Genomic DNA, 49,547 nt, shown 5'->3' with positions numbered 1-49,547 from the left:
TTCTGTCATTCTTTTACAGTAGTCAAGGCGTTATTTGAGCTATCGATTCATTGTCAAGTTTTTGACTTCTCTAAACTTCATGAGTATGGTGTTTTTTCATAAATCATTTAGGATTGCTATAGCGCAACGCCAGTTTGAGACAGATGCTGCTGTTAAACCTGTAACTCCACCAGTAGTTAAAGAAAAAACAGGAAGCTACAAAAAAAACTGAAAAAGAAAAAACTATTGACACTGTAGTAACAGAAAATGGCTCCTTTAATGATAGCCAAGTAACTGTCATAGTTCCACCAAAACGTTTCTATGGTTCAGTCAAATTGGACGCATTGCGATTACGACGTGATATAAGACAGATAGCAGACGAGGTTATTCAACACCTTAGTAGTTTGGTAGATGCTGAAGTAGAAATTACCTTGGAACGTTCAGGTCACTGTCCCAGAAGGAGTCCCAGAGAACGTGATTCGCATAGTCAGCGAGAATTGTCGGGTTCTCAAATTTAGTAATCAGGAATTTGAACAAGAATAAAGTTGAGGTAGATAAACTTGTTAGATAGTAATGAGGTAAAGCATTAAGTCACACCCAAAGAAGTAAGGGAAAGTCTTGTGGGTTAACGGATTTGAGTGCGATCGCAGTCATCGTCTCAGTTACTACTTCTTAATTACCTGTAGTAACTATATAACTTCCCATAGTTAGTCTCCTTAACAAAACTAAACCCATCAGGTATCTGACGGGTTTTTTGGGTTCTTAGGGGCAGAACTGATAATTTGATCTATCCATAGCCTGAGAGAATCGTTCTCTTCTCTCAGGCTGCTAATTTTCCCAAGTATTCATTTTGGAGTGCAGCAACTTGTTGTTTTAGATTCTCCAAGTCCGCTTGCATTTTGGCTAAGTCTGGAGTTCCTTGGAGTTCTTCAGTCATGTAAGAACGAATCCATCCCATGATCAACTCTGAGGCTGTCTTGCCCTCAGCCTTAGCTTTATTCATAAAAGCTTCCTTTGTCTCATCGTCCATTCTGACAATAATCTGATTGCTCAATTTTGTTGTCTGCCGCTTTGCCATACTACTTTTTGGTGAAAACTTTCAATCTGTAATAACTCTATTTACCTTAATTGTGGCGAATTTTGAAAATTTTGTAGTAACGCTCTTGTTTAGGTAATAACCAGTAATTACAATAGAGTAACAAGACAAAGGCGATCGCCCTCCGTCCAAAGATTGCGATCGCCTTTTGTTAAACCCCATCAATGAGGTTACTCAGATGATTGTACAAGATGAATTTGACAACCAAGCCTCTGCTCAAGCAGAGTTTGAGGAATATGTTGACCACTTAGCTGACGCAGCAGCACCAGAAATTGAAATTGACTCAGTGCCAGATGATTGGGGAGAACTGTATCGAGTTTGGAACGGTTCCCAACTTCTGGGAACTTTTTACCACAATCTTGAAAGCAAATGGGTAGCACAACCCTGTAATAGCGATAAAAGACACTGCTGTGATACTTCTGATTCAGCACTGCTTTTGATTGTTGCTGTCAACGGCTTACTGGTTGCAGATGTAGCTTAGAACTCAATATTCTTCCCATCACCTAGAGACGTGTTAAATTCACGTCTCTTTCTTCTTTGGAACTTTTGCTCAACATAACTATGATCGAGAAAGTGTTATTAACTTAATCGGGTTGTTTATAAAGTTCACTTTCTAGAGCTGCTTTTACTCTCTGTGAGCAATTTTCTCGTAGCGCAGCAAGTCTAATCACCTTCCAATGCTGAATTTCTTCTCCGCAATCATCAAGCCGCTGAATTGCCCACTTAATGCGCCTAATCTGAAAATCCTCTACAGTTTCTGTCACTGATTCTAAATAAACCTTAGTCACTGGCATTTCTGACAAATGTTTTTCGAGTAGTGCCAGTAAGCCAATATCTTTGCCTATTTTGCCAATAGTTATTCTCGCGGATTTTTCTGCACTCAGAAGCGATCGCACAGCATTTTTTACCTTTTCGAGAACTTGCTTGTCTCTTTCTACCCAGTCAACTTTACCGATGCAAGGGAGAGGCATTTTTAAAGAAGGCGAATTTTTGTTGAGCCACTCTTTATCGTTTCTGTATAGCCAAATATATGTTGCCTTAGCTAATGCCCTGAGAGTAGTTTTCGATGCCTCTGGGTACTGCTGTAGTAAAGCTTTCCAACCTTCCCTGTATTTTATTTTGCGATCGCTGGCTAAATTTAGATTTGAGTCTAAAACTTCCTCTAAGTCTACTAGCTGATTTTCCTGTGAAGATTTCCAAAAAGTTTTTAGCTTAAGTATGGCAGTATAGCGGTTTACCGTTCTGGGATCGACATTGAGCCGTCTTGCTGTCTCTCGTAGACCTAATTTTTGGATTTCTACCAGTTCTTTTAGCTTCTGCTCCCAAAATTGACCGTAAGTCAAGACTTTGCCAATTCGTAGCTTGTCTTCATCAGTTTTATCAGGGCCAGTTCTACAATAAACCATGCCACAGGAACAAAAAAAAGTACCTAACGGTTTTTTATTATCCAAACAGTGAGTGACAACAAGATTAGTTATTACTGGCTTGAGGTAATGATCTACCGCAGCATTTAGACACAGCCAAGGCCCTCCACCAAAAGGTTTATACTCGTAATCCGTGTTGAAAAATTCCTCGATAGAATTCGTCAGAAATCTAATTAGGAGTAGGTGTCTGATGGGATGGAATGACTTTCTATGCTTCCTGACAATGCTGAATAGCCAGTTTTGCTCATTTTCGTAATTCACTATCGAGTTAACAGCCTCAAGCACTTCAGCACCATAAAAGAACAAAAAACTATCTACTAATCTCTTCTGGTTTACTCGCCTGCTTGCAGTCGCAAAATCCTTTTCAATCAATAAAGCTATATATTTTCTTTGAAACCACTCTAGTTCTCTAGAAAAAAGATTATTATTTATCAACCATGAAATATCTTGAGCCAGCAGTCGCAATTTCTTTAAAGTTTCTTGACTGTAAGTCTGTTGTATTGGTACAACAGGACAGTTTTCTTGGCTTGCAGCATAGTATTCATGCCTATTAAAACCTTGCATGGGAATTATGCTATTTTGCAAAGTCATACTATGATCTGGGCAAACCAGAACCCCTGGTGTTTGGTGTAGCTTATGCCAGTAGGACTCTCCATAGTTTTGCAAATCTTGTTCCAAACATTTTGGGCAAAATCGCAGATACCTCTGTATTTTCAACGAACTCGCCATAATCCCGGTTCTGGTATGAATATCTCCTCCGAAATCTGCCTTCATGGACTCCATCACCTGACTGGCTCTTTTCGGTGGCAGAAAAACACTGTAGAAAGGATAGAGGGTATATTTATATATCAAATCTTCTACTTGATAATTCGAGATAAATTGGAGATTTTCAATCAACGAATTCAGGTTAGAAGGTAAGTCAACAGTAGCTATTACACCTTGAGAATTAAATAGCTCCCTTAGAGTTATTTTTGGACTGGTGTTACCACTCCTAATGTGGTAACGAGCCAAGATGCTGTATAAAATTTCATCTGGATAAGGGGCTGGAAAAAAACCAAGCATAGATTCTTTCTCATGTTGAAACCGGAAAAGAATATTTTTGTAAATTCCAGAGTGTTTCAAGTTTGTGGCGATCGCTATCCGCACCAATTTTCCACAGCAAACAAAATTATGAGGATTTTTATCCTCAATTATCAAGGTTTTAGGTATTATACAACGCCTATTTTATCACTAATTTAGGTATTACACAATAACTAAATCTCTTTGAGTAATTTATAGAATCTACCTGTAGTCCTTGCTGTTGACTATGATTTAGGAGGTGTGTAATAGCTTGGTACTAATGGGAAAGAAAGGGCAGAAAGGACAAAAAGACGTACCAGAGATGTACGACGAGGTTAAGAAAAGGGTCAACCTAGCCCTTACTCCCACTGGTATTGAAGGATTAGATGCGATCGCCTCCAATTTTGATCTAAGCAGGTCGGAGCTTATGGAGAGAATTGGCAGACGACTGATTTGCTTAGAGACAAATTCCTTCACTGAGGAGGAGATGGAAGCTGTAAAAAAGCATTGACCGAATTGATTGCTATTTACCGCGATCAGTTGAATAGTCAGGGTTTGTTTACTGGTCTTGGTGCAGTTGAGAGCGATCGCAAATTGCAATTACAGAAGCAGATTGAGCAATGGGAACAAATCCGTGCAAAAATTTCCAGTTAAGAGGGGATTTGAAGTATAAGCTATGACAAAGAGTAGCATAATCCTGCTCAAGGTCTTAGGACATCTAATGTTAAAGAACGCCTAATTAAACGATATTCGTAGCCTGGAATATATGCTGCTCAACGTCTTACGACATCTAATGTTAAAGAACTGGGACTCAATTACAAAAACGATGGCACTTACTCCTGCTCAACGTCTTACGACATCTAATGTTAAAGAACGGCGATGGCTAAACACGTTAATCCATCACGTCTTGTAGATGATCTTACAAGCACCTGTCATTAGGAGGCACTAAATTTGCAAAATTTAATAGGCTAGGCTAACTTAACAACGCTCAGAAGGCTTATTATTGGAACTTTCTGAGGAATTGCAAGCATCCTAAATCATGGTGAAAGCGCTAGATTGCTGATTCAGTAAAGAATACCGACTTTTTATCTCTTTGTGTCGGCGCAACAAGGAGATATCCTTGCCAAAATCTAAATATCCTCATTTTTCAACTAGTTTGAATTGTAGTCCACGATAAATCCGGTGGTTGCCATACCTGGGACTGTTGAAGCTCATAACACTGCCAGCGCGTTCTCTTAGACCCAACATGGTCAACCCAGTAGGGTAGAGTAGGGTAGAGTTAGCGAACCATCTTCATCTATAACTAACCACCACAGCGACTCACCATCATAGTTCTCAGGTAAAAGGGTAACAGTATTGACTAGATCGCGACTTTCACCTAAACACAGTCCACCAAATCGATTAATAGAAGCTGGGTTCGCAAATGCCTGCTGCAAAAGTTCTGGTAAAGTAGGCTTTGCTTTGTCTGTCTTCACCCAAACTACAAACTCAACGTTCGTTAGTAACTCTTGATAATCAGGTTTAGCATTCTTAGGATGGTGGATATCTTTCGTTTTAAACCTGCGAAAAGTCCGAATTACAATAGATTTCTCTGGTTTAGACAAGAGTGCGATCGCTAATTGAGTTCCACAATGTTTATAACGATCTGTCTCACCAATCAGAGAAAGCAACATCCCGTACACTGTAGAAGGTGGAGGGACTGGATACGTTTCAGCATATTCTCTAGCACGGGAGTGACGAAAACAAGCAATAGGTACTTCAACTTTCAAAGCAATTGTCGTCACTTAGTCCCTCCCTGATGACAACTGTAAATCTTCAGCAATGACCTGTTTTAGCGCATTGACTGCGGATTTCACTCCAGGAAACACATTTGCTCCTAAGTCTTCTAAACCCTGAGAAATTAAACCTCCAATCCATAATTCTTTGGGATCAATATCTCCTACTTCTACCTGTCGCACTAAGTTTAATACTGACATATTTCCCAGTTCGTCTTGCTCAAAGCAATATAGAAAACGAGGAGAAAAATCATGTGTCCACCGCAGTACAATACTTTCAGGGGAGAAATCATACAAAAAGCGGGCATGATTTCCCGCCACTTCACCTTCAGCCTCATCTGACGCTTCCACTTTTGCTGCTTCTGCCTGCATAAATCCCAAAATATCATCATCAATGAAGCGAATATCATCAAAGTTGGGGTCTTGCCAAACATGATTCGCTACTGGTTGAGCATTCTCATCCCAACGTCGATTCACCGGATAGCCAACATTTTGCCAGTAGTACCGTAATGCCCAACGAATTGCTTCAGATGAAATAGTAGTATGAACTTCACCTTTCCAAATTAATTTTTGTAAGGTAGTTATGTTTCCTTCATTTTCCCCACGATTATTAGCTGCAGTTCCGTAGTTTGTCAAAATATTGCCGAATAAATGAAACATTTTAAAGTTAGCTAAAGGATTAATGTAATCAATTCAAAAAATACATATTTATTCATTGTCTAACTCAGCTTTTTCTGATATTTTTGTATTTATATTCTTGCTTCTTGGATAGCTAGCAATAGCGATAAAAGTTAAATCTCTGGCAACCTTCCAATCCATTATTCCCGATGTCAAGGGCAGTAATTCTTCCCAATGTTCTTCTAAAATTGAAAGCTGTCCCGCTCTTCCCCAGAACTCTGCAATAAATTTGCGGAAGTTCTCAACATTTATGCATCGTCCTAATTGCGATAAAATACGTATATTTTCTCGTTCAATTTGAGCATATTGACCTTCTTTGGTTCGGTCATAAATCTTAGCATATATCTTTTTAAAGGCTTCATGACAAGCTTGAATAAATAGCTTTTGAGCTTCTATATCCCATTTAGAGTGTTGAATCATTTTGTATATTCCTCTATCTTCATAAAAACTAAATTTAAATAAATTTAAATTTAGGATTTTTATATATAAATCATTCCACCAGAGAAAACCTTTTACTAAATTATCAGCAATTATTCCTTTAATCGCATTGCTAATAATAAAGTTTTTATTTTGATAATTAATAACTCTGTACTCTGGAAAAGAGATGCAACTAACTTTATAGACAATATTAATTATTTCAGTCGCTTCCACCACTGCTATTTGTGTGCGAGTTTTTTGCTGCTTTGACCAAACTACCGTTCCAAATAATATTACTTGGCATCGTTTTACCTGATTGGGTATAGCAGTTGTTTTATCAGTCAGGAATCTTAATGCAGCATCTCCTAAGCTAGATATATGGAAATATTTGTAATCCAAGTTTCCCAAACTCCAATATTGCTGGGCATAAATTTCTAAGTTAGCCACTTCAGGTATAACTAGGGCATACTGCGGGTGTTGCGGTTGAGCATGCGATCGCAATACAAAGTAGTGGCAAGCAACAGGAGCATATAAAAGAGCAAAAGCCAGTTGTGGTTTCTCTTCAAACTTAGTTTCTTTTGTAAAAGCGACATGACGAACTATAGATCCCGGATACAGCCAACCTACTACGCCAATTGACTGCTGTAAGAATTTACCTTGTTCATCGCAGAGTTGTTTAGCAAAATGCTGATGAGCATAGGAAACTGCTTTTTTATATTCAATATCTATTTCTATGCCATCAACACCGTCAACTTTTAATGACTTAGATTTTTTCCCTTTAAATTTAACAACCTGATTATGTTGAAGGAATGTTGCCGTGATTCCCAGGTGAATATTAATTTGGGTTTCAATATTGATGGAATGCGTATTTAAGCCTATCAACGAAATTAGACCCTCTTCATTAATCTGAAAAGATTGCTTTAGCAGCCAGTCTAAAACTATGAAATCCTCCCCTTGCCATTCAAGGCTGATACTGCGAGGACTCAGGAACCAAGTTAAATTACCAGGTCGTTCCGTAGGTATTGGGTATAGTTTTTCTAGTTGCTTGAGCGTCATCCAAAGTCCTGCTATGCCAACACGATGTATCCAAGTTATGCTTGGATCGCCCAAATTTAACTGAATTTTGGGGTTGACGACACTAGCCACTACAGACATCTTATTTTATTTCTGGGAAAGATTCAAAAACTTATTTAGATGCATTGAAGGTAAACGCTCTCATACTTACATTGAGTAGTAGCCAAAACCAGCTTTAACTTGCGTTTCTCTTTCTCTTTACTGGTAGAAAAACGCCACAACCCATCTTGCGCTTTCCCCCAATGCCATGTCTGAGCAATGTTAGCGAATCTTCATTGCTGAGATTAATGATTTCTAACCCAAAACCCACAACCGTAAAGCGCTTGATTTTGATACTTCTACGTTTTGGGCTACCATCAGCATTTTTAGTAATAAAAGCTTTTGCCTGGATACCCAGTTGTTCTAACTGACGCTGTGCTGCTGTTAAAAATGACTCTGGTTCTTGATAACCCTGGATAATCACTATACGCGATCGCAGTTTCTCAGCAGGTTCAAGCAAATAAATTTCAGGAATCCCCAAACGAATTGTATGCTTGCCAATTCTCAGGGGCTTACCTGCTAACGGATAAACCAAACGCACTTGATCCATCGGTAGGCGAATCCGAAGCCTAGAATTTTTAGTTAACTGAATTACGCCTGACTTGGGAATACCTGCAATGGTATGAATTCCAACTGTATCTAATTTATGAAGTTCGGGTTCAAAATGAGCGATCATAATAACCCTTCTTTCTTTAGAAGCCACAATATCTTCAAAAGCAGATTCCAATGTAGCTGACTCTACAGTGACTTTTTAAACTACTTCATCCATATCCCAAACCTGTTTTGCTAAATAAGTGAGCATTTTCTGACGCTCTTCAATAGCCTGAGAATTCCAAATTGTAAATTCCTTAATATCTTCAACTGCTCGATTAATAGCTGTATTAGTTCCAATTACAGGCTTCTCTGTTATTGACCTAGTTAACAAGAAAACAGACTGCGGATAAGCACCCTTTTTTTCGGAAAAAGTACCCCTACCAATGGAGGCATTTATGGTCTTTTCTAATAAAGTCAGATTACCTAACCTAGATATATATTTTGTTATTTCATTTGGCTTATCAAAATCATTAACAATAGCTTGCTCAGGTTTTTGAGGTAAAATGTGTTCTATTTCTATTTTATTCTGAATAAATGTATTTAAATTTATCCAATTCTCTTCACTACCAAATGCTTTTTCATTAATATCCTGACTAAATTTTGCCAATATATATTTTAATCGATATTTTGGCAAATCTTTTTCTTGTAGATTAAGGAATGTTTCTTCAAACTTTTGTCTAATATCTTGCTTAATGGGTAAAATGTACTGATTTACAAACTGATTTAAGGTATCAGCATCTTTTACTTTGCGGATTTCACTAGACCATTCAATAAAAGTGCGTTCTAGTTCATTCAGTTTTTTCCCAGTAATAATAAGAGCAAAAAGCGTATTTTCCAGTTGGCGGCATAATTCTATAAATAATTCTTTTGGTAACTCAAGACCTGTTAATAATAGGCTCATATGTTGTCTAGAGTTAGGAGTTAAATGTTTAATATTAGCTAAATAACGGTTATTTGTACCATCTGTATTTTTTCCTTTAATAAAAGAAGCATATGCGTTAGCCGATTTACGTAGCTTTTCTACAAATTCAATTGGTTTTTCCGTATATTGACATACTGAGTTATTATTCAAAAACCATTCATAAACTTTTTCTTCTTGTACATCATCACGTTTAACATCAAAGTTGGAAAAAATAAAGTAACGTAGGAAACTAAAAGGTTTTTCATTAGCTGATTGTATTGCATCATTTAGTTCTTTCCATTGAGTATTAATATTTTCAAAATTTTCTATATTGGCTTGTTTAAACATAAGGTTCTTTAATAAATCCATAGGATTTAAACCAACGCCCCTATCATTAAGAGTCTCAAAAACTCGTAATGCGTGATTAACATCTGCTGTTTCAACACGTACAAGTTTGACTTTCTTCGTAAAATGTAAGTAAAATCTCCTTAATTCACTTTCCTCTTGCCCAAATTCATTGGAAATAAAATTGTAAATTATTGCATAAGCATTGGCCAGATTCTGAGCAGATTTAGTATTATCAACTATCTGCTCTAAATCAAAATTGTCATCTGCAAACTTGTCTAAAACTTTGCTACTATCTTCATACTGAAGTGCTACTTTGTACAGAGGTACATCAAAACCGTTAGAATCTGTATCTATTCCGTATATCCGAGTTCTTATGCTATCAACTGAAGCATGATTTTCTAACTTTATAAGATAGTTTTTAACAACACAAGAGAAAATGTGAGCAGTAGTAATTCGTTGTTGTCCATCAATTACTTCATAAAGATTGTTATTACCATCAGAACTAGGGCAAACGACAATACTACCAATAAAATAATCATCTGATTTATGGCGAAATTCAATGGGAGGAAATTCTTTATATACATCATACAAAAGTTGTTCTACTTGCTTTTCTTCCCAAACATACTCTCTTTGATACGGTGGTATACTGTAGAAATCATCAAATAATTTGTCAATAGTTAAATCTAAAGATTTAATTGTTTGTTGATTCATAAATTAACTACTATTGTAAATTTTTATAAACTCTGCTGCGGGATGATATTGACGCAGCTTATCCGCAGATGCTCAAAGGGATTGCTCAAAATCTAAAGTCGCTCCCTTGTCGTTTTTTTTGTTCTGTTTTTTCTGACCACTTAGCACTAAGTATTACTCCTTTAATAATAACCATAAATTTGTTTTTAACATTGGTTTAGTAGAAATAAAACTCGATTTTTTCAAGGTTTAAGCCCAACTAAAAACCCAACGTCAATCATTTTGTTATTGTGTAGACATATAGTCCCTTGTGTGAAACATCACATCAAAAAAATTGCTGGATGTGCTAAAATACAATTATCCAGCAATAATATCACGTAATATACAGCATAATTCCTGATTAGGAAGTATAAATTATTCTACAGTGACACTTTTAGCAAGGTTACGAGGCTGATCGACATCCAAACCGCGACGGGCGGCAATGTGATAAGCCAATAATTGCAAAGGAACTACTGTCAAAATCGGAGAAAGTAATTCTTCTACATGAGAAATGGGAAGAAGATCGTTAAAGATTTCCGCAGCTTCGCCATCGTTGACGGGAGTCACGCCAATTAACCGAGAATCTCTAGCTTTGGCTTCCTGGGCATTGGAAATAACTTTTTCGTATACACTACCAGGGATTGCGATCGCAACTACTGGTACTTTCGCATCTAAAAGTGCGATCGGGCCGTGTTTCATCTCTCCAGCCGGATACCCTTCGGCGTGAATATAGCTGATTTCTTTTAATTTCAATGCCCCTTCTAAAGCAATAGGAAAGTTAATTCCCCTTCCCACAAAAATGAAATCTTGGGTTTCAGCAAATTCATGGGCTAGCTGTTCGGTTAAACTTTCTTGATTTGCCAATGTTGCCTCAATTTCTTTGGGAATCTGCCGCAACCCATTAATAATTTGATCTAATGTGTCTTTTGAAACTGTCTGACGACGAGCTGCTAAATCCAATGCCAAAGCATAAAACGCCATCAGTTGGGCAGTAAAAGTTTTTGTCGCTGCTACCCCAATTTCAATTCCCGCTAAGGTACTGATGACATGGGGCACTAGATGACCAAGGCTGCTTTCAGGACGATTGGTAATGCCTAGTAGTCGCGCTTGATATTTGGGTTCTTTCCCTTGGCGACGTTCTTTTTCCATCGTCAAAGCTGCTAGGGTATCAGCTGTTTCACCTGATTGGGTAACACCAACGATCAAGGTGTTAGCCGTCACGGGTGATGGTGCATAGCGATACTCAGAAGCGTAATGCACCTGAGTTGAAATTCCTGCTAATTGTTCGAGTAAATATTTTCCGATTAATGCTGCGTGCCAACTGGTACCACAGGCAACGATCTGAATTTGTTCTAAATCGGTATATAAATCTTCAGGTAAACCAAGATTGATTGGCGATTCGGTAGAGTCAGCTGGATTAAAGTAAGCGTCTAAACTCGCTCTTACTACCCCTGGTTGCTCATGAATTTCTTTGAGCATGAAATGTTTGAATCCCTGCTTTTCTACCATTGCAGGATTGTAGTTGAGCAGTCGGGGTTGTTTTTTCAGCCTGTCGCCAGCAAAATTGTAAATCTCAGCGCCCAAAGGTGTGAGGCGGGCAATTTCGCCATTTTCCAGAGGTAGTACGGCACGGGTGTAGGCAACGATCGCTGGCGTGTCAGAGGCACAAAATAACTCCCCTTGCCCAAAACCAATTACTAAAGGTGCTTGTTGGCGAACAACAATCAATTCATCGGGGTAGTCCGCAGAAATAACTGCGATCGCAAATGCTCCTTTTAGGTGGTTAACGGCTTGGCGAATTGCTTCTAGGAAGGGAGATGAGGAAGATGAGGGAGGAAGATTCTTTAAAAATTCGGCTATTAAATGGGGAATTACTTCTGTATCGGTTTCAGAGAGAAACTGGTGTCCTTTTGCTTTGAGTTCTTCGCGTAACTCGCGGTAGTTTTCAATAATGCCATTTTGCACCACAGCTACTCGTTTTGCTGTATCCAAATGGGGATGGGCATTATACTCTTCTGGTTTACCATGAGTTGCCCAGCGTGTATGACCAATACCAATTTGGGCAGGGGTTTCTATTTGTTCCAGTTTAGAACGCAGGTTATGCAGTTTTCCCTTTGCCCGCACACAATTTACCTCACCTTCCCAAACAGTGGCGATTCCAGCCGAATCGTAGCCCCTGTACTCTAGTTTCTCCAGTCCAGCTAGTAAAATGTCTGTCGCCGCTTGAGTGCCTATATATCCAACAATTCCGCACATTCTTCACGCCACTTTTTTTTCAGGATGATTAAATCCAGTATAGTAGGTAGCATAAAGTGGACGTTTTGCAAAGAAAAAAGGGAGTATTTTACTCCCTCTACCACTAGGTATTGTTATAGATTTTAGGTTTTTTTACAGCGGATTCCCCGTCAGCTTTTGACTGTGCCAATTTTAGATTTTAGATTGCCGATAGCGGAGCGTTAGCGAGTCCGCGTACTCTGTAAGAGTTGCAAGCTACGCTCAGCGTCTCGTAGAGAGCGTCTTTTAGATTTTTTTGGTTCATGCCTCACCCGCAAGTGGCGTGAAACAAATCCAAAATCCAAAATCCAATCCAAAATCCAAAATCCAAAATCGGTTGACTTGACGGTACAAAAACAGCTTCTAGGATTTAGATACCCAGAGATTATATCCCCAATCTAAAATTGCGATTTCATGAAAAGTGCTGAGTTCCGAGTTCCGAGTTCCGAGTTCCAAGTGAAGAATCAAAAAATTGTATTTGTGATTTACTTCTTTTTATCTCAGCACTCAGCACTCAGCACTCAGCACTCAGCTTTTTAGTAAGCTAGACCCATACTGCGAGTTGTTTCAGCGCCCAGGTAAACCCGGATGCTCAAAAAGTCGGTGGGACAAGCGGTTTCGCAACGCTTACAGCCCACGCAGTCTTCTGTACGGGGTGAGGAGGCAATTTGAGCAGCTTTACAGCCGTCCCAAGGAACCATCTCAAGTACATCAGTAGGGCAAGCGCGGACGCATTGGGTGCAGCCAATGCAGGTATCGTAGATTTTTACGGAATGAGACATTGAATAAACGGCTCCTTTCGAGTGTTCTTCTCTGCGAAAGAATCATAATCAACGCATAGTCTACCGCAGTGGTTGATAGGCCGTAATCAAAAGGCTACATAACTTCAAACAATGTAATAAGTACCCTTAAAATTTGTTTTTGCGAGATTGTCCCTATTGACTGATAATTAGCAACATCATCAGAGCGTATTTACCACAGTGATATACCATAATAGGGTTGAATCGTAAAGATAGATGAAACAAAATTAAAAGGGAATTTGCGATCGCCACTTCTCTGTGTAAACAAAAACAGTTTGGCAATCTAGATTACGCAAAAACTTGTTTTTATTACTGAGTAAAACTGCTTTTGCAATGTAAATGATTAATTTAGAGACTGCGGTAGCTCACTAATAACTTGTATATTTAATTTCTTAGGGCTGGCAATTTCATAATGTTTATTTATACATATCAGAGGATTTCAGAAATTGCAAATTCATCATTTATAGTAGAGATTTGTGTTTGAATATTTGGCAGAGTAGCGGTTATTTGCAGCTGCTCATCTAAATTTTTAGTATCAGTAAATTTATCTTTTACATACTCCCTTTCTCGGATTTGCCGAACAATACTTTCTAACAGCCAAAGTTGTTCTTCTACAGACAAGGCAAGGATAGAGCGTTCAATTTCTAGTAAATTTGGTGAGATCATTTTACTTTTGATTCCTAGTAAGGTGTATTTTTCAAAGATATTATATTTAGTCTATCTGGTTAACCTAGAGCATCGCCAATTCCTCATCATTTTCCCCACGCCTATCATTTCACAAATCATCAGAGATTGCTATAAATAACTAGAAGCCCGTTTTATGACTTTTTAATTAAGTATTACTGCTGAAGCAAAATGTACGGTAAACTGACTACATGAATTACGAAACAGCTAGGAAACTCCTCATCGATCAGACAATCACAACCGAGGAAAACCCAGATGCGCTGTTAACGCGTATGAAACAGGGCAAACCGCCGATACCTGGTCAGATCACTTCGATTTTGTTGGCATTGAAAGTAGTGTTTGAAGCCCTCAAAGATGCAAAGAGCCTAGACCGAGAACTGGCTTTGGCCCTTTATCAGTTAAGTATTAAGGCACAACAGCTATTTGGCGCAGGGCGTAAAGCCGGGGTTGATTGGCCACCACTACTCAAAGAAGATTTACTACGAATTTCCTTAGCAGCTGAAAGTATCTTTTCGGGTATATGGCAAACCTTAGCTCCGATGGAGTTGCGGAAGAGATGAGGGAGCAGGGGAGCAGGGGAGCAGGGGAGTAGGGGACAAGGAAAATAATTCCTCACTCAGAACTCAGAACTCAGCACTCAGCACTCAGCACTCAGCACTCAGATAGATGCCTATTAACGAATTTGCAGTTCATTTTCTAACTTGTCTAGGTCAGTTTTGAGCAAAACTGTCATTTGACCGGTAAAAGCTTTACCAGTCTTGGGTTGGGCAACTTCCACCCAATATACATAGCGATCGCCTACTCGTAATTCTCCCTTTAAGGCTTCCCGAATCGGAGTTTTGGCCAGACGCGCGGAATTAACTACCTTTTGGTTGGGATATTGATACACGACTTGGGCGCGATCGTAGTCTTGATAAATCTCCAAGCCATAAATCACCCGCAAGGATTCTTGGAGACGCGTAAATGTCATGCCGTTAATAGCATCATACATAGTAATGCGCTCAGTCCGAATTGTGCCACGGTCTTTGGAAAACTCTACCCTACCAGGAGGCAATACCGACGCTTGAAAAGTGAATCGTTGGGCAGCAGTATCAGTCTTTTGCACAAATAATTGCTCCCCTCTCCTGGGGCGGAGTGTCGGATGTGCTTTAATCCAAGTGCCTACCTCTTCTGTACTTTGTCCTGGTAAAGCATTGGCTTGGGAATCAAAAAGCGTTCCCACACAGAGCCAGGGCACTAGAGAAAAAGGTAAAATTAAACAGTTAAGTAGAGATTTTTTGAGCATTTTGCTGTTCAGGATTTTCATAGAAATTTCCCCATTTGGGATTAACCATAGTCTTCCCGTTTTTCAGCAAAATTACTTCAGTGGATTGTAGCGATCGCGCATTAAAGCCTTTATTGATCGCGCAACTATAGGACTCATATCAATACTGTTCGGTTAAGGCAAGAGACGCGATGAATCGCCGTCTCTACAATAATCAGTCGTTTTGTCTTGACGGCAATTTATCTAAGCACTTCTCAAAGCCACAATGGGGTCGAGTTTAGCAGCGCGACGTGCAGGAACAACCCCAAAGAATAAACCAATAGCCCCAGAGACACCAACTGCCATAGTAATCGCTACAGGAGAAAGACTCGCTTCTAAAGGAGTCAAGGCTCCCACCAATAGGATGCCACTGATACCAACCGCAGTCCCGACTAAGCCACCCGCTGCGGAAACAATCACTGCCTCAATGATGAACTGGAGCAAAATATCTTGCTCAGTTGCACCGATCGCTTTTCGTAATCCGATTTCTTGGGTGCGTTCGGTGACGGAGACGAGCATAATATTCATAATGCCAATGCCGCCGACAAACAGGGATATACCTGCGATCGCAGCTAGCATAATTGTCAATGCACCTGTAATTTGACCGACTGTTTGCAAAGCATCTTTTTGGGTGCGAAGGGTAAAGTCATCTTCACCATTAATTTTGTGTCGTAGACGCAGCAAATTAGTAATTTGAAATTCTGCTGCATCCACGCTATCGGAATCACGAGCGGCAGCAACGAGATAATCTAAGGCAATACCATAAGGAGAATTCTTGCCCACAAGTCGGTTTGCTGATGTAGTAATTGGTATTAAGGCAGCATCATCATAATCTGCTCCCACGCTAGAACCTTTGGCTGTTAACGTTCCAATCACTTGAAAGCTGGTATTTCCAACTCGCAATTGCTGTCCTACAGGGTTACTATTACCGAATAGTTTTTCTGCTAAGTCTCCACCCAGCACTACGACTTGGTTACTTCGCTTGATGTCTACCTCAGAGAAAAACCTGCCTTTAGCAGTTTCAAAATCGCGCACAGATAGAAAACTCGGAGTTGTACCAATGATATTGACATCGGTGTTTCTGTTGCGGTATGTAATTACCTGTCTTCTGTTCAACTCTGGTGCAACTCCTACTACAGTTGGGACTTGAGAAGCGATCGCATCCGCATCTTGCAACACCAGAGTTTTTGGCACTTCAAAGGAGATCCGCTGAGTTTCTCGATTACCTGGCAGTACAAATAGCACATTTGGTCCTAATGACTGCAACTGTTTATTCACATATTTCTGCCCACCTTCGCCAATGCCAATCATGGCAATCACCGAAGCGTTGCCAATAACTATACCCAACATCGTGAGGGCGCTACGCAGTTTATTTGACAGCAGGGTTTTCCCCGCCATATTCATGCTTTCGAGAAAATTCATATCTTATATAATTACGTTAGCGAAGCGGTAGCGAGTCATCGAGCGTCATTACGAATTAGGAATTACGAATTATTTTGTTCTTTAGCCTTTTCGATTTTGTAGTCTTTGGGTGGGTTAACAAAAATGCGATCGCCTTCTTTAACTCCCTCTAAAATCTGAGTTTTGTCTTGAATTTGTGCCCCAACTGTAACTTCGCGGAACTGGGGTTTATTTTTTGCATCGGGTACGAGTACGCCAGTTTTACCCTTTTCGGTGACGATTGACACCGTTGGTAACACCAAGGCATTCTTAACGCGATCGCCTAAAAAAGTCAGATCCACATTTAAGCCAGAACGCAGTTTATCTATACCAGTATCAAGAGCAACCCGCACCTGGAAGGATGTCACACCTTGTTCCACCACTGCTTCGGGAGCAATCAGACGCACATGACCTTTAAAAACTTGGTCGGGATAGGCATCGGCAACAATTTCCACCTGCTGTCCCTGTTTTATTCTGCCAAGATCGGCTTCGGGAACTTGAGCTAATATTTCTAAACCCCTTGCTACGGCGACAATTGAACTAGAAGTTGCCGATGCACTAGTAGATGCAGAAGTTGTGGGTGTGACAAATGCACCTGGTTCGGCGTACTTTTGGGTAACAATTCCCGACAGAGGAGCGCGAATAATAGTATCTTCTAACTGCACTTGTACACCCTTTAACTGAGCCTCAGCGGATGCAACAGCGGCTTGACGCTGGGCAATTTCTTCAGAACGGGTTCCATCTTCTAACAATACCAATGCTGCCCGTGCTTCGTTAACAGCAGCTTGGCGTTGGTCGATTTCCTCACTCCGAGTCCCACTTTGGACTAAAGAAAATCGTTTTTTCGCTTCTTCTAAATTGGCTCTAGCACTTTTGTCATCGCTGATGGCTTGATCGAGTAATTGTTTTTTCTCTGCTCCTTCTTTATATAGATATTGGTAACGCTTTACCTGTTCGTTGGTGTAATTCACTCTTGCTTGAGCCGCATCTACTTGAGATTGAGATTGAGCAATTTCTTGGGGACGATTACCAGCCTTAGCTGCGGCTAATTGAGCTTGAGATTGTGCTAATCGCGCCCTAGCTTGAGCGATTTCTTGAGGACGACTACCAGCAATGGCTTGGGCTAGCTGTGCTTGACTTTGGGCTAAGTTGGCACGATACTGGCTCCTTTGAGCCTCAATACCGGCGCTATCCATGCGGGCGAGAATTTGCCCTTGTTGAATGCGATCGCCTTGTTCCACATATAATCGCGACAGCACTCCAGGGTTCTTCGGACTAATATTTACGCTCTGAACTGGCACGACTTTGCCACTAGCTGTAATCCGCAACGTGACGGTTTGTGCTGCAACTGGCACAGTTAGTTGAGCAATATCTTCTTTATTTGTCCCTTGATTTACCAAAGTGTAAGTTGTTATAGTACCCACAACCAAAGCACTCCCCGCCATTAGCCCTATCAGCCAGCGCAATGGATACTTAACTTTGCCAATAACTGGAATTTCTATGTGCGTAGCCATATTATAGAAGCCTGTAAATCTTGCTGTATAAGAATATTTTTTAGTTAGAGGACAAGTGGAGAATACGGAGTTTTAAAGCTTTGGAATTAAATTTTTATGAGTTAAGTAACAACTAGACGCATAATAAGCTTCATAGTTGCTTAATCTTCCTTCATACTAGGCATTTGTATTTCTGTATGTCTTCACCTGAAAGGGTGACTTTAGCCACAGCATATTAGTGCAATCTTGAACCATTTGTGAGAAACAAGATCCCCAACTTTTTTGAGAAGGTGGGAATCTACGGCTGGCAATTCTCACAAATCAGATAGGATTGCTATAGTGCGATCGCGCTTTAGTTGCTCTGTATCCTTTGCTTTTTCCCTACTCCCCCATTCCCTACCGCAAAGCAGTTTGTAATTATTGCTGAAATTGGGTTAACAACCAAGCACCAACTTGACTTTGATTTATTTGACGAGTTTGCCGTAATGCATCGTTTAATAAAGAAATAGCTAATCCTGGTAATACCTGAGATTCTGTAATCCGCCTACTACCTTGGTTTTCAATAGCAAAAGCCATAAGTTGGACATTCTGGACATTTAAAATCCAGTATTCTTTCACTCTTAAATCTTCGTATAAAAGTCGTTTTTCACCTTGATCGTCAGCAAGTGAGGTATTAGCCACTTCAATAACTAAATCTGGTGGTGGATAGATATCTAGGTTGATGATAGAAGTGCCGTAGGGAATGACATCAGCATTTTCACCAATATAGTAAGACACATCAGGTTGAGCTTCCTTAAAACCTGTTTTCCGATATGTACAATTAGTCAAGCCTTTGGCAGGGATGTCTTTGATTGTGCAAAAAAGGTTAACAGCAAAGGCAATAATTGTGTTGTCGCAGGCGTGGTCATGACCTAGTGGTGGCATTTCAATCCTCATCTGTCCATTGTGGTAGTAGCCCTTGGCTTTTTCGTAGGCAGGGTTTTCAATTATTTGGATATATTCATCCCAAGTTGCTGTTATCCAGGTATCGGTTGCTAGTTGGGTCTGTAATTCGCTCATAATATTGCGAAAGAGGAACTTTAACAACGATCATACAAGTTTCATTTTCCAGCACGAAGCTGACAGCAAAGCTTTAACTGCATCCTTTCTAACAATTTTCGTAGGGTGTGTTACGCCGAGGCTAATGCACCGATAGCCTACTTTAACAAAACTAGTCTTAGAGGATGTTTGAAAAGTCCTCTTGTCAGTATTAAAAGTTTTAGATCCCCCTAAATCCCCCTTAAAAAGGGGGACTTTAACTCCGGTTCCCCCCTTTTGAAGGGGGGTTAGGGGGGATCTAAAGTGCCTAAAGTCACAGCGAAACACTTTTCAAACAACCTCTTAGAGCTAGTAAATAAATTCTTCAATTTCTCTTCTTTTCTTCTTCCTTTGCGACGGACACTTTCCTCAAGTCGGGAAACCCGCCCACGGAAGTGTCCTCCTCTTTGCGTCCTTTGCTGTTCGTTCCTTTACCCTTCAAACTTCGCTTGACAGACTACTAGTTTATAACTAGTAATTCGGTGCAAAAATTTTCCACCACTTTTTCCTGTACTTGATTCACAATCATAGAAACAAATTCGTCAAGATCGAATGGCTTAAGTAAATATTCTTCAAACTCTACATCTGGAATTTGGTCACAAGTACCTGTGGTAGATGTTGAAGTCACAATGATTGGGATGTGCTTACCATTATCTGTCTCTATAGCATCCAATGTATTTATCAATGTATAAATACTTTCATCTAAAAACCTAATTTCACTGACAACAATGTTGGGCGTGAACCAACTCAGGATTTCTAAAGCTTCTTTTATAGAACCAGTGGTAATCACATTTGCGCTCAGGTCTTCCAGTAAAAAAGCATACAAATCTCTACTATCGCGATCGTTGTCTACAACGAGTACTTGTACACCTTTGAGTATCCCAACTGCCAAGCAAAAGTCATTGATTAAATTCATAATAAGACCTGCGATTAAGACTTTAAGGGCAAAGCGATCTGAAAAATCCTTAGTCTTAAGGAGACGAGACAAACGGATAGGTAAAATAAAGAGTAGTAGAGAACCACTAAATGGTTATAATTACTAGGTTCTGTTCTTATACTATGAGCGAGTGTTGTTTGATTTCGTAAATGAATTGATTAACTACGACACAAAACGTAGAAAAACTTTTCAAAAAAGGGCACGGTATTGTTCCCTCCAAAAATTTGTGGTTCAATTAACTGAAAATAGCTGTAAAGAATTAATCAACAAAACTATTCCCATTCCCTGTCCTCAAGTTCCTTCTGAGGCAATAATAAGTTAGCTTCAATTTCTTGCCTGATAGCAAGGGTTGCTTCACAATTACTATCCAGGCAATCTAGTAGTAACTGATTAGCATCATAGTAACGTTGTAACACTTGCTGTTGTTCAATGCTAAACTCCCACTGGTGGTTAATGTTTCGATAATTAATCACTGTTGTCTTTAACTGTTCAGCCCAAGTTGAATAGTTCGTCTGCCACCATAGCCCAAACCGTTCTTGACTTTGACGAGAATCGGGAAATTCGTCCGAGAGTTGTTGCAGAGATTTATAAAGTCCGACATCCAGAACAACGCCGAGAATGCTTGAGAGAGCATCTCCACAGGCGTAGATATGGGCAAAGTCCTCATCGGTATGACGCTCAACCGGACGACCACTAAAAAACCGCCAAATCGGTTGTCTAGTCTTGAGATTGACTTCTGCGGCTAGATTGTCTTGTGTCCACCCCTTGAGAGCAAATGCGCTTTTAGCCTCTTGAATTGCGGTGAGTGATGCTTGGAGCGATCGCTTGACCATAGGACAAAAACCCTGCTGCTCAAATCATAGACTTTAACTTTTATTAATATCTGCAATCTTATAGCTTTCTCTGTGATAATAACATTTTACTCATTTAAAGTTATACAAAATTCAATAAATACTCTCAAATTTTAAATTTTTGTCACAAATTCAAACGTTATATATTTATCTTATACATTTTAAACTTTACAAATATCTAAATTCAAACAATGTTTGATTTTCAAAGCATAAATAGAGACGCGATGAATCTGAGACGCGATGAATCGCCGTCTCTACAATAATCAGTCTTTCGTCTTGACGGCGATTTATCGCATCTTTAGCGATCTAGAATTTTCATCAAAAAACCTTAACCAAACCGTATTACCCCAACTCCCTCTTCGCCGCAAGCGAGGAGCTTGCTCTGATATACTTTATCGAACAGAATTCAGGAGTCAGAATTCATTCTGAATTCTGTGCGAGTGGCGGATAGCGCCGGCGGCAAGCGAGTCTGCGAGCGTCTGAATAACCGGGTTTAAGACCCCCACCAAATCGTAGATTTGGTGGTGCAACAATTCAGTCGCGGGTCTGAATCCCCGACTGATAGCGTTCGCATGATTGCGTCTCGTAGAGAAGCGTTAGCGAGTCCGCGAGCGTCTTGATTCTGACTCCTGAATTCTGACTTCTGAATTCTTCTTCAAATGACTAGGAAAAGCTAGCTATATTAGCTCTGCAATTGATTACAAGGCTAATATAGTAGAAGTTTTATTTATCTCACTTTTTCAAAACTACATTGAAAGAATTTAAATACCCATTAATAGTTTTAGCTAATGTCTTCTGCTGTTTTTTTGTAGTTATTGCCATTACTTGATATAGTCTTCCTTCGGCAACATACATTCTACTTTTAGTAATTTTCCCTCCAGAATTGATGTACTCAATTTCTTTGCCGGGATGATTATTGTAACTACGAATGTTTCGTTGACTAATTAAATTACTTTTCGTAGTCTTTAAAGCCATATCCCGTGCATTATTAAGTACAGCTTGAGGATCAGCCATTTGACCGTAACTATAAGGAAAATCATTATAAGCAACTATGTATGCTACTTGCTGTTTTGGTGGTTGAGCGGCAAATATTTCTAAGGTAATTTCCCCCATGTAAGTTTTTTGGGATTCGGTATTTCTGCTGGGGTTTCCCGGCATCAAAATTGTAAAACGTCCATCTGGAGCGGTGAATAACTTCCATTTTGGCTGCACGGGTTGAGAAACCTTTGGTTTGACAACAGCTACCGGAGGTTTCGGTTGACGCGCTTCCACAAGAACAGAGCCACCACAGACTATCGTGGCGGCTATTAGTGGCAACAGACTTTTAACTGTCATATTTTTTGCCCTTTGAGATGCTGATCTCACTGATGATGCCAGCTGTTATAACCTAGCAGCACATAAAGCAGCACCAATTAGGCCGACTTGCGAGTTGAGGATAACATAGACGGGGATTTCTTCCAGGAGGCGGCGCATTCTACCTTTTTGGGTGAAATTTAATAAGAAACCGCTATTTTGGATTAAAGAGAGAATTTTGGGCGCAATTCCACCAGCGATGTATAAGCCACCGTAAGGTAGGAGTTTCAGGGCAAGATTGCCGGCTTCTGCACCGTAAGCCTCTATAAATAATTGCAAAGTTTGTTCGCAGAGGCGATCGCGTTTTTCTAGTGCAGCCGTACCAATGACAGCACCGGGATCGACGCTTTTCTCTTCTTGTCCGGCTTCCTGTTCCCAAGTTCTAACGATTTGAGCAATATCTGGTGATTCGGCGGCAAATTTGCGATCGCGCAGAAATTGGTAAATTGCTACAATTCCCATTCCAGAAACCACGCGTTCCACAGAAACGCGCTGGATATCATGTTTACCCAGCAGGTATTTCAACAGTTGAAACTCGATCTCGTTCCGAGGGGCAAAGTCAGCGTGTCCACCTTCTGAGGGAAAGACTTGATAGTGGTTTCCCTGCTTAATTAAAAATCCTTGCCCTAAGCCAGTACCAGCACCAATAATTCCAATGGGGGTTTCAGGTTGAGGTTTGCCAACTTGCAACGTCAGCAAGTCTTCTTTTTGTAAACCTGAAATGCCATAGCCAACGGCGGCGAAGTCGTTAATTAAAGAAATATGCGGGATACCCAATTCTTCTTCTAAACGTTCGGTATCTAGGAACCAGGCTAAATTGGTGAGTTTGGCAGTATTTTTGACAATGGGACCTGCGATCGCAAAACAAGCCTTTTCTGGTACTGGTGTATTCGCTTTGGCCAAAAACTTCTGCACTATCGGTACTAAATCAGGAAAGTCGGCACTGTGGTAACTTTCCTGAAAAATAGTATGTAAAGCTGCTGAATCTGATGTTTCAACCAATTGCAAAATAGTTTTCGTACCGCCGATATCTCCAGCTAGTAACAAAGTCATAGAATTTATTCGTGAATTAATTACTTTTTTGTAAGATATACCCAACCTAGCAGAAGTCACGAACGCAAATCTCTATCAGAGGTTTAAGCAAATCGAATAACTTCTTCTATGTGGGTTAAATGGGAAGTATCTCCCTTTAGTTCTAATAACCATTCTGGATCTTCGCGTACCACTTTTACCAGAGAACATAAAGAAGCCTTGACTTCTGTTTTGGCAATTTCCCCCACTAGTCCCATTGCTCCGCCCAACACAGATGCACCATGCGCCACTAGCAGGATATGTTCTGGTAAGAACTCAGTAGCTAAACATCTAGCAGTTTGCCCAGAACGTTCTCGCACTTTTTCGCGAGTTTCAGGATATTTAGCGGCGATGCGCGAAGTGTAGCTGGTGTCAATTCTAGGGAATAACTTTGTTAATGCTGGAGTTGAGAGTCTTTCGGGTTCTTCTGTCATCCAAGCTGGATTTAGCCATTCACTCAAGCCTGTTTCGAGTTTGATCGGCAAGTTGAGCATTTCTGCAACTGCGTTTGCCGTTTGTACGGTTCGCAGAAAAGGAGAAGCGAAAATATGTCCAATCTTTTCTTTTTTCAATCGTTTAGCTAACTGCTGTGCCTGCACCATACCATCATCAGACAAGGGTGGATCGTAGCGTCGTTCGGCGGTGAGAAACCAATCAGGGTTTACGAAATCGAGGCGGTTAGCGTGTCTTGCTATCCAGACTATTTGACTCATAAGTTTAATTATTCCGGTGAATAGAATTCGCCGCTAAACAAATATATAGATATCTGCAAGGAGGGCTGCAAATATTAATATAGGACAAAAATCGTAATAATATTTAATAATACTAATGATCAGGAAAAGTTATAAGTGCTGTCAATGTCGTTTTTCTTATAGCCTTTTTCGCCATTTTTCTAAAGCTACATCAACTAATCCATTTAGAGAATCATAGTGATCAAATTTATATGTATTAAGTCTTCCACCCCCGATAACATGAACAAATTCATTTACATCAATTTCTAGCAATTGTCTTTCCTCGTATGTTAAAGGTTCCGAGTTATTAAGTTTCCTAGCTATTCTATTTCTATCTTTATGATGTTGGTTCATGCTTTTATATCCTTTATGATCCTTAGAACCTTTATTTGCTACTATTTGATCCATTATTTTTACTCTATTTGAAAGTGTCTTTTTGGATAAATTCATCTTTACACCAATTCCACTTGGTACATATCCCTCTAACAAAGCATTGTCTTGCCAATCTGTCCAAATCCTTGCTCTACTTATGCGATCGCTACTATTATTTTTTAAACCTAACCATAAAAATATAATTGGTATTCCTTTACTATCAAAGTAAAACTCAGCACAGAATTTACTTGTTTTACTGTTACCATTTCCATATCTAAAACTAACAGCAGAAGATATTTCTTCCATCCGTTTATCAAAGCTAAGAACCTTTTGACGAATTTTTAATATTTCTTCTTGTTGTTCAGACGAGCATTTAGCTAGACGGTTGATCAGTCCTCTGGAAGGTGAAGGTATATCTTCATTTCTCTCTCTGTTATAATGAGGAATTTCTATTTTTAAAACTTTTTCATTATCTAAATCTAAGTTTTTTATCTGGAAGTAATAGTTAAATTCATCTACTAAAATTGTAAATTCAAAAAAATCAATAGATAAATGATGATATTTTTTGTCTATATAATTATCTCTATGAAAATTAGGCTTAATTGCTATTAAACCAATAGGTTGCTGATAATCTATTTCGTCTTCTAAAGGTTTTACTTCCTGTAAAGCGTCATAATATCGAGTTAGCTGCTGAACAATATATCTATCTTCAGCATTTTTCAATTCCACCACCACTAACTGTTTGTCTTCCCTCAATCCTAAAATGTCGCAAATTTGACCATTAACATAATATTGTCGTTTTAGCGGAATTAACCCGAAAAGTTCCTTTAAATTAGCCCACACAAAATCTTCTAAATCAGCTTCAGTCGCAAATTTCAAACTATTTCCCGTTTTTATTAAATTCACGAAATCCATTATCTGGCTCTAACTTGAGTAAATTACTAACTTTAGTATTCCCAAAATTAGATGTGAATAGATACAATTGCTTATAACTTCAACCATTCAAATAATTGCCCTACAGTTAATTGAAAATCGCTAACTAAATCGGGAACTGGTAATATTTCTTGTTCTTCTTGTAAAAGTTCTGGTTGCTGCTTTGGTGGATAAACTAAAACAGAATGCTCATCTGGATCAATCAGCCAACCGAAGCGACTACCATGTTTTAAACAATGTAGAATATTTCCGGTTACTTTAGTCTGGCTTTGATCAGGCGAAAGAATCTTAATTGTCCAGTCTGGATATGTCTTAAAGACATTTGCCACTTCTCCACGCTCGTCTAATAAAATCCGTTCCCAAGCAAAGACAGCTATATCAGGGACAATTGAACGTCCGCCAAAAGTACATCGCAATTCTGGAAATGCAAGGGCAATTCTTTCAGGTTTGGTTACAGAATTGATATTACTGACTAGTTCACCCTGAAGAATACTATGTTTTCCCTGTGGCATTGGCTTTTGAATAATTTGACCGTTGATGTATTCTGAGTTAGGCTTCGTTTCTGGTAGTTTTAAAAAATTCTCTAAAGTTAGGGGTTTAGTTGGTGATTTTACCATCTGCTTGTACTTCCTAATTTTTTACATATAACAATCATATATCGTTTAAAATTTTAACTGGGTAAGCACAAATTGCATCATCGACAGTCACAATAGTAAGGTCATGCTGCAAAGCTTGACAAATTAGCATTCGGTCAAACGGATCGCGATGGATATTAGGAAGCTTGCTAAGTTGTACAACACTATTCTCTGTTAAAGGAAGACTAGTAATAAAATGCCGCTCACGCTGTATCGGCAGATAAATCTCAGGTGATTGAGGTAAAGGTAATTTGCCTAATTGATACTTAATGGTTGCTTCCCAAATAGAAATTATACTTAGATATACATCATTATCAGTATTACGAATAATCTCTATAAACGTATTTGACAAACGGCGTTGGCTATGCCCGCCGAAGGCATCGCTACTAATAAACCAGAGAAAAATATGGGTATCTAGTAGGAGTTTCATTTACCCTCAAACTCACTTAGAATATTCTCTGGCAGTGGTTCATCAAAATCATCGGGTACAATAAACTCTCCTGCACAGAGTCCGAATGGTCTAGAGAGATCGGGTGCTTTTACCGTCGGTTTAATTTCAGCAATTGGCTTTCCACCACGTATAATTACAAGAGTTTCCCCAGCTTCAACGCGCTGAAGGTAGCCTAATAAGTCACGTTTTATTTCATCGACACTAATCCAGTTCATAAGAAATTTATTGGATTATTACTCTACTATAATCATCACCCTAAATAAGCTTTTTTAACTCGCTCATCACTAATCAATTCTGATGCTGCACCTGTTAAAGTTATAGAACCAGCCTCTAGAACATAACCTCGATCGGCAATTTGCAGCGCCAGATTTGCATTTTGTTCAACTAATAGAATAGTCACGCCTGTAGCACGGAGATTTTCAATAATAGAGAAGATTTCTCGGACGATCGCAGGTGCTAAACCTAAGCTAGGCTCGTCTAAAAGTAAGAGTTGTGGTTTACTCATTACAGCACGTGCGATCGCTAACATTTGTTGTTCACCACCGCTGAGGGTTCCTGCTAGTTGATTGCGTCTTTGTGACAAGCGGGGAAATAGCTCAAATTGGCGCTGAATGTCTGCCTTTATCTCCGCTTGATTGGAGCGAATATAAGCACCCAAAAGCAAATTATCAAATACTGTTTGCCGCGCTAACACTCTGCGTCCTTCAGGACAATGGGCGATACCAAGTTGTACAACTTCGTGAGTTTGGCGACGGGTAATATTATGTCCATTATAGATAATTACGCCACTCTTAGGATTAACTACTTTAGATATGGCGCGGAGTGTAGTCGTTTTTCCAGCACCATTAGCACCAATTAGAGTAACTACCTCGCCTTTTTGAATAATTAAATTAATCTTTTTTAAAGCTTGGATACCGCCATAATTAACATCAAGTTCTTGAACTTCTAAAATTGTATAGTTTGGCTTACTCTCGGCTTTCATGGGCGGTTTAGATCCAGAAATGTTGATTCAAAACCTAACATACATCAATCATACATTTCTTAAAACAGTGCGTAGGCGTACCCCATCGTAAGACATTGCTGAAACTTCAAACCAACGCCATAATACCGCAATCTTTATGATGTACCATTAATTACTGATAAAGATATCAAGAGTCCAGTGGGAAAAGCAGTAGATATTGGTAGCAAGCGACTAATTAATTTAGCTCCCGATGCATGGGTAAAATGGGTGACACAGCGTCCTGAAGTTGTGGCGAAAGAAATTCTCGGCTCTGAGTTTCACTGGATTAGCCGCGAAACAGATGTGTTGGTGAAAGCATACAGTGCCACTCACGGGGATTTTTTGGTACTAAATGAACTACAGTTGCGTTACACGGCACAGATGCCTCTACGGATGAGAGCCTATGCTGCCTTGGCACAAGAACGCTACCGATTGCCAACTTACCCAGTACTGATCAACATTTTACCGCCCCCATCCACCTTAACGATTGTCAATAGTTACGAGCAGGAATTTTTGGGATTACGTGCCATCCAAGATTATCGCGTAATTAATTTGTGGGAAATCGATGCTAAGATAGTGTTTGAGCAACCACTACCATCGTTGTTACCCTTTGTGCCAATCCTGCGAGGTGGGGGAGAGGTATCAGTTGTGCAACGCGCACTACAGGCGCTAAGAGCAGATGCACAGTTGAACCAATTAGAATCATTGCTGGCATTTTTTGCTAGCTTTGTGTTAGATACGCCTTTAGTGCAACAAATCATGAGGTGGGATATGGCAGTATTGCGAGAATCGCCTTGGTATCAAGAAATTGAGCAAAGAGGTATTCAGCTAGGTCTTCAGCAGGGTGTACAACGGCAGTTAGTACGAGTATTGCGACGACGCTTTGGTGAAATTCCTCATGAAGTAGAAGCAAGGCTTGAGGGCGAAAGTGTGGAAAAATTAGAAAGCTTAATGGATAGCGCGATCGCTGTCAGTTCTTTAGACGAATTTGTAGTAATTATGTCTACATAAATTCATTCATTTCCCAAATAAGCTTCAATTACAGCCGGATCGCTTCTAACAACTGCTGGTTCACCCAAAGCAATTAATTGACCAAAATCTAACACCGCAATGCGATCGCACAAACCCATAACCAAGGGTACATGGTGTTCTATAAGGACGATCGTCAAATTGAAGTCATTGCGCAGGCTACGGATAAATTCACTCAATTGCTGCTTTTCGTTGGGGTTCATTCCCGCCGCCGGTTCGTCGAGAAGTAAGATTTGCGGTTGTAATGCTAAAGCGCGGGCAATTTCTAGCCGTCGCTGATCGCCGTAGGCAAAGTTTTTGGCTTTTTCGTGGGCGCGATCGCTCAATCCCACCAAATCTAATAAATCTAAAGCTTTTTGCTTAGTCTTCAATTCTTCACGAGGCGCTGGTGGTAATCCTAAAACACCTGTAATCATATTACTTTTAGTGTGTAAATGTCGGGCGATTATCACATTTTCTAACGCCGATAATTCTCCAAATAAGCGGATATTTTGGAAGGTACGGGCGATACCTAAAGCAGCAATTTGATGGGGACGCAATTGAGAAACTTCTGCACCTTGATAAATTAATTTACCGCTAGAGGGTGGAATGAAGGCAGTAATCAAATTAAACAGTGTTGTTTTGCCCGCACCATTAGGGCCAATTAATCCAAAAATCTCATGTTGATTTACACTAAAAGATACATTATTTACCGCCACTAAACCACCAAAGCGGCGAGTTAATGCTCTTGCTTCTAAGACAATACTGCTGTTAGTTTCTGGAGTCCCGGATGATATCATGTCCGCCAAATTACCCATAATAAAAGAACCCCTCCCCGCTCTTCGGGAGGGGAGCTAAAGCGCAGCTTTGGCGGGGTGGGGTTCCGGGTATTATGTTTAATTGCTCGGACATCATGTAAAATTTCTGCATATTATTAGATAGTTCACTTTTGGTTTTTATGTCTTTGAAAAATATCTGGAGTAATTAGCCCTTGGGGGAAAAAGATTGTACCTATTACTATCAAAAAGCCAAAAATAATTAATCTACCATCTCGCAAAAACTGCGCTAACCAACTAGGTAAACCACCAGTATCAGCTAGGCTTCGCAGAATCTCTGGTAAGGCTGTAAATACCATACCTCCGACTACTGGCCCTAAAAAACTTCTCGAACCACCAATCAAAACAAAAGTTAAATATATAATACTGCTATCAAAAGTACCTTGACGAGCATTCCAGGTATTGAGGAAGTGAGCACTAATTGCACCTACAACCCCTGCAAGCATAGCCCCTAGTGTAAACGCCAAAACTTTGTAATAAGTGGGATCGATTCCCATTGCACCCGCAGCTAATTCATCTTCGCGGATCGCGATAAAAGCCCTTCCTGCGCGGATGCGTTCTAAACGATAAAGTAGCACCATACTAATTAATAGTAAAGGCAGAACAATCCATAAATATTCAAGTTGTGTTTGGAAAGGTTGAGGAATGCCAAAAATACCAACAGCACCGCCTGTAATGTCTAAATTGAGGGAGATGACGCGCAGAACTTCCACAAAAGCGATAGTTGCGATCGCTAAATAAATTCCTCGCAATCTCAATGCTGGAATTCCCACCATTACACCCAATAATCCAGAAATTATACCAGCAATTAACATCTCCAATAACAACAAGGGAATTGGAAATAAACTACTGCTAGATGTAAAAAATTTTGTGGATAAAATTGCTGCAATATATCCACCTAAAGCATAAAATCCTGGACTAGCTAAAGACAATTGTCCTGTCATTAGCGGTAAGTAAAGCGATAACCCTAGTAACGCCCCCAATACCATAGAGACAATTAAAGAAGCGTAAGTAGCGAAGAAATCAGCCATTTTATTTAATATATTTTGATTAAACTTAATCAAACTATCGCTTTTATCAACTCTTAAGCTGTTAATATTTGCTCTGCTGTCAGCGCCAGTTCAGGAAAAGTTCGCGATCCAATTCGTTCTGAACCTCTAAAGTGTGTACATTGGTATTTCCCCTCATCATCTAATAGAAAAACAAATACAGCCGGAACTTTTGGATTTCCCAAATACTCTCTTAGCCCAATTGCCAAATAATCTACAATCCAATATTCTGTAATACCTAAACGTTGATATTCATCTAATTTATCAATGTAGTCATCTTCCCAATTAGTTGATGTAACTTCTACAGCTAATTGGATAGGTTCTTCAAGTGCAGCATAAGCAGAACGATTTGATCGCCATTTATCTTTATCTATGACACTTACATCAGGCTTGCGTCCTTGCTCTATGCCATTAGCAGTTATAGTTTTAAAGACTGCTGTATTTTTTACTACGTAATTCAGATTTAGACGTTTAATTTCATCTTTGAAAGAGTCAGCCGTAAAGTCAGCTACATCATCATGATTTCTAGTTGCACGCACTTCTACAATTTCTCCATCGACAAGTTCATATAAACCTTCCTCTGGACACTCTTCTAAAAATTGGTCAAAAGTTAACTTTTGTTTGATGTATGTTTTCATCGCGCTACGTCTCTTTAAACTTTCTGAATAAATCGTCGTCCTAGCAAACCTTGGGGTCTAACTAATAGCATAATAAACAAAATACCAAAGGCTACTGCGTCTTTATACCCAGAGAATTCAGCAGGAACAAATGCCTCGACTAATCCAATTACCAAGCCTCCCACCACTGCACCAGGAATACTACCTAAACCACCTAAGACAATTACTGCTAAACCCCGCAAACCAAAAGCAATGCCGAAATATGGCCCTGCAATACTAACACTAGAGGCAACTAAAGTTCCTGCTAATCCTGCCAAAAAACTGCTGATGAAGAATGTTAGGATGATAAAGCGATCGCTATTAATTCCTAACAAACTAGCTGTAGTTGGATCTTCTGCGATCGCTTGCATTGCCTTACCATATTTAGTTCGATTGATAAAATAGGTAAGAATTGCCACGATCCCTACTGACACAGTAAAAATTACCACCTGAACACTGCGAATCGGGATTGGGTTTTCTGGACTCCCAAAGTTAATCGCAGGTGGCAAATTACCATAAGTATTTGCGGGGTATGTATAACTTTCCGCACCTATTAAATACTGGATTAAATTCACAATTACCACTGCTACTCCCAAGCTGGAAACAACAGTTAGCAAAGGATCGGAGCCTTGACGGCGCAAAGGTTGAAAAGCAACACGTTCCATCACTACCCCTACCAATCCCGCCAAGGTGCTTCCTAAAATTAAGGCTATAGCAAATGGTAATTTTATCGGCAAGGCTGCATTAGCCAGCAAGCCATTAAATCCAAAGTTCCCACCCATAAGTGCATAAGTGAAATATGCACCCAAGGTAAAAATCGCGCCATGAGCTAAATTAATAATGCCCAAAATAGAATAAACTAAGGTATATCCCAAGGCAAAAATTGCATAGACGCTGCCAATGGATAACCCATTTAATAATTGCTGCAAAAAGAGATTGATATTCATTTAGCAACTATTTTAAAAATGTGAATTTGCCTTGACTACCGTCTTTTTCCATTTTGATTTGGGCAACATAGAAATCTTTTTGCACAACTTCGCCTGTGGGAGTAAAACCAATTTCACCCAATGGTGTATTGTATGATCCTTCAAGTATTTGTTTGTTTAACTGTGTCCGTAATTCTGGTAGCTGTAGTTTGTTGATTTTGCTCTTTTTATCTAAAGATTGGAGTGCTTCGACATAAACCTGCACTGCTGTAAAAGCTTGGGCGCTAAATTGGGGTGGTTCTTTTTTATATTCTTCAATATAGGCTTTACGAAATGCCGCGTTAATTTCACCTGGATGTTCTGGACTGTAGGCTTGAGCAATCAATACCCCATCACATAGTGCTTTACAAACTGGCAATAAATTCGATGTATTTAGACCATTTCCACCGACAATTAAGCCTTTATAACCCAGTTCCCGCAATTGCCTAACTAAATTACCACCATCAGCAGCCAAGCCAGAAATAATTACCAAATCTGGTTTGAGATTAATCGCATTGGTAGCTTGACTTTGAAAATCTGTATCACTGGTTTGGAATTTTTGGACTGTTACCAATTCTAGTCCTTGATCCTTAACTGTTTGCTGAAAAATTTCCGTTTCTGACTTGCTAAATGCATCATTTTGGGCGTAGAAAACTGCGACTTTTTTCAGTTGGGGATTTTGTTTAAGTGCAGCTTTCACCGAATTAGGCGCAACGATGGAAACTGGTGCAGAAACACGAGCAACGTAATCACCAATTTCAGGAATATTTTTAGCAGTATTTGATGGGCCAATAATTGGTACTTTTGCCCGTTCGCCAATGGGATCGGCACTAAAGGCTTGCTGTGACAAAGTTGGTCCGACAATTCCAATAACTTTATCTTTATTAATTAGAGTTTGAAAAGCGTTAATTGCTCCTGCTTCATCACCGCTAGTATCTTGAAAAACTAATTTAATTGGTGTGCCATTAACACCACCTTTACTATTGAAATACTTCTGGGCAAGTTTGGCTCCAGCGACTTGCTCTTGACCCAGTAATGCCACATTGCTAGTTTGGGCAACACCAATACCGATGGGAATAGCACCTGATAATGTACCCGTTGTCGCTGGGGTAGTGGTTGCAGTGTTATTTGGGGTACTATTTGGAGTATTAGTTGGAGAATTTGTCACTGTGGTAGTGCCACCACCACAACCTGTTAGTAGCAAAGCGCAAGTTGATAATAATGCTGTTGTCCGAGCGATCGCGTTGTTCATCGTTGGATAGTCATCTAGTTATGAGATATTCGGCAAGAGTTAATAGCAAAGTTCACCATCTGCAAACAAAATGATGCAGATTTACACTTTTGCACGAATTCTATTAAATCATTCTTATTTCACCATGCAAAGAGAAATATTCAAAGTGCTTGTAAATACAAATTATTATAATTAGTAATGATTTTATCATTCCCTGGTTCTAGTGCTATGAAGTCGCTGGAAAACTATCCGCGTAATTTTAGGTCGGTTGATATTAAGTAAGAAATCTTAAGTGCTTTTTTCATTACCAGTTAATTCTCTAGGTTCGTAGTGACGGCAACCGTTACATGGGCCTTCGGGATTGATAGCACAGCGGATGTAGCCAGACCTAGCATTAAACTTGCAGCTGATATCGCCAATTAAATAACCCACGCCTTCTAAATAATAGCGATCGCCTTCCACAGGTCTGACGTTGTGCCGTCCCTGTACCACTGAAAAATTCATGGCTGCTTGCCTCATCCGCAAGCGCGATCGCTGGGTTCTACGGATCATCCACAGGGAAAACAGGGACGGTAAAAAACCAACGGCAATCACTAAAAGTGTCTTTAACACCTTCTTTTTACCTCTTCTGTGCGCTGATTGATTGTCCCTGATGTTACACTCTGGTTTTACGGAAGTGCAAATATTAGGGCGGCTTTGTTTCTTTGTCACCAACTATGGTTGCAAAGAAATAATGGCAGTGTGCTATCTAACAATTTTGAGAAATAAGTTCCTTCTGCCACTTCAATCAGCATAACTGTTACAACCTTAAGGGTGAGATGCCGTTGAATGTTGATAATTTTAAGATTTGTTGACTAACACCTTTTTGAACAAGCATTTTGTGTCACCCTCAGCTCCATTCTTGTTTTTTGTCTGTGGCTGCGATGCTAATCTTTTTTTGGTTTGCTGACGAAGTTGCTGTGCTAACTGTGTGGCTTCCCTTTCGGCTCGGAATAAATCAACTCTTCGCGTCGTCAGAATAAATGAGTTGTCAGACTTTCGTTTCACCCAAGGAACGCTAACTGTAAAATACTGGCAAATATTTTTACATGGTTCCTGATTTAGAACTGGGTAACTTTTTTGAGTATTTAGGGTGTTAGCGATCGCTTTCAACTTGAATATCGCTGCTTCTAACTCTCCTGCCATCTGATTGATACGTTCAACTTGTGCAATCAAACGCTCTCCTTCGCTGATGATTTTTTCCTCTTGGGGTCGCAGTGGCACTATAGCAGTAGTTACAGATTTCGGCTGCAACAACGAAACTTTTCGCAAAATAGGCTTTTTGTCCGTGTCTTGGATTTTTTTCATACCACCTCAAACAAGGCTAGCTGACTTGTAAGGCATTTTAGCAGTAAATAGTACTTTTGTACTAAAAAATAATTTATCTTGAACGTCAGCGAATTTCAAAGTCCCTCTCCCAAGCTTGGGAGAGGGATTTAGGGTGAGGGCTTTTGATTCATGCCAGAAGTCTATTCTGATGAAGCGAGAATAGCGCCGTCAAATATGCTCCACTGTGGAAACATTCAGACTCATCAACACTGATAATATTCTTAATTAGAGTTAGCGATCGTTAATTACTTTATGAGAATAAGAATATACGAAATGCCTGATACCCAACAAATTATGAAATTGTTCTACGACACTATTCATGAGGTGAATATTCATGATTATACAGAAGAACAAGTAGCTGCTTGGGCACCAGCAAATATGGATATTGAAGTTTGGGTTAAAAGTTTAGGAAGTAAGTTTACTTATGTAGCAGAAGAACAGAGTAAAATTATTGGTTTTGGAGAATTAGAAGCTAATGGTCATATTGACCGTTTCTATTGTCATAAAGATTTTCAAAGGAAAGGTGTTGGCAAGAAAATCTTAGAACAGATCGAATTAAAAGCACACTCTTTAGGAGTGGAAAAGTTATTTACAGAAGCCAGTATTACAGCTAAACCTTTTTTTGAGAGTCAGGGATTTATTGTTATCAAAAAGCAAGAAGTGGAGCGTAGAGGGCAAAAGCTGATAAATTTTGTCATGGAAAAACACTTCAAAAATTACTAAATTCATCGAATTTAATTAATTTAAAAAAATTGTTCTAGCTTATAACAGTTCTCGGTTAAATGAGGTACAAGAACCTCTCCTCGCTTGTGGGGAGGGGTTCTTGTACCTCATGTGATTAGTGCGCTCAAATTACTTGAATGCCTCGTGAGTAATGGTGGAATCATCTGTCATTTATTCACATCCAGCAACCGCGAAGTTTGTAACCGACTCATCCACTTCTCTAAATAAACTCGATTACCTTTTTGCTCATTGGGATCTTTAGTATCCAAAGGATGAGGCATCAGTCCCAAAATCGTTGCTGTCGTCACGCAAAACATCGATTTTTGGAAACTTATGCAAATTTGGACTCGCAAATCATCTTCACCCCGAAGACTGCGACGATAAATTTCGTGCAAATACTCTGGAAGATAATGACGCATATCTTGCATCAACAAGGTAGGAGGAATACCCGCGCCACCGATGGGTAAAGGATCGGCATACAATGCACCATATTGAAATCGGGTTTGATCTGGGGGAATTTGATATCCTTGGGCATTATATGAAACAGTACCGTGGAAAGGAGTTCCCCGAAAGAATACTGCTTCTACATAAGGTATTGCTGTATCTGCTAAGAAGGTCAAACCAACACTTTTAGGAATGATTTCATAGACCTTACCTCGAATTTTGACAGCATAAGTAATTGGGTTTGATGCATTTGCCACTAACCCGGCTTTAATGTGTTCTACAACTTGGGGAATCGATTTGATTTCGCCTCGGTCATAGCGGTCTGATAAGTTAAGAAACATATCAGCCATGACTCGCCAGAATTGACCTAAACCGGTGTAGTAAGCAGAGACGCGCAAATGTTCTGTTAAAAAATCTGGAAATAGTTGGTTAATACCCAGAATCAAGGGATTATTTTTAAATTTTGCGTTAATAACAGTTTGCGCTCTTTCTTGAAATTCTGGTGTATCTAAATACGTATCTAGTCCGCCGCCACCGTGCCACATCATGCCTTTCATGCAATATTCGGCATATTCAAAATTAATTCGGTCATGCCACCAGTGACTAAGTAATTTCTGAAAAGAAACCTCTCCATTAAAGTATTTAAAAAATGGAAAAAATACTAAAAACTGATGCTCGGCAATATAGTTAAGATTTTTTGAGTAAGCATCTAAAACTACCCCATAGCTTTTAAGAATACCAACAACTTCCAGCACATTTTCTGGACTATCGGGGAGTAATGCATCTCCTTTTTGTAGACGTTCAATATACTCAGCTAAGGGATTGTGAGTAGCTTTTTTTTTAATAGTTACCATTGCCATCTCTCCAAAAAGTTTAGGGATTGGGGTATTGGGCATTGGGCATTGGGCATTGGCATTGGGCATTAGGAAAACTTTTCCCCATTCCCCATTCCCAATTCCCCATTCCCTATTCCCCATTCCCCATTGCTTTATCCAAGGACACTGCTAATACTACGTTTTGGGTATTTACCATTGCTGTAATTGTTGGTTCAGTCCAACGCACTAACCAACCAGGTTGAATGCCGAAAATCACAATTAGCACAGCTAAAATTGCAGCTGGGGTGCGATCGCTCCAATACACACGTGGTAAGTTGGTAACTGGTGCAGATAAACGTCCAAAAAAGGCGCGGTTGACGAGAATTAAGAAGTAAACTGCTGTTAAACCAGTACCAAGCATACATAACAGAGTTTGCACTGGAAAAACTGGAAAACTTCCCCGATAAACTACGAATTCGGAAATAAACCCTAGCATTCCCGGTATACCAGCGCTGGCCATGACTCCGACAATCATCAAACTACCGATTACTGGCATACCCCGTTCTGGGTTCAATAATCCTTGAATGATTTCTAAATCACGGCTTCCGGCTTTTTTATACACAACCCCTACCAGCAAAAATAGCATGGCGGAAATCAAGCCGTGGCTAATCATTTGCATCACAGCACCTAAAACACTTAAAGGTGTGGCCGCCGCCGCCGCTAAAAGCACGTAACCCATGTGTCCAATGGAGCTGTATGCTACCATTTTTTTCATATCGGTTTGGGCGATCGCACAAGATGAACCATACAGTACACTGACTACTGCCCAAGTCGCCAACCAAGGAGCCAGATAAGCCCAAGCTTCTGGTAACAAGTTCATGCCAAAGCGCAGTAAGCCGTAGGTTCCCAACTTCAACAGCACCCCAGCCAATAGCACGGAAATCGGTGTGGAAGCTTCAACGTGAGCATCTGGCAACCAAGTATGGAAGGGAACCAAGGGAATTTTAATTCCAAAACCGATCAAAATTCCCGCTAGCAATAAAAGCTGTGTTCCTAGAGGTAAAGTTGTCGCGTTCAAGGTTGCTAGTGCAAAGTTAGAGGAACCACTCAGCCAAACCATTCCCAGGAAACTTGCTAAGAGCAGGATTCCCGAAACGGCTGTATAAATAAGAAATTTAGTCGCAGCATAACCCCGTTTGGCACCACCCCAAATGGCTATCAGCAAATACAGCGGAATCAGTTCTAATTCGTAAAACAGGAAAAATAATAGTAAATCCTGTGCTAGAAAGGCTCCTGTCACCCCAGCGCTTAATAATAGTACCAAAGAGTAATAAAATTTAGGACGCTGTAGCGATTCATCGCTGCTGTAGATGGCGATGGCAGTTAACAATCCATTTAAAACCAGCAACGGCAAAGATAAACCATCTATTCCAAGGTTATAGTTCAGCCCTAAAGCATCTACCCAAGGGAGAGACTCAGCAAACTGTTGAGTAATTTCTCTTGGATGGAACTGACTTACTAATACCATTGTCCACAAGAAAGCGATAATGGCAAAGACCAAAGCCACCACACGGGCGAATTTTCCACTGATGCCAGAGGGGGAGAAACCAATTAAAGCTGCGCCGATTAACGGCACTAGAATTAAAACACTAAGCATAGACTTTAGGTAAGGGGAGCAGGGGAGCAGGGGGGCGGGGGAGCAGGGGAGCAGGAGGAGAATAATAACTCCTAACTCCTAACTTCTCACTCCTAACTCGCTTAAAAAGGCAATTTATCTAGTAAACCCAATGACCAACTGATGAAAAAACCCAGGACGCTGACAACTGCTAGGATGGTCAACATATAGCCCTGAGATTGCCCAGAAATGCTGTACTTTAAGGTTTGTCCGCTGAGAATTGTCGCAAACCCAACTAAGTTTACTAAACCGTCAACCAAGTAGCGATCGCTCCAAGCAGAGATTTTAGATAGCAGTGCTACTACACTTACCACGGTTACAAGATAAACTCGGTCAATATAAAAATCATAACCTAACAGGTCTTGCATAAATCTCCACGCCAAGATTCTGGATCTTGACCAAGCTTTGTGCAGATGAACTGTACACCCTACGCCTACCCCCACTACGGTAGAACCAAACAAGGCTAACACCACATACCAATTAATACTTTCCCAATCTGGTAATAAGTACCATTGCTGTAGCATCAGAGGTAGAAGCAGAGTCAGCACTGTCAGAAACACCATTGGGAAGGCCATCTGCCAACCAACTTCTGGGGTGCGACGGGTCTTTTGTTGCGGTTTACCCCAGAAGACTAATCTAAATACTCTCGTCAAATTCAATGCTGTCAAACCATTGACTAATATTAAAACCCCAATTACCCAAGGGCTAATATTCACGAAACCGTCAGCCCATGCTAACATTGCCCAGAAACTTCCTAGTGGTAGCAGTGTTACCATCCCGGCTGAACCGACTACAAAGGCCGTGGTGGTGGCTGGCATCCGTGACCATAAACCGCCCATTTCTGTTAAGTCTTGGCTTTGGGTAGTTAAGATGACTGAACCAGAACTCATAAATAATAATGCTTTGGCGATCGCATGAGCTAACAGCAACATCAAGGCTACACCCCCTTGCTGTAACCCCACCGCCAAAAACACTAACCCCATGTATGCACTGGTGGAATGAGATAGCGATCGCTTAATGTCAATTTGAGCTATAGATACTAATGTGGCCCCAATCGCTGTCACCGTACCCATTACTACCAAGGCATTCAAAGCAACTGGCGATAGGGCTAACAATGGTTGAAATCTATACAGTAAATAAGCACCACCAGCTACGACTAGAGAGTTCCGCATTACCGAGGCGGGGTTGGGCCCTTCCATTGCTTCATCTAACCACAGGTGTAGTGGAAATTGGGCACATTTTCCAGCAGGCCCAGCAATTAGTGCCAACCCTAGCAACGTCGATGTCATTGGACTTAAATTAGCTGTTTGCGCCCACTCATATAAATTTGAAAAGTTCAAACTCCCGGCTAAGGTAGAAAGTGTCACTACAGCCATCAGCAACAACAAGTCTCCCACCCGTTTAGTCCAAAACGCATCCCGCGCCGCCGTTACTACTAGTGGTTGAGCGTACCAGAAACCCACCAGCAAGTAAGTCGAAAGCGTCAAGACTTCCAATAGGGCATAGCTGACAAACAAAGAATCACTGATTGCTAGACCACATAGCGCTGCTTCAAAAAATCCCAGTAGCCCAAAAAAACGCGCCAACGACCAGTCCTTTTCCATGTAACCCAGAGCGTAAACTTGTGCCAGTAAGCTTAACCCTGTAATTAAAACTGTTGCCCCAATGCTGACTGGCGATAGTTCTAAGGAAAAAGATAAGTCTAAATCTGCTGCTTTGAACCAATTGATTAGTAAGTTTTCTGGATCTCTATCCCAGATATTTTTAAATACAAACAGGCTATGGATAAAAGCTAAAACGGTCGTCAACAAGTTGATGTATGCCGCAGGTCTTGGCCCTGTTCGCTGAATTATTCCTATTCCCCACGGCAAGGTCAAAATTGCACCTAATAAGCTATACAAAGGCACAAACCAACTTGTTGAAAATAGAAATTGATCCATTTAAATTTCCCTTGATGACTCAGCCTTGATTTTAAAAAAATTCCAACCAATTATTTATTTAATAAAATTAATTTACCAAAATATCGATGTTTTTTTACTATTATTTTAACTAAACTTCTAGAAGTACTTTTACTTAATGCTACCCTATTAAATATAAGTAAAATATAACTTTACATAAGTAAAAGCATTTACTTGCCTTAATATCACCAACCTTTTTACATTTATATTTCTACTTTAACCAAAGTAATTTATACGATATATTTGAAAAACTTATATATGTTTCACCTAGTCATTGTACACTTAGAAATATTTGAGGAAAGATAGATATAGCAAAACATACAGCCGCTGCTTACCTCTCATCAGATAAGATTAGCCTTGGTTATGAATGTCGTTTTGTAAATGTAATAAAGAAATTATAAAGCATAAGTGGCAGCTCAAGGAATCTGTAAACTTTAATTGCTCAGATGCCTAGATAACTTTTTGTTAAGTTTTTTAAAACTTTCTTATCATAAACTATTATAGTAATTTATATTGCCAGGAACGCCAAGCTTTCCTATGCTTAAGTTGGAAGTGTTTTCTTAGCTATAAGATCAGGCTCTCCCCGTCAAAAAATTCAAACGACAGTACAGATTGCATTAATTTTGTAGGAGTTCTGCGATGCCAATTGCAGTTGGAATGATTGAAACGAAGGGCTTTCCAGCAGTGGTGGAAGCTGCTGATGCGATGGTGAAAGCCGCCCGTGTCACCTTAGTAGGGTATGAAAAAATTGGTAGCGCTCGCGTCACCGTGATAGTTCGGGGAGATGTATCGGAAGTGCAAGCTTCCGTAGCAGCTGGGGTTGAAGCGGCAAAAAGAGTCTTTGGTGGTGAAGTGTTATCCACTCACATCATTGCTCGTCCTCACGAAAACCTGGAATACGTCTTGCCGATACGTTACACAGAAGCGGTGGAACAATTCCGTACTTAAAAGCTGTTTAAACAAAGTAATTAACGCTCTTTGCCTGAAAAGAGCATCACTTTTGTCCAAGGCTAAAAACTTTGAAATAGGGATTAAAACTAATGTCAATTGCAGTGGGAATGGTTGAAACGCTAGGCTTTCCAGCAGTAGTGGAAGCCGCTGATGCGATGGTGAAAGCGGCTCGCGTCACTTTAGTCGGTTATGAAAAAATTGGTAGTGGTCGGGTGACGGTAATTGTTCGGGGTGACGTTTCGGAAGTGCAAGCTTCTGTGGCCGCAGGAGTTGAATCTGTAAAGCGAGTCAATGGTGGACAAGTGCTGTCTACTCATATCATTGCTCGTCCTCACGAAAACCTAGAATACGTCCTCCCAATTCGTTATACCGAAGACGTAGAGCAGTTCCGGGAAAATGTGAATGCAATTCGTCCTTTTGGTAGAAGACCGTAATTTGTAATGCAAATTGCCAAAGTTCGCGGCACAGTAGTTAGCACCCAAAAAGATCCAACTCTTAGAGGTGTGAAACTACTATTGTTACAATTAGTAGATGAAAACGGCAATATCCTACCAGAGTATGAAGTAGCAGCAGATATTGTGGGAGCAGGAGTAGATGAGTGGGTACTCATCACTCGTGGTAGTGCCGCTCGTCAAGTTGTTGGCAATGAACAGCGTCCATTGGATGCAGCAGTGGTGGCGATCATAGATACTATTTACGTTGAAGATCGCCTCATTTACAGCAAAAAAGATCAATATCGATAGTCATTGGTCATTAGTCATTAGCTCTCGACAAAGGACAAATGACTAATGGCAGACAATACAGGAGGAATCTCGCGATGGCAGTCCGCAGCACGGCGGCACCCCCAACCCCGTGGTCAAGGAATTTAGCTGAACCCAAAGTCCATGAAACTGCCTTTGTACATTCATTCTCCAATGTGATTGGGGATGTAAGAATAGGTGCAAATGTAATCGTTGCTCCGGGGACTACGATTAGAGCGGATGAAGGCACACCTTTTTATCTGGGTGAAAACACCAATATTCAAGATGGTGTGGTGATTCATGGGTTGGAGCAAGGCCGAGTAATTGGCGATGACCAAAACCAATACTCTGTATGGATTGGTAAAAACGCTTGCATTACCCACATGGCTCTAATTCACGGGCCAGCTTATGTAGGTGATAATTCCTTCATTGGCTTTCGCTCTACGGTGTTTAATGCCAGGGTGGGTGCAGGTTGCATCGTAATGATGCACGCCTTGATTCAAGATGTAGAGATTCCCTCTGGTAAGTATGTACCTTCGGGAGCGATAATTACCAGCCAGCAGCAAGCCGATCGCTTGCCAGATGTGCAAGATCAGGATAAGGAATTTGCTCATCATGTGGTTGGGATTAATCAGGCATTACGAGCTGGTTATCTCTGTGCTGCGGATAGCAAATGTATAGCACCCATCCGGGATGAGAACGCTAAATCTTATACAGGTAATGGTATCACTGTTTTAGAGTTGGAAAGGAGTAGTGAAGTGTCGAGCAATAGCTTGGGTGCAGAAACAATAGATCAGTTGCGGTATCTATTGGGGCAAGGGTATAAAATTGGTACGGAACACGTAGACCAAAGACGTTTCCGCACGGGTTCTTGGACTAGTTGCCAACCAATCGAACCGCGATCGCTCGGTGAAGCGATCGCAGCATTAGAAAGCTGTGTAAATGACCATAGCGGCGAGTATGTCCGACTGTTTGGCATTGACAAAGATAGACGGCGTGTGCTAGAAGCCATCATCCAACGTCCCGATGATGATGCAAAACCAGCTACCAGCTTTAAAGCGCCGACTAGTCGTAGCAATAGCAGTTACAGCAGCAGTAATGGTAACAGTAACGGCAACGGTTCTAGCAGTGGCAAAGTCAGTGGCGAAACTCTAGAGCAAATCCGCCAACTCTTGGCAGGTGGTTACAAAATTGGCATGGAGCACGTAGATGAGCGTCGTTTCCGTACTGGTTCCTGGACTAGTTGCACGCCAATTGATGCAACTTCCACAAATCAAGTCATCTCCGCCTTGGAAGAATGCATAGCAAGCCATCAAGGCGAGTATGTACGTTTAATCGGTATTGACACCAAAGCCAAACGGCGCGTACTAGAGACCATTATCCAACGTCCAAATGGTCAAGTAGCTTCCTCTGGTGGTCAGAAATCATTTACTACTAGTGCAGCACACTCTGGTACGGGAACAGCTAGCAGTAACCGTTTGAGTTCTGAAGTAGTAGACCAACTCCGGCACTTATTGGCTGGTGGATCGAAAATTAGCCTTGAACACGTAGATGAGCGCCGCTTCCGAACTGGTTCTTGGACTAGTACTGGTCAAATTCAAGCCTCCTCAGAAAGAGAAGCGATCGCAGCCATAGAAGCACACCTCGGCGAATACGAAGGGGAATATGTACGCTTAATTGGTATTGACCCCAAAGCCAAACGGCGGGTATTAGAAACCATTATCCAACGTCCAAATGGTCAAGTAGCCTCCTCTGGTGGTCAGAAATCATTTACTACTAGTAGTGCGCCCTCTGCAACAGCAACAGCAACAGCAACAGCAACAGCTACCCGCTTGAGTTCTGAAGTAGTAGACCAACTCCGGCATTTATTGGCTAGCGGCTCAAAAATTAGCATTGAACACGTAGATCAACGACGGTTCCGTACAGGTTCCTGGACTAGTACTGGTCAAATTCAAGCCTCCTCAGAAAGAGAAGCGATCGCCGCCGTAGAAAGACAAATCGGCGAATATCCAGGGGAATATGTGCGCTTAATTGGTGTTGACCCCAAAGCCAAGCGTCGCGTATTGGAAACGATCATTCAACGACCATAGTAGTGCTGAGTTAAAAGTGCTGTTAGCACTCAGCACTCAGCACTCACCACTCAGAACTACATCCGGCTTCCGAGGTTAAAATTTCCATGTCTGTGCCGCTACTGCGCCTCAGCAATAACTTTGATACTTATATTAGTGGTGAGGTGACTATTCATCCAAGCGCGGTACTTGCACCTGGGGTGATCCTCCAAGCGGCTGTAAATAGCAAGATCGTCATTGGGCCAGGGGTCTGTATTGGTATGGGAGCAATTCTCCAAGTCCATGAAGGCACTCTAGAAGTAGAAGCAGGTGCAAATCTGGGAGCCGGTTTTTTGATGATTGGCAAAGGCAAAATTGGCGCAAACGCTTGTATTGGTTCGGCTACTACAGTTTTTAACTATTCGGTTGAACCTGAACAAGTAGTACCGCCTGGTTCAATTTTAGGAGACACCAGTCGGCAGATTGAGCCAACAAAGCAGCTAGAAGCATCTACAAATAACCCAACTTCTACTACAAATACACCACCGAAGGAAGAGGAAAATAGCTCAGGTGGAGTTAAGGAAAAGGTAGTTTCCTCAACTAACTTCTCAGCTTCGGCTTTTGTAGATTTCAAACAAAACAAGTCGATTTCTTATTTTAAATCTCCCGCCACTCCCAAAAGTCAGTCTCCTCCTGTGGAGGAACCGACCAATGATGCTGACTCCACTTTGGAGTCAGCCGCCGAACCGTCTACAGAACATAACTTAGACCCCAGTCAGTCCGCCACAGAACCCCCTAACGGTTTTGGGACTCAAATTTATGGACAAGGGAGCATAAGCAGACTGTTGACTACACTGTTTCCTCACAGACAATCCTTGAATGACCCAAACCCTGACGATTAGTCAGAGTAAGTGTTAATTGTAAGGTGTCGCCTTTTTCCGTATTTTGGAGAATTCATCATGGAAACATATAATCAACGGTCTATTCGCACCATCCAGGGAGCGAGTAGTCAAGAAACCTTTCAAGATACTGCTTTGGGTTTAGTTTCTACCCGTAGCTTTCCGGCGATCGTTGGGACGGCGGATATGATGCTGAAATCGGCGGGAGTTCACCTCGTTGGCTATGAAAAAATTGGTAGTGGTCATTGTACTGCGATCGTCCGGGGTGGAATTGCTGACGTACGTCTGGCGGTAGAATCAGGAGTGCAAACGGCTGAACAGTTTGGTCAGTTGATTTCTAGTTTGGTCATTCCCCGACCTTATCCCAACTTAGATATAGTACTTCCCATCACAACTCGTTTCACTAAATTAATGCAAGAGGGCAATTCCAGCCGTCTAAGTAATCAAGCAATTGGTTTGGTAGAAACGCGAGGATTTCCCGCGATGGTAGGAGCGTGTGATGCCATGCTCAAAGCTGCTGATGTTCATTTAGCAGCTTATGAAAAAATTGGTGGGGGTTTATGTACAGCTATTATTCGGGGTTCCGTAGCAAATGTGGCGGTAGCAGTAGAAGCGGGGATGTTTGAAGCAGAACGCATTGGTGAATTGAATGCAGTAATGGTAATTCCCCGACCGCTGGACGAAATGGAGTTAACTTTGCCATTAGCAAGCTGCTGGATAGAAGAACGCGAACCGTTAAACTTGCCAGTGAATATTAAAGAACAAGTTGCGGAAATCGAGGTACTAAGATTACCAGACTTAACCAAGCTACCGACAAAAGTTCAAGAAGAATTATGGAATGATGAATGATGATAGATGAATTTTTTACAATCATCTATCATCATTCATCGTTTAGATGGAAGGCATCTTACGCTTTAGCTATTTTGAATAATAGCTTTTTCAATCCATAAATAAAATACATTTATTTTAATAAAGATGATAGAGTTTTGTCTATGATAAACCTCGTAACTTTCTGTGAGCATCACTATATCATTTGCCAGTGTTCAGCAATACTAGTTTTATATCTATTAATCGCTATATATAGGAGAATCACCCTTGAACCAAGCGACGCTGCACCAGTTAAAGGTGTTCGAGGCGGCGGCACGGCACAGTAGCTTTACTCGTGCTGCTGAGGAATTGTTTCTCACCCAACCTACCGTTTCTATGCAGATCAAGCAACTAACAAAATCGGTAGGGTTGCCATTATTTGAACAAGTGGGGAAGCGATTGTATCTGACGGAAGCAGGACGGGAATTATTTGCTACTTGTCGGCAGATTTTTCACAATATAGCCCAGTATGAAATGAAGGTGGCAGATTTAAAAGGGCTAAAACAGGGACAATTACGTTTGGCAGTAATTACAACAGCAAAATATTTTATCCCACGTTTGTTAGGACCATTTTGCGACCTTTATCCAGGGATTGATATCTCGCTACAAGTCACAAATCACGAACAAATTTTGGAACGGATGAGTCAAAATTTAGATGACTTATATATTATGAGTCAAATTCCAGACAATCTCGATGTGACTTGTGAACCATTTCTAGAAAATCCTTTGATAGTCTTTGCACCGACTAATCATCCTTTATCCAAAGAAAAAAATATTCCTATACAACGCTTATCTAACGAACCTTTTATTATGCGGGAACCAGGTTCAGGAACTCGTCGCGCCGTCCAAAAGCTATTTGAAGAAGAAGGGGTAGTAGTAAAAGTCAAGCTAGAATTGGGAAGCAATGAAGCAATTAAACAAGCGATCGCAGGTGGTTTAGGAATTTCTGTTTTATCCCGTCATACCTTACTATCAGACGCTTCAGAGTTCAGTATTTTAGATGTGCAACACTTTCCCATTCAGCGGCATTGGTACATGGTTTACCCATCTGGCAAGCAGCTATCTATCGTTGCTCGTGCCTATTATGAGTATCTACTAGCTGCGGCAAAGAATTTTGTCGAGCAAAAAGCTGATACCGCTTATAGCACGTTTGAACCAATTCATGGATAAGAGAATTCGTAATTCGTAGTTCGTAATTATGAATTACGAATTCTCTAAAGGGGTTGACTGTTAGACCGGTAAACATTGACAATTAACCAGCAGAATCATTAAAAATGGGGGAAAACTGGCAGTGGTTAACCCGGAAATAGCATCTTGGCGCAAAACAGTACAAAGCGAGATTGTAGCTGTTACCGTGTATGCTGACAGAGCATTAGTTACACGGCGAGGTGTAGTTAATTTAACAGGAATTGAACAGGAATTAGTAATTACCCCAGTGCCAATGACTCTAGAAACTGAGTCTATCAGGGTTAGCGGTACAGGTACAGTAGGGGTGCGCTTGATGGGGGTTAGTAGCGATCGCATCTACACTACTGAACCTGTAGCAGAACGAGTAGCACATTTGACAAGGCAAATTCAGCAATTAGAAGCAGAAAAACGCCACCTGCAAGCTCAAGTAGATGCTTTAGCATTGCAATCTAGTTTTATCGCCGGCTTACGTGAAAAAACAGAAGAACCCTTTGCACAAAGTTTGTCGCGGAAAAATCTCAGCCTCAGCGAAACTTTGGATTTTTTAAACTTTCTCGGAAGCCAGTATAGTGAGTATGCGATCGCATCTGGAGAGTGCAAAACCCAACAGCAGGAGTTAGACAAACAACTGCAAGCACTCCACACCTCATTACAAATAATCCAAACGCCCCATCCTAAAGAAAGTTTTAGCTTAGTCGTAGCCATTGAAGTCGCGGGTGAAGGTGAATTTGAATTAGAGGTATCTTACATAGTAAATCGTGCTAGTTGGAATCCGCTTTATGACTTGCGCTTTAGCACTACCAGCGATATTGTGCATCTGAGTTACCTTGCAGAAATCACTCAAAGCACTGGCGAAGATTGGATTGGTGCAAATCTCACCCTTTCTACCGCTAAACCAGGATTAGGTACACTTCCACCTAAACTTGAACCCTGGTATATTGATACGCCACTTCCCCGAAGAGTGCGACAACGATTTGGTGCCCAGCCACCACTGCTGCCTAGCATACCAGAACCACCTGCTGCTGCCAGAGCTGATTGGCAAGAACAAGACGAAGTTGCAGAGGATAGTCTCATCCCAGCAGAAACCGTTACAGCAGAAGTATCCAAAGAAGGTAGTGTAGTTACCTTTAAATTGAATGGCGGTGGTAATATTCCCAGCGATGGCGCACCTCATAAAACTACGATTTTCAACGATGATTATCCTTGTAGCTTCGATTATGTGGCAATGCCGCGCTTGGTTAGCTTTGCTTATCTACAAGCGAATGTGAAAAATAGTCCCAACGGTGCGACTTTGTTAGCAGGTAAAGCGAATATTTTCCGCGACAACGTTTTTATTGGGACAACTCAGTTAGAAAATATTGCACCAGGGCAAGAGTTTAAACTGAACTTAGGAATTGACGAAGGTTTAAAAATAGAGCGCGACTTGGTTGAACGTCTAGTAGATAAAAAATTAATTAGCAACCAGCGCCGGATTACTTATAGTTATCGATTGATAATTACTAACTTACTGGACAAAGAAGTAAATCTAAAATTAACTGAACAATTGCCAGTTAGCCGCAACGAGCAAATTAAAGTACGCCTCAGTCGCAGCAACCCACAAATTCAACTCGGTGAAATGGGGATTTTAGAATGGCTGTTAACTCTTCCAGCCCAAGAGCGACGAGAGATATATTACCAGTTTAATGTTGAACATCCGCCTGATCTAATGGTAGTTAGGTTAGATATTTAGGGAATCCCAAAAATTGAAGGAGGCAGAAAGAGCAAATCAGCTATAGGATTTGGTCGCTCTTGATTTGGAGCCAGTAGCGACGAGTTAAAAGACATCCGGTGTTGGCAGACTCGAATCACTTTGCCAGAATCCGCGATCGCAGATAAGTTAGCTTTATAAGTACCATCAGTATTTTTTTGTCAAGTCGCGTTGACGATTTGTAACAAACTTGTTATATTTATTTACATAAGATAACAAAACAAAGAAGAAAAAAAACTATGTACACCACCACTAACGAAGACGGCATTCTCAACAACTACGCAGCAGAACCTAAGATGTACTACGCTGAGTACCCAGCAATTTGGGAACAACGTAAATACGTTTTACAGGGTCTTTTTGCAACTTTAATCGTCACCGCTTTAGTTTTGGTTGGTTTGAGTGTTAGCTAAGATTGTTTTATTTCAGTATCGCTGTATCTCATCGTCATTCATACTTCTCTCTGTAACCCCGGTTAGTTTCGCCGGGGTTTTTTGTGTTTTACGTATCCCAAACGGCAGTGGTATGCTGATAAGTCAGTTTTATACTTACCATCAGTATTTTTTTGTCAAGTCGCGTTGACGATTTGTAACAAACTTGTTATATTTATTTACATAAGATAACAAAACAAAGAAAAGAAAAAACTATGTACACCACCACTAACGAAGAAGGCATTCTCAACAACTACGCGGCAGAACCCAAGATGTACTACGCTGAGTACCCAGCAATTTGGGAACAACGTAAATACGTTTTACAGAGTCTTTTTGCAACTTTACAGCACTTGCGTCTATTATGAGGTACACTAGATTAAAATATAAATCCTTTTAAATGAAGTCCTACTCTGTCGATCTTCGAGAAAAAATA

Annotated in this window: 50 protein-coding genes; 16 read left to right on the top strand and 34 right to left on the bottom strand. The window is 40.6% G+C overall.

Annotated features, from left to right (window positions below; translation table 11 throughout):
- Positions 1–799: 799 nt before the first annotated feature.
- The gene (locus V7K44_RS15675) at positions 800–1,057 is read right to left on the bottom strand and encodes a hypothetical protein (RefSeq protein ID WP_334932877.1); all 258 of its coding nucleotides are present in this window, start codon (positions 1,055–1,057) and stop codon (positions 800–802) included.
- A gap of 196 nt (positions 1,058–1,253) precedes the next feature.
- Here V7K44_RS15675 and V7K44_RS15670 point away from each other — a divergent pair, with 196 nt between their 5' ends.
- Positions 1,254–1,556 carry a hypothetical protein gene (locus V7K44_RS15670; RefSeq protein ID WP_334932876.1) on the top strand — a complete coding sequence of 101 codons (303 nt, stop codon included), beginning with the start codon at positions 1,254–1,256 and terminating at the stop codon, positions 1,554–1,556.
- Between the two features lie 103 nt (positions 1,557–1,659).
- Here V7K44_RS15670 and V7K44_RS15665 read toward each other — a convergent pair whose 3' ends face one another.
- A complete protein-coding gene (locus V7K44_RS15665) occupies positions 1,660–3,696 on the bottom strand; it encodes a TnsD family transposase (protein ID WP_334932875.1) in 2,037 nt (678 codons plus the stop codon).
- A gap of 142 nt (positions 3,697–3,838) precedes the next feature.
- On the opposite strand from V7K44_RS15665, the gene V7K44_RS15660 reads away from it, so the two are divergent.
- Entirely contained in the window at positions 3,839–4,069 is a 231-nt protein-coding gene (locus V7K44_RS15660; RefSeq protein ID WP_334932874.1) for a hypothetical protein, read from the top strand.
- Positions 4,066–4,212: a hypothetical protein gene (locus V7K44_RS15655; RefSeq protein ID WP_334932873.1), complete on the top strand. Its 147-nt coding sequence runs from the start codon at positions 4,066–4,068 to the stop codon at positions 4,210–4,212. The genes V7K44_RS15660 and V7K44_RS15655 overlap by 4 nt, the downstream gene beginning before the upstream one ends.
- 596 nt (positions 4,213–4,808) lie before the next feature.
- Here the strand turns inward: V7K44_RS15655 and cas5 are convergent.
- The 8 genes from cas5 to V7K44_RS15615 form a co-directional block, all read right to left on the bottom strand.
- Entirely contained in the window at positions 4,809–5,342 is a 534-nt protein-coding gene (gene cas5, locus V7K44_RS15650) for a type I-MYXAN CRISPR-associated protein Cas5/Cmx5/DevS (protein WP_334932872.1), read from the bottom strand.
- A complete protein-coding gene (locus tag V7K44_RS15645) occupies positions 5,343–5,993 on the bottom strand; it encodes a hypothetical protein (protein ID WP_334932871.1) in 651 nt (216 codons plus the stop codon).
- A 48-nt stretch (positions 5,994–6,041) separates the two neighbouring features.
- The gene (gene cas8a1, locus V7K44_RS15640; RefSeq protein ID WP_334932870.1) at positions 6,042–7,538 is read right to left on the bottom strand and encodes a type I-MYXAN CRISPR-associated Cas8a1/Cmx1; all 1,497 of its coding nucleotides are present in this window, start codon (positions 7,536–7,538) and stop codon (positions 6,042–6,044) included.
- Positions 7,539–7,677: 139 nt separating this feature from the next.
- Positions 7,678–8,268 carry a type I-MYXAN CRISPR-associated protein Cas6/Cmx6 gene (gene cas6 / locus V7K44_RS15635; RefSeq protein ID WP_334932869.1) on the bottom strand — a complete coding sequence of 197 codons (591 nt, stop codon included), beginning with the start codon at positions 8,266–8,268 and terminating at the stop codon, positions 7,678–7,680.
- A 24-nt stretch (positions 8,269–8,292) separates the two neighbouring features.
- Positions 8,293–10,095, bottom strand: a complete 1,803-nt coding sequence (locus tag V7K44_RS15630) for a DUF262 domain-containing protein (protein ID WP_334932868.1) — start codon at positions 10,093–10,095, stop codon at positions 8,293–8,295.
- Between the two features lie 393 nt (positions 10,096–10,488).
- The gene (gene glmS, locus V7K44_RS15625) at positions 10,489–12,369 is read right to left on the bottom strand and encodes a glutamine--fructose-6-phosphate transaminase (isomerizing) (protein WP_334932867.1); all 1,881 of its coding nucleotides are present in this window, start codon (positions 12,367–12,369) and stop codon (positions 10,489–10,491) included.
- Between the two features lie 554 nt (positions 12,370–12,923).
- Positions 12,924–13,169: a photosystem I iron-sulfur center protein PsaC gene (gene psaC, locus V7K44_RS15620; protein ID WP_015175986.1), complete on the bottom strand. Its 246-nt coding sequence runs from the start codon at positions 13,167–13,169 to the stop codon at positions 12,924–12,926.
- 447 nt (positions 13,170–13,616) lie between these two features.
- Positions 13,617–13,853, bottom strand: coding sequence for a hypothetical protein (locus tag V7K44_RS15615; protein ID WP_334932866.1), 237 nt, complete (start codon positions 13,851–13,853; stop codon positions 13,617–13,619).
- Positions 13,854–14,062: 209 nt separating this feature from the next.
- Between V7K44_RS15615 and V7K44_RS15610 the strand changes: the two genes are divergently transcribed.
- Positions 14,063–14,431 (top strand): Dethiobiotin synthetase, encoded by a 369-nt coding sequence (locus tag V7K44_RS15610; RefSeq protein ID WP_334932865.1) that lies wholly within the window; start codon positions 14,063–14,065, stop codon positions 14,429–14,431.
- 113 nt (positions 14,432–14,544) lie between these two features.
- Here V7K44_RS15610 and V7K44_RS15605 read toward each other — a convergent pair whose 3' ends face one another.
- From V7K44_RS15605 to V7K44_RS15540, 14 genes are all read right to left on the bottom strand, one after another.
- Positions 14,545–15,156 (bottom strand): hypothetical protein, encoded by a 612-nt coding sequence (locus V7K44_RS15605; RefSeq protein ID WP_334932880.1) that lies wholly within the window; start codon positions 15,154–15,156, stop codon positions 14,545–14,547.
- Between the two features lie 222 nt (positions 15,157–15,378).
- On the bottom strand, positions 15,379–16,596 hold the full coding sequence (locus tag V7K44_RS15600; RefSeq protein WP_334932864.1) for an ABC transporter permease: 1,218 nt from the start codon (positions 16,594–16,596) through the stop codon (positions 15,379–15,381).
- 62 nt (positions 16,597–16,658) lie between these two features.
- Entirely contained in the window at positions 16,659–18,128 is a 1,470-nt protein-coding gene (locus V7K44_RS15595) for an efflux RND transporter periplasmic adaptor subunit (protein ID WP_334932863.1), read from the bottom strand.
- Positions 18,129–18,524: 396 nt separating this feature from the next.
- Complete coding sequence (locus V7K44_RS15590; RefSeq protein WP_334932862.1) at positions 18,525–19,166, bottom strand: Uma2 family endonuclease; 642 nt, start codon at positions 19,164–19,166, stop codon at positions 18,525–18,527.
- Positions 19,167–19,644: 478 nt separating this feature from the next.
- Positions 19,645–20,100, bottom strand: a complete 456-nt coding sequence (locus tag V7K44_RS15585; RefSeq protein WP_334932861.1) for a response regulator — start codon at positions 20,098–20,100, stop codon at positions 19,645–19,647.
- Between the two features lie 293 nt (positions 20,101–20,393).
- The gene (locus V7K44_RS15580) at positions 20,394–20,954 is read right to left on the bottom strand and encodes an NACHT C-terminal helical domain 2-containing protein (RefSeq protein ID WP_334932860.1); all 561 of its coding nucleotides are present in this window, start codon (positions 20,952–20,954) and stop codon (positions 20,394–20,396) included.
- Between the two features lie 750 nt (positions 20,955–21,704).
- Complete coding sequence (locus V7K44_RS15575; RefSeq protein ID WP_334932859.1) at positions 21,705–22,307, bottom strand: hypothetical protein; 603 nt, start codon at positions 22,305–22,307, stop codon at positions 21,705–21,707.
- Positions 22,308–22,352: 45 nt separating this feature from the next.
- Positions 22,353–23,378, bottom strand: a complete 1,026-nt coding sequence (locus V7K44_RS15570) for a glucokinase (protein WP_334932858.1) — start codon at positions 23,376–23,378, stop codon at positions 22,353–22,355.
- Positions 23,379–23,461: 83 nt separating this feature from the next.
- On the bottom strand, positions 23,462–24,109 hold the full coding sequence (locus V7K44_RS15565) for a histidine phosphatase family protein (RefSeq protein ID WP_334932857.1): 648 nt from the start codon (positions 24,107–24,109) through the stop codon (positions 23,462–23,464).
- A 156-nt stretch (positions 24,110–24,265) separates the two neighbouring features.
- Entirely contained in the window at positions 24,266–25,414 is a 1,149-nt protein-coding gene (locus V7K44_RS15560) for an endonuclease NucS domain-containing protein (protein WP_334932856.1), read from the bottom strand.
- Between the two features lie 71 nt (positions 25,415–25,485).
- Complete coding sequence (locus V7K44_RS15555; RefSeq protein ID WP_334932855.1) at positions 25,486–26,049, bottom strand: Uma2 family endonuclease; 564 nt, start codon at positions 26,047–26,049, stop codon at positions 25,486–25,488.
- A 34-nt stretch (positions 26,050–26,083) separates the two neighbouring features.
- Complete coding sequence (locus V7K44_RS15550; protein ID WP_334932854.1) at positions 26,084–26,497, bottom strand: type II toxin-antitoxin system VapC family toxin; 414 nt, start codon at positions 26,495–26,497, stop codon at positions 26,084–26,086.
- Positions 26,494–26,733 (bottom strand): type II toxin-antitoxin system Phd/YefM family antitoxin, encoded by a 240-nt coding sequence (locus tag V7K44_RS15545; protein ID WP_334932853.1) that lies wholly within the window; start codon positions 26,731–26,733, stop codon positions 26,494–26,496. The genes V7K44_RS15550 and V7K44_RS15545 overlap by 4 nt, the downstream gene beginning before the upstream one ends.
- Positions 26,734–26,768: 35 nt before the next feature.
- A complete protein-coding gene (locus V7K44_RS15540) occupies positions 26,769–27,500 on the bottom strand; it encodes an ABC transporter ATP-binding protein (RefSeq protein ID WP_334932852.1) in 732 nt (243 codons plus the stop codon).
- 177 nt (positions 27,501–27,677) lie between these two features.
- On the opposite strand from V7K44_RS15540, the gene V7K44_RS15535 reads away from it, so the two are divergent.
- Positions 27,678–28,529: an Rpn family recombination-promoting nuclease/putative transposase gene (locus V7K44_RS15535; RefSeq protein WP_334932851.1), complete on the top strand. Its 852-nt coding sequence runs from the start codon at positions 27,678–27,680 to the stop codon at positions 28,527–28,529.
- 2 nt (positions 28,530–28,531) lie between these two features.
- Here the strand turns inward: V7K44_RS15535 and V7K44_RS15530 are convergent, their stop codons facing one another.
- From V7K44_RS15530 to V7K44_RS15500, 7 genes are all read right to left on the bottom strand, one after another.
- The gene (locus tag V7K44_RS15530; protein WP_334932850.1) at positions 28,532–29,344 is read right to left on the bottom strand and encodes an ABC transporter ATP-binding protein; all 813 of its coding nucleotides are present in this window, start codon (positions 29,342–29,344) and stop codon (positions 28,532–28,534) included.
- 125 nt (positions 29,345–29,469) lie between these two features.
- The gene (locus tag V7K44_RS15525) at positions 29,470–30,393 is read right to left on the bottom strand and encodes a branched-chain amino acid ABC transporter permease (RefSeq protein WP_334932849.1); all 924 of its coding nucleotides are present in this window, start codon (positions 30,391–30,393) and stop codon (positions 29,470–29,472) included.
- Positions 30,394–30,446: 53 nt separating this feature from the next.
- Positions 30,447–31,049, bottom strand: coding sequence for a Uma2 family endonuclease (locus tag V7K44_RS15520; protein WP_334932848.1), 603 nt, complete (start codon positions 31,047–31,049; stop codon positions 30,447–30,449).
- Positions 31,050–31,063: 14 nt separating this feature from the next.
- Positions 31,064–32,014 (bottom strand): branched-chain amino acid ABC transporter permease, encoded by a 951-nt coding sequence (locus tag V7K44_RS15515; RefSeq protein WP_334932847.1) that lies wholly within the window; start codon positions 32,012–32,014, stop codon positions 31,064–31,066.
- A gap of 7 nt (positions 32,015–32,021) precedes the next feature.
- Positions 32,022–33,284, bottom strand: coding sequence for an ABC transporter substrate-binding protein (locus tag V7K44_RS15510; protein ID WP_334932846.1), 1,263 nt, complete (start codon positions 33,282–33,284; stop codon positions 32,022–32,024).
- Positions 33,285–33,551: 267 nt separating this feature from the next.
- Positions 33,552–33,875 carry a DUF6464 family protein gene (locus V7K44_RS15505; RefSeq protein ID WP_334932845.1) on the bottom strand — a complete coding sequence of 108 codons (324 nt, stop codon included), beginning with the start codon at positions 33,873–33,875 and terminating at the stop codon, positions 33,552–33,554.
- A 228-nt stretch (positions 33,876–34,103) separates the two neighbouring features.
- Positions 34,104–34,610, bottom strand: a complete 507-nt coding sequence (locus V7K44_RS15500) for a hypothetical protein (RefSeq protein WP_334932844.1) — start codon at positions 34,608–34,610, stop codon at positions 34,104–34,106.
- A 273-nt stretch (positions 34,611–34,883) separates the two neighbouring features.
- On the opposite strand from V7K44_RS15500, the gene V7K44_RS15495 reads away from it, so the two are divergent.
- Complete coding sequence (locus tag V7K44_RS15495) at positions 34,884–35,354, top strand: GNAT family N-acetyltransferase (protein ID WP_442940695.1); 471 nt, start codon at positions 34,884–34,886, stop codon at positions 35,352–35,354.
- A gap of 167 nt (positions 35,355–35,521) precedes the next feature.
- Here V7K44_RS15495 and V7K44_RS15490 read toward each other — a convergent pair whose 3' ends face one another.
- From V7K44_RS15490 to V7K44_RS15480, 3 genes are all read right to left on the bottom strand, one after another.
- A complete protein-coding gene (locus tag V7K44_RS15490) occupies positions 35,522–36,652 on the bottom strand; it encodes a CO2 hydration protein (protein ID WP_334932879.1) in 1,131 nt (376 codons plus the stop codon).
- A 112-nt stretch (positions 36,653–36,764) separates the two neighbouring features.
- Positions 36,765–38,270: an NADH-quinone oxidoreductase subunit M gene (locus tag V7K44_RS15485; protein ID WP_334932842.1), complete on the bottom strand. Its 1,506-nt coding sequence runs from the start codon at positions 38,268–38,270 to the stop codon at positions 36,765–36,767.
- Between the two features lie 101 nt (positions 38,271–38,371).
- Positions 38,372–40,228: an NAD(P)H-quinone oxidoreductase subunit F gene (locus V7K44_RS15480; RefSeq protein ID WP_334932841.1), complete on the bottom strand. Its 1,857-nt coding sequence runs from the start codon at positions 40,226–40,228 to the stop codon at positions 38,372–38,374.
- Positions 40,229–40,885: 657 nt separating this feature from the next.
- Between V7K44_RS15480 and V7K44_RS15475 the strand changes: the two genes are divergently transcribed.
- From V7K44_RS15475 to psb34 (V7K44_RS15425), 10 genes are all read left to right on the top strand, one after another.
- Positions 40,886–41,194 carry a carbon dioxide-concentrating mechanism protein CcmK gene (locus V7K44_RS15475; RefSeq protein ID WP_012410633.1) on the top strand — a complete coding sequence of 103 codons (309 nt, stop codon included), beginning with the start codon at positions 40,886–40,888 and terminating at the stop codon, positions 41,192–41,194.
- A gap of 92 nt (positions 41,195–41,286) precedes the next feature.
- The gene (locus tag V7K44_RS15470; RefSeq protein ID WP_010995041.1) at positions 41,287–41,631 is read left to right on the top strand and encodes a carbon dioxide-concentrating mechanism protein CcmK; all 345 of its coding nucleotides are present in this window, start codon (positions 41,287–41,289) and stop codon (positions 41,629–41,631) included.
- A 6-nt stretch (positions 41,632–41,637) separates the two neighbouring features.
- Positions 41,638–41,940 carry a EutN/CcmL family microcompartment protein gene (locus V7K44_RS15465; protein WP_094327600.1) on the top strand — a complete coding sequence of 101 codons (303 nt, stop codon included), beginning with the start codon at positions 41,638–41,640 and terminating at the stop codon, positions 41,938–41,940.
- A 74-nt stretch (positions 41,941–42,014) separates the two neighbouring features.
- A complete protein-coding gene (locus V7K44_RS15460; protein WP_442940694.1) occupies positions 42,015–44,027 on the top strand; it encodes a ribulose bisphosphate carboxylase small subunit in 2,013 nt (670 codons plus the stop codon).
- An 86-nt stretch (positions 44,028–44,113) separates the two neighbouring features.
- Positions 44,114–44,887: a transferase gene (locus V7K44_RS15450; protein WP_334932839.1), complete on the top strand. Its 774-nt coding sequence runs from the start codon at positions 44,114–44,116 to the stop codon at positions 44,885–44,887.
- Positions 44,888–44,944: 57 nt separating this feature from the next.
- Positions 44,945–45,733, top strand: a complete 789-nt coding sequence (locus V7K44_RS15445; protein ID WP_334932837.1) for a BMC domain-containing protein — start codon at positions 44,945–44,947, stop codon at positions 45,731–45,733.
- 246 nt (positions 45,734–45,979) lie between these two features.
- Positions 45,980–46,921, top strand: a complete 942-nt coding sequence (locus V7K44_RS15440) for a LysR family transcriptional regulator (RefSeq protein ID WP_334932835.1) — start codon at positions 45,980–45,982, stop codon at positions 46,919–46,921.
- A gap of 121 nt (positions 46,922–47,042) precedes the next feature.
- Positions 47,043–48,668, top strand: coding sequence for a mucoidy inhibitor MuiA family protein (locus tag V7K44_RS15435; RefSeq protein ID WP_334932833.1), 1,626 nt, complete (start codon positions 47,043–47,045; stop codon positions 48,666–48,668).
- 257 nt (positions 48,669–48,925) lie between these two features.
- Complete coding sequence (psb34, locus tag V7K44_RS15430; protein WP_289798921.1) at positions 48,926–49,096, top strand: photosystem II assembly protein Psb34; 171 nt, start codon at positions 48,926–48,928, stop codon at positions 49,094–49,096.
- 233 nt (positions 49,097–49,329) lie between these two features.
- A complete protein-coding gene (gene psb34, locus V7K44_RS15425) occupies positions 49,330–49,479 on the top strand; it encodes a photosystem II assembly protein Psb34 (protein WP_334932831.1) in 150 nt (49 codons plus the stop codon).
- Positions 49,480–49,547 lie beyond the last annotated feature (68 nt).

Origin of the sequence: Nostoc sp. (assembly GCF_036917235.1) — a bacterium.
Taxonomy (GTDB): Bacteria; Cyanobacteriota; Cyanobacteriia; order Cyanobacteriales; family Nostocaceae; genus Nostoc.
This window is presented reverse-complemented; position numbering and strand designations above follow the sequence as displayed.

Bases quoted from the DNA above. Each gene is read 5' to 3' on its own strand.
- V7K44_RS15675 (WP_334932877.1), bottom strand. From the start codon at position 1,057: ATGGCAAAGCGGCAGACAACAAAATTGAGCAATCAGATTATTGTCAGA.
- V7K44_RS15670 (WP_334932876.1), top strand. From the start codon at position 1,254: ATGATTGTACAAGATGAATTTGACAACCAAGCCTCTGCTCAAGCAGAG.
- V7K44_RS15660 (WP_334932874.1), top strand. From the start codon at position 3,839: ATGGGAAAGAAAGGGCAGAAAGGACAAAAAGACGTACCAGAGATGTAC.
- V7K44_RS15645 (WP_334932871.1), bottom strand. From the start codon at position 5,993: ATGTTTCATTTATTCGGCAATATTTTGACAAACTACGGAACTGCAGCT.
- V7K44_RS15630 (WP_334932868.1), bottom strand. From the start codon at position 10,095: ATGAATCAACAAACAATTAAATCTTTAGATTTAACTATTGACAAATTA.
- glmS (WP_334932867.1), bottom strand. From the start codon at position 12,369: ATGTGCGGAATTGTTGGATATATAGGCACTCAAGCGGCGACAGACATT.
- psaC (WP_015175986.1), bottom strand. From the start codon at position 13,169: ATGTCTCATTCCGTAAAAATCTACGATACCTGCATTGGCTGCACCCAA.
- V7K44_RS15615 (WP_334932866.1), bottom strand. From the start codon at position 13,853: ATGATCTCACCAAATTTACTAGAAATTGAACGCTCTATCCTTGCCTTG.
- V7K44_RS15610 (WP_334932865.1), top strand. From the start codon at position 14,063: ATGAATTACGAAACAGCTAGGAAACTCCTCATCGATCAGACAATCACA.
- V7K44_RS15605 (WP_334932880.1), bottom strand. From the start codon at position 15,156: ATGCTCAAAAAATCTCTACTTAACTGTTTAATTTTACCTTTTTCTCTA.
- V7K44_RS15600 (WP_334932864.1), bottom strand. From the start codon at position 16,596: ATGAATTTTCTCGAAAGCATGAATATGGCGGGGAAAACCCTGCTGTCA.
- V7K44_RS15595 (WP_334932863.1), bottom strand. From the start codon at position 18,128: ATGGCTACGCACATAGAAATTCCAGTTATTGGCAAAGTTAAGTATCCA.
- V7K44_RS15590 (WP_334932862.1), bottom strand. From the start codon at position 19,166: ATGAGCGAATTACAGACCCAACTAGCAACCGATACCTGGATAACAGCA.
- V7K44_RS15585 (WP_334932861.1), bottom strand. From the start codon at position 20,100: ATGAATTTAATCAATGACTTTTGCTTGGCAGTTGGGATACTCAAAGGT.
- V7K44_RS15580 (WP_334932860.1), bottom strand. From the start codon at position 20,954: ATGGTCAAGCGATCGCTCCAAGCATCACTCACCGCAATTCAAGAGGCT.
- V7K44_RS15575 (WP_334932859.1), bottom strand. From the start codon at position 22,307: ATGACAGTTAAAAGTCTGTTGCCACTAATAGCCGCCACGATAGTCTGT.
- V7K44_RS15570 (WP_334932858.1), bottom strand. From the start codon at position 23,378: ATGACTTTGTTACTAGCTGGAGATATCGGCGGTACGAAAACTATTTTG.
- V7K44_RS15565 (WP_334932857.1), bottom strand. From the start codon at position 24,109: ATGAGTCAAATAGTCTGGATAGCAAGACACGCTAACCGCCTCGATTTC.
- V7K44_RS15560 (WP_334932856.1), bottom strand. From the start codon at position 25,414: ATGGATTTCGTGAATTTAATAAAAACGGGAAATAGTTTGAAATTTGCG.
- V7K44_RS15555 (WP_334932855.1), bottom strand. From the start codon at position 26,049: ATGGTAAAATCACCAACTAAACCCCTAACTTTAGAGAATTTTTTAAAA.
- V7K44_RS15550 (WP_334932854.1), bottom strand. From the start codon at position 26,497: ATGAAACTCCTACTAGATACCCATATTTTTCTCTGGTTTATTAGTAGC.
- V7K44_RS15545 (WP_334932853.1), bottom strand. From the start codon at position 26,733: ATGAACTGGATTAGTGTCGATGAAATAAAACGTGACTTATTAGGCTAC.
- V7K44_RS15540 (WP_334932852.1), bottom strand. From the start codon at position 27,500: ATGAAAGCCGAGAGTAAGCCAAACTATACAATTTTAGAAGTTCAAGAA.
- V7K44_RS15530 (WP_334932850.1), bottom strand. From the start codon at position 29,344: ATGGGTAATTTGGCGGACATGATATCATCCGGGACTCCAGAAACTAAC.
- V7K44_RS15525 (WP_334932849.1), bottom strand. From the start codon at position 30,393: ATGGCTGATTTCTTCGCTACTTACGCTTCTTTAATTGTCTCTATGGTA.
- V7K44_RS15520 (WP_334932848.1), bottom strand. From the start codon at position 31,049: ATGAAAACATACATCAAACAAAAGTTAACTTTTGACCAATTTTTAGAA.
- V7K44_RS15515 (WP_334932847.1), bottom strand. From the start codon at position 32,014: ATGAATATCAATCTCTTTTTGCAGCAATTATTAAATGGGTTATCCATT.
- V7K44_RS15510 (WP_334932846.1), bottom strand. From the start codon at position 33,284: ATGAACAACGCGATCGCTCGGACAACAGCATTATTATCAACTTGCGCT.
- V7K44_RS15500 (WP_334932844.1), bottom strand. From the start codon at position 34,610: ATGAAAAAAATCCAAGACACGGACAAAAAGCCTATTTTGCGAAAAGTT.
- V7K44_RS15495 (WP_442940695.1), top strand. From the start codon at position 34,884: ATGAGAATAAGAATATACGAAATGCCTGATACCCAACAAATTATGAAA.
- V7K44_RS15490 (WP_334932879.1), bottom strand. From the start codon at position 36,652: ATGGTAACTATTAAAAAAAAAGCTACTCACAATCCCTTAGCTGAGTAT.
- V7K44_RS15485 (WP_334932842.1), bottom strand. From the start codon at position 38,270: ATGCTTAGTGTTTTAATTCTAGTGCCGTTAATCGGCGCAGCTTTAATT.
- V7K44_RS15480 (WP_334932841.1), bottom strand. From the start codon at position 40,228: ATGGATCAATTTCTATTTTCAACAAGTTGGTTTGTGCCTTTGTATAGC.
- V7K44_RS15475 (WP_012410633.1), top strand. From the start codon at position 40,886: ATGCCAATTGCAGTTGGAATGATTGAAACGAAGGGCTTTCCAGCAGTG.
- V7K44_RS15470 (WP_010995041.1), top strand. From the start codon at position 41,287: ATGTCAATTGCAGTGGGAATGGTTGAAACGCTAGGCTTTCCAGCAGTA.
- V7K44_RS15465 (WP_094327600.1), top strand. From the start codon at position 41,638: ATGCAAATTGCCAAAGTTCGCGGCACAGTAGTTAGCACCCAAAAAGAT.
- V7K44_RS15460 (WP_442940694.1), top strand. From the start codon at position 42,015: ATGGCAGTCCGCAGCACGGCGGCACCCCCAACCCCGTGGTCAAGGAAT.
- V7K44_RS15450 (WP_334932839.1), top strand. From the start codon at position 44,114: ATGTCTGTGCCGCTACTGCGCCTCAGCAATAACTTTGATACTTATATT.
- V7K44_RS15445 (WP_334932837.1), top strand. From the start codon at position 44,945: ATGGAAACATATAATCAACGGTCTATTCGCACCATCCAGGGAGCGAGT.
- psb34 (WP_289798921.1), top strand. From the start codon at position 48,926: ATGTACACCACCACTAACGAAGACGGCATTCTCAACAACTACGCAGCA.
- psb34 (WP_334932831.1), top strand. From the start codon at position 49,330: ATGTACACCACCACTAACGAAGAAGGCATTCTCAACAACTACGCGGCA.